Source organism: Thermosipho sp. 1244 (assembly GCF_018588215.1).
Taxonomy (GTDB): Bacteria; Thermotogota; Thermotogae; order Thermotogales; family Fervidobacteriaceae; genus Thermosipho; species Thermosipho affectus.
The window spans coordinates 57,672-115,342 of sequence record NZ_LNGA01000030.1 but is presented as its reverse complement, the minus strand read 5'-3'; the positions used below and the strand labels follow the sequence as shown (position 1 = coordinate 115,342).

Annotated in this window: 56 protein-coding genes, 1 tRNA gene, 1 pseudogene and 1 CRISPR repeat array (2 of these 59 cut by a window edge); of the genes and pseudogenes, 42 read left to right on the top strand and 16 right to left on the bottom strand. The window is 30.1% G+C overall.

Going from position 1 to position 57,671, the window contains the following annotated elements; all coding sequences use genetic code 11:
* From AS157_RS07460 to disA, 4 genes are all read left to right on the top strand, one after another.
* On the top strand, nucleotides 1-498 hold the final stretch of the coding sequence (locus AS157_RS07460; protein ID WP_077288628.1) for an acyl-CoA mutase large subunit family protein. 1,182 nt of this gene lie to the left of the window's left edge; only the last 498 of its 1,680 coding nucleotides appear in the window; the start codon falls outside the window, past its left edge; it ends in the stop codon at nucleotides 496-498.
* Between the two features lie 16 nt (nucleotides 499-514).
* The gene (gene pdxS, locus AS157_RS07455) at nucleotides 515-1,393 is read left to right on the top strand and encodes a pyridoxal 5'-phosphate synthase lyase subunit PdxS (RefSeq protein ID WP_077287046.1); all 879 of its coding nucleotides are present in this window, start codon (nucleotides 515-517) and stop codon (nucleotides 1,391-1,393) included.
* A 1-nt stretch (nucleotide 1,394) separates the two neighbouring features.
* On the top strand, nucleotides 1,395-1,958 hold the full coding sequence (gene pdxT / locus AS157_RS07450) for a pyridoxal 5'-phosphate synthase glutaminase subunit PdxT (protein ID WP_077288627.1): 564 nt from the start codon (nucleotides 1,395-1,397) through the stop codon (nucleotides 1,956-1,958).
* Between the two features lie 74 nt (nucleotides 1,959-2,032).
* Entirely contained in the window at nucleotides 2,033-3,103 is a 1,071-nt protein-coding gene (gene disA, locus AS157_RS07445) for a DNA integrity scanning diadenylate cyclase DisA (RefSeq protein WP_077288626.1), read from the top strand.
* A gap of 121 nt (nucleotides 3,104-3,224) precedes the next feature.
* Here the strand turns inward: disA and mfd are convergent, their stop codons facing one another.
* The 4 genes from mfd to AS157_RS07425 all read right to left on the bottom strand — a co-directional run bounded on the left by mfd (nucleotide 3,225) and on the right by AS157_RS07425 (nucleotide 7,760).
* A complete protein-coding gene (gene mfd, locus AS157_RS07440) occupies nucleotides 3,225-5,924 on the bottom strand; it encodes a transcription-repair coupling factor (RefSeq protein WP_077288625.1) in 2,700 nt (899 codons plus the stop codon).
* A complete protein-coding gene (locus tag AS157_RS07435) occupies nucleotides 5,884-7,191 on the bottom strand; it encodes a nucleotidyltransferase (RefSeq protein ID WP_214495028.1) in 1,308 nt (435 codons plus the stop codon). The genes mfd and AS157_RS07435 overlap by 41 nt, the downstream gene beginning before the upstream one ends.
* On the bottom strand, nucleotides 7,188-7,634 hold the full coding sequence (locus tag AS157_RS07430) for a hypothetical protein (RefSeq protein ID WP_231450249.1): 447 nt from the start codon (nucleotides 7,632-7,634) through the stop codon (nucleotides 7,188-7,190). Before AS157_RS07430 ends, AS157_RS07435 begins: the two co-directional genes overlap by 4 nt.
* Before the next feature lie 51 nt (nucleotides 7,635-7,685).
* Nucleotides 7,686-7,760 (bottom strand) — tRNA-Val (locus tag AS157_RS07425).
* 89 nt (nucleotides 7,761-7,849) lie between these two features.
* Here AS157_RS07425 and AS157_RS07420 point away from each other — a divergent pair.
* From AS157_RS07420 to AS157_RS07400, 5 genes are all read left to right on the top strand, one after another.
* Entirely contained in the window at nucleotides 7,850-8,878 is a 1,029-nt protein-coding gene (locus AS157_RS07420) for a hypothetical protein (RefSeq protein ID WP_077288623.1), read from the top strand.
* 102 nt (nucleotides 8,879-8,980) lie between these two features.
* Nucleotides 8,981-10,825, top strand: a complete 1,845-nt coding sequence (locus AS157_RS07415) for an ABC transporter substrate-binding protein (RefSeq protein ID WP_077288622.1) — start codon at nucleotides 8,981-8,983, stop codon at nucleotides 10,823-10,825.
* Nucleotides 10,826-10,903: 78 nt separating this feature from the next.
* Complete coding sequence (locus AS157_RS07410; protein WP_077288621.1) at nucleotides 10,904-12,502, top strand: Rqc2 family fibronectin-binding protein; 1,599 nt, start codon at nucleotides 10,904-10,906, stop codon at nucleotides 12,500-12,502.
* Between the two features lies 1 nt (nucleotide 12,503).
* Nucleotides 12,504-14,483 (top strand): excinuclease ABC subunit UvrB, encoded by a 1,980-nt coding sequence (uvrB, locus tag AS157_RS07405; RefSeq protein WP_077288620.1) that lies wholly within the window; start codon nucleotides 12,504-12,506, stop codon nucleotides 14,481-14,483.
* A 27-nt stretch (nucleotides 14,484-14,510) separates the two neighbouring features.
* Nucleotides 14,511-15,317, top strand: a complete 807-nt coding sequence (locus AS157_RS07400) for a GGDEF domain-containing protein (protein WP_077288619.1) — start codon at nucleotides 14,511-14,513, stop codon at nucleotides 15,315-15,317.
* 8 nt (nucleotides 15,318-15,325) lie between these two features.
* Here AS157_RS07400 and coaE read toward each other — a convergent pair whose 3' ends face one another.
* Genes coaE through AS157_RS07360 form a run of 8 tightly spaced genes read right to left on the bottom strand, consistent with a single transcriptional unit; the run spans nucleotide 15,326 to nucleotide 22,868 of the window.
* Nucleotides 15,326-15,865: a dephospho-CoA kinase gene (gene coaE, locus AS157_RS07395; RefSeq protein WP_077288618.1), complete on the bottom strand. Its 540-nt coding sequence runs from the start codon at nucleotides 15,863-15,865 to the stop codon at nucleotides 15,326-15,328.
* On the bottom strand, nucleotides 15,862-16,074 hold the full coding sequence (locus tag AS157_RS07390; protein WP_077197747.1) for a hypothetical protein: 213 nt from the start codon (nucleotides 16,072-16,074) through the stop codon (nucleotides 15,862-15,864). The genes coaE and AS157_RS07390 overlap by 4 nt, the downstream gene beginning before the upstream one ends.
* Nucleotides 16,074-17,423, bottom strand: coding sequence for a glucose-6-phosphate isomerase (locus tag AS157_RS07385; protein ID WP_077288617.1), 1,350 nt, complete (start codon nucleotides 17,421-17,423; stop codon nucleotides 16,074-16,076). Before AS157_RS07385 ends, AS157_RS07390 begins: the two co-directional genes overlap by 1 nt.
* A gap of 13 nt (nucleotides 17,424-17,436) precedes the next feature.
* On the bottom strand, nucleotides 17,437-17,949 hold the full coding sequence (locus AS157_RS07380) for an adenine phosphoribosyltransferase (protein WP_077288616.1): 513 nt from the start codon (nucleotides 17,947-17,949) through the stop codon (nucleotides 17,437-17,439).
* A 19-nt stretch (nucleotides 17,950-17,968) separates the two neighbouring features.
* Nucleotides 17,969-19,573: a phosphodiester glycosidase family protein gene (locus tag AS157_RS07375; protein ID WP_077288615.1), complete on the bottom strand. Its 1,605-nt coding sequence runs from the start codon at nucleotides 19,571-19,573 to the stop codon at nucleotides 17,969-17,971.
* Nucleotides 19,574-19,582: 9 nt separating this feature from the next.
* Nucleotides 19,583-20,887 (bottom strand): thymidine phosphorylase, encoded by a 1,305-nt coding sequence (locus AS157_RS07370; protein ID WP_077288614.1) that lies wholly within the window; start codon nucleotides 20,885-20,887, stop codon nucleotides 19,583-19,585.
* Nucleotides 20,874-22,145 carry a sensor histidine kinase gene (locus AS157_RS07365; protein ID WP_077288613.1) on the bottom strand — a complete coding sequence of 424 codons (1,272 nt, stop codon included), beginning with the start codon at nucleotides 22,143-22,145 and terminating at the stop codon, nucleotides 20,874-20,876. The genes AS157_RS07370 and AS157_RS07365 overlap by 14 nt, the downstream gene beginning before the upstream one ends.
* 3 nt (nucleotides 22,146-22,148) lie before the next feature.
* Complete coding sequence (locus AS157_RS07360) at nucleotides 22,149-22,868, bottom strand: winged helix-turn-helix domain-containing protein (protein ID WP_075665175.1); 720 nt, start codon at nucleotides 22,866-22,868, stop codon at nucleotides 22,149-22,151.
* A 150-nt stretch (nucleotides 22,869-23,018) separates the two neighbouring features.
* Here AS157_RS07360 and AS157_RS07355 point away from each other — a divergent pair, with 150 nt between their 5' ends.
* The 4 genes from AS157_RS07355 to AS157_RS07340 are packed head-to-tail and all read left to right on the top strand — an operon-like array spanning nucleotide 23,019 to nucleotide 27,660.
* Nucleotides 23,019-25,157, top strand: coding sequence for a sodium-translocating pyrophosphatase (locus AS157_RS07355; RefSeq protein WP_197023134.1), 2,139 nt, complete (start codon nucleotides 23,019-23,021; stop codon nucleotides 25,155-25,157).
* A gap of 12 nt (nucleotides 25,158-25,169) precedes the next feature.
* Entirely contained in the window at nucleotides 25,170-25,907 is a 738-nt protein-coding gene (locus AS157_RS07350; protein ID WP_077288612.1) for an energy-coupling factor transporter transmembrane component T family protein, read from the top strand.
* Nucleotides 25,908-25,965: 58 nt separating this feature from the next.
* Nucleotides 25,966-26,700: a 3-oxoacyl-[acyl-carrier-protein] reductase gene (fabG, locus tag AS157_RS07345; protein ID WP_077287000.1), complete on the top strand. Its 735-nt coding sequence runs from the start codon at nucleotides 25,966-25,968 to the stop codon at nucleotides 26,698-26,700.
* A 39-nt stretch (nucleotides 26,701-26,739) separates the two neighbouring features.
* Complete coding sequence (locus AS157_RS07340; protein WP_075665172.1) at nucleotides 26,740-27,660, top strand: 1-phosphofructokinase family hexose kinase; 921 nt, start codon at nucleotides 26,740-26,742, stop codon at nucleotides 27,658-27,660.
* Here AS157_RS07340 and AS157_RS07335 read toward each other — a convergent pair.
* Together AS157_RS07335 and AS157_RS07330 are read right to left on the bottom strand one after the other, a co-directional pair.
* Nucleotides 27,631-28,638, bottom strand: coding sequence for an NAD-dependent epimerase/dehydratase family protein (locus AS157_RS07335; RefSeq protein ID WP_077288611.1), 1,008 nt, complete (start codon nucleotides 28,636-28,638; stop codon nucleotides 27,631-27,633). The two genes, AS157_RS07340 and AS157_RS07335, sit on opposite strands and share 30 nt — an antisense overlap.
* A 149-nt stretch (nucleotides 28,639-28,787) precedes the next feature.
* A complete protein-coding gene (locus AS157_RS07330) occupies nucleotides 28,788-29,210 on the bottom strand; it encodes a MarR family winged helix-turn-helix transcriptional regulator (protein ID WP_077286996.1) in 423 nt (140 codons plus the stop codon).
* A 51-nt stretch (nucleotides 29,211-29,261) separates the two neighbouring features.
* On the opposite strand from AS157_RS07330, the gene AS157_RS07325 reads away from it, so the two are divergent.
* The 8 genes from AS157_RS07325 (at nucleotide 29,262) to AS157_RS07290 (ending at nucleotide 35,357) form a co-directional block, all read left to right on the top strand.
* Entirely contained in the window at nucleotides 29,262-29,780 is a 519-nt protein-coding gene (locus AS157_RS07325; RefSeq protein WP_077288610.1) for a GNAT family N-acetyltransferase, read from the top strand.
* An 87-nt stretch (nucleotides 29,781-29,867) separates the two neighbouring features.
* The gene (locus AS157_RS07320; RefSeq protein ID WP_077288609.1) at nucleotides 29,868-30,689 is read left to right on the top strand and encodes a phosphate ABC transporter substrate-binding protein PstS family protein; all 822 of its coding nucleotides are present in this window, start codon (nucleotides 29,868-29,870) and stop codon (nucleotides 30,687-30,689) included.
* A gap of 10 nt (nucleotides 30,690-30,699) precedes the next feature.
* Nucleotides 30,700-31,557, top strand: coding sequence for a PstC family ABC transporter permease (locus AS157_RS07315; RefSeq protein ID WP_077288608.1), 858 nt, complete (start codon nucleotides 30,700-30,702; stop codon nucleotides 31,555-31,557).
* A complete protein-coding gene (gene pstA, locus AS157_RS07310) occupies nucleotides 31,550-32,362 on the top strand; it encodes a phosphate ABC transporter permease PstA (RefSeq protein ID WP_077288607.1) in 813 nt (270 codons plus the stop codon). The genes AS157_RS07315 and pstA overlap by 8 nt, the downstream gene beginning before the upstream one ends.
* Complete coding sequence (gene pstB, locus AS157_RS07305; RefSeq protein ID WP_077288606.1) at nucleotides 32,359-33,105, top strand: phosphate ABC transporter ATP-binding protein PstB; 747 nt, start codon at nucleotides 32,359-32,361, stop codon at nucleotides 33,103-33,105. The genes pstA and pstB overlap by 4 nt, the downstream gene beginning before the upstream one ends.
* A gap of 11 nt (nucleotides 33,106-33,116) precedes the next feature.
* Nucleotides 33,117-33,761, top strand: coding sequence for a phosphate signaling complex protein PhoU (gene phoU, locus AS157_RS07300; protein ID WP_075665164.1), 645 nt, complete (start codon nucleotides 33,117-33,119; stop codon nucleotides 33,759-33,761).
* Nucleotides 33,758-34,432 (top strand): response regulator transcription factor, encoded by a 675-nt coding sequence (locus tag AS157_RS07295; protein ID WP_075665163.1) that lies wholly within the window; start codon nucleotides 33,758-33,760, stop codon nucleotides 34,430-34,432. The genes phoU and AS157_RS07295 overlap by 4 nt, the downstream gene beginning before the upstream one ends.
* Nucleotides 34,419-35,357, top strand: a complete 939-nt coding sequence (locus AS157_RS07290) for a sensor histidine kinase (protein ID WP_077286985.1) — start codon at nucleotides 34,419-34,421, stop codon at nucleotides 35,355-35,357. The genes AS157_RS07295 and AS157_RS07290 overlap by 14 nt, the downstream gene beginning before the upstream one ends.
* On the opposite strand, the gene AS157_RS07285 is transcribed toward AS157_RS07290, so the two are convergent.
* Nucleotides 35,338-36,453 (bottom strand): ROK family transcriptional regulator, encoded by a 1,116-nt coding sequence (locus AS157_RS07285; RefSeq protein ID WP_077288605.1) that lies wholly within the window; start codon nucleotides 36,451-36,453, stop codon nucleotides 35,338-35,340. The genes AS157_RS07290 and AS157_RS07285 overlap by 20 nt on opposite strands.
* A complete protein-coding gene (locus tag AS157_RS07280; RefSeq protein ID WP_077288604.1) occupies nucleotides 36,453-37,664 on the bottom strand; it encodes a glycosyltransferase in 1,212 nt (403 codons plus the stop codon). The genes AS157_RS07285 and AS157_RS07280 overlap by 1 nt, the downstream gene beginning before the upstream one ends.
* 332 nt (nucleotides 37,665-37,996) lie before the next feature.
* On the opposite strand from AS157_RS07280, the gene AS157_RS07275 reads away from it, so the two are divergent.
* The 21 genes and pseudogenes from AS157_RS07275 to cas6 form a co-directional block, all read left to right on the top strand.
* A complete protein-coding gene (locus AS157_RS07275) occupies nucleotides 37,997-39,235 on the top strand; it encodes an ABC transporter substrate-binding protein (RefSeq protein WP_077288603.1) in 1,239 nt (412 codons plus the stop codon).
* A gap of 51 nt (nucleotides 39,236-39,286) precedes the next feature.
* A complete protein-coding gene (locus AS157_RS07270; RefSeq protein WP_077288602.1) occupies nucleotides 39,287-40,168 on the top strand; it encodes a carbohydrate ABC transporter permease in 882 nt (293 codons plus the stop codon).
* 12 nt (nucleotides 40,169-40,180) lie between these two features.
* A complete protein-coding gene (locus AS157_RS07265) occupies nucleotides 40,181-41,020 on the top strand; it encodes a carbohydrate ABC transporter permease (protein ID WP_077288601.1) in 840 nt (279 codons plus the stop codon).
* Nucleotides 41,021-41,025: 5 nt separating this feature from the next.
* Complete coding sequence (locus AS157_RS07260) at nucleotides 41,026-42,408, top strand: amidase family protein (protein WP_077288600.1); 1,383 nt, start codon at nucleotides 41,026-41,028, stop codon at nucleotides 42,406-42,408.
* A gap of 47 nt (nucleotides 42,409-42,455) precedes the next feature.
* A complete protein-coding gene (locus AS157_RS07255; RefSeq protein ID WP_077288599.1) occupies nucleotides 42,456-43,244 on the top strand; it encodes an MBL fold metallo-hydrolase in 789 nt (262 codons plus the stop codon).
* A 445-nt stretch (nucleotides 43,245-43,689) separates the two neighbouring features.
* Nucleotides 43,690-43,842 (top strand): annotated as a pseudogene (locus tag AS157_RS07250) (transposase); the annotation flags it as partial.
* Nucleotides 43,843-44,454: 612 nt separating this feature from the next.
* Nucleotides 44,455-45,021: direct repeats of the CRISPR family, unit length 30 nt; unit sequence GTTTAGAACATACCTATGAGGAATGGAAAC.
* Between the two features lie 96 nt (nucleotides 45,022-45,117).
* Nucleotides 45,118-45,381: a CRISPR-associated endonuclease Cas2 gene (cas2, locus tag AS157_RS07245; protein ID WP_075665155.1), complete on the top strand. Its 264-nt coding sequence runs from the start codon at nucleotides 45,118-45,120 to the stop codon at nucleotides 45,379-45,381.
* 10 nt (nucleotides 45,382-45,391) lie between these two features.
* Nucleotides 45,392-46,378: a type I-B CRISPR-associated endonuclease Cas1b gene (gene cas1b / locus AS157_RS07240; protein WP_077288597.1), complete on the top strand. Its 987-nt coding sequence runs from the start codon at nucleotides 45,392-45,394 to the stop codon at nucleotides 46,376-46,378.
* Nucleotides 46,332-46,652 carry a CRISPR-associated endonuclease Cas2 gene (cas2, locus tag AS157_RS07235; protein WP_352039439.1) on the top strand — a complete coding sequence of 107 codons (321 nt, stop codon included), beginning with the start codon at nucleotides 46,332-46,334 and terminating at the stop codon, nucleotides 46,650-46,652. Before cas1b ends, cas2 (AS157_RS07235) begins: the two co-directional genes overlap by 47 nt.
* 40 nt (nucleotides 46,653-46,692) lie before the next feature.
* Entirely contained in the window at nucleotides 46,693-47,103 is a 411-nt protein-coding gene (locus tag AS157_RS07230; RefSeq protein ID WP_077288595.1) for a hypothetical protein, read from the top strand.
* 7 nt (nucleotides 47,104-47,110) lie between these two features.
* On the top strand, nucleotides 47,111-47,767 hold the full coding sequence (locus AS157_RS07225) for a sigma-70 RNA polymerase sigma factor region 4 domain-containing protein (RefSeq protein WP_077288594.1): 657 nt from the start codon (nucleotides 47,111-47,113) through the stop codon (nucleotides 47,765-47,767).
* 24 nt (nucleotides 47,768-47,791) lie between these two features.
* On the top strand, nucleotides 47,792-48,544 hold the full coding sequence (locus AS157_RS07220; protein ID WP_077288593.1) for a hypothetical protein: 753 nt from the start codon (nucleotides 47,792-47,794) through the stop codon (nucleotides 48,542-48,544).
* Nucleotides 48,545-48,546: 2 nt separating this feature from the next.
* Entirely contained in the window at nucleotides 48,547-49,989 is a 1,443-nt protein-coding gene (locus tag AS157_RS07215; protein WP_077288592.1) for an SAVED domain-containing protein, read from the top strand.
* Nucleotides 49,986-51,347 (top strand): CRISPR-associated CARF protein Csx1, encoded by a 1,362-nt coding sequence (gene csx1, locus AS157_RS07210; RefSeq protein WP_077288591.1) that lies wholly within the window; start codon nucleotides 49,986-49,988, stop codon nucleotides 51,345-51,347. The genes AS157_RS07215 and csx1 overlap by 4 nt, the downstream gene beginning before the upstream one ends.
* A gap of 18 nt (nucleotides 51,348-51,365) precedes the next feature.
* Nucleotides 51,366-53,630: a type III-A CRISPR-associated protein Cas10/Csm1 gene (gene cas10 / locus AS157_RS07205; RefSeq protein WP_077288590.1), complete on the top strand. Its 2,265-nt coding sequence runs from the start codon at nucleotides 51,366-51,368 to the stop codon at nucleotides 53,628-53,630.
* Nucleotide 53,631: 1 nt separating this feature from the next.
* On the top strand, nucleotides 53,632-54,045 hold the full coding sequence (csm2, locus tag AS157_RS07200; RefSeq protein WP_077288589.1) for a type III-A CRISPR-associated protein Csm2: 414 nt from the start codon (nucleotides 53,632-53,634) through the stop codon (nucleotides 54,043-54,045).
* A gap of 18 nt (nucleotides 54,046-54,063) precedes the next feature.
* Complete coding sequence (gene csm3, locus AS157_RS07195) at nucleotides 54,064-54,855, top strand: type III-A CRISPR-associated RAMP protein Csm3 (protein ID WP_077288588.1); 792 nt, start codon at nucleotides 54,064-54,066, stop codon at nucleotides 54,853-54,855.
* Nucleotides 54,856-54,871: 16 nt separating this feature from the next.
* Entirely contained in the window at nucleotides 54,872-55,810 is a 939-nt protein-coding gene (gene csm4, locus AS157_RS07190) for a type III-A CRISPR-associated RAMP protein Csm4 (RefSeq protein ID WP_077288587.1), read from the top strand.
* A 1-nt stretch (nucleotide 55,811) separates the two neighbouring features.
* Entirely contained in the window at nucleotides 55,812-56,900 is a 1,089-nt protein-coding gene (gene csm5 / locus AS157_RS07185) for a type III-A CRISPR-associated RAMP protein Csm5 (RefSeq protein ID WP_077288586.1), read from the top strand.
* Complete coding sequence (locus AS157_RS07180) at nucleotides 56,870-57,481, top strand: hypothetical protein (RefSeq protein WP_077288585.1); 612 nt, start codon at nucleotides 56,870-56,872, stop codon at nucleotides 57,479-57,481. The genes csm5 and AS157_RS07180 overlap by 31 nt, the downstream gene beginning before the upstream one ends.
* Nucleotides 57,459-57,671, top strand: the 5' portion of a protein-coding gene (cas6, locus tag AS157_RS07175; RefSeq protein WP_077288584.1) for a CRISPR-associated endoribonuclease Cas6. 522 nt of this gene lie beyond the right edge of the window; only the first 213 of its 735 coding nucleotides appear in the window; it begins with the start codon at nucleotides 57,459-57,461; its stop codon lies off the right edge, out of view. The genes AS157_RS07180 and cas6 overlap by 23 nt, the downstream gene beginning before the upstream one ends.

The following is a 57,671-nucleotide window of genomic DNA, read 5'->3' as shown; positions in this document are numbered from 1 at the left end:
GGTGTTGCAGATACCATAGATCCACTTGGTGGTTCTTATGTTATTGAATCCTTAACGAACAAAATAGAAGAAGAAGCAATGAAGTATATTGAAAAGATAGATGCAATGGGTGGAATGGTTAAGGCTATTGAAACGGGTTATGTGCAAAAAGAGATACATGAAAGTGCGTACAAAATGCAGCTTTCTATAGAGAATGAAGAAGAAATAATAGTTGGAGTAAATAAATTCCAAATAGAAGAAGATTTATCACAAAAAGAGGTATTGAAGGTAAAACCAGAACTTGAGGAAAAGCAAAAAGCAAAGTTGAAGAAGTTGAAAGAAAAGAGAGATAACGAAAAAGTAAAAAAAGTACTTTTGAATGTAAAAAAAGCGGCATCTTCTGATGAAAATTTGATGCCCTATATTATTGAAGCAGTGAAATCTTATGCAACTGTGGGAGAAATTAGTAATGCATTAAGAGAAGTGTTTGGGGAATATACGGAGACAATAATAATATGATTTGGAGGTGTTTAAAATGAATGAAAAGGGGACATGGATGGTCAAAGAAGGATTTGCCGAGATGTTTAAAGGTGGAGTAATCATGGATGTTACAACTGCAGAACAAGCAAAAATTGCAGAAGAAGCTGGTGCAGTGGCAGTAATGGCTTTGGAGAGAGTACCTGCTGATATAAGAAAAGCAGGTGGAGTTGCAAGGATGGCAAGTATTTCTAAAATTAAAGAAATTATGGACGCAGTTTCAATTCCAGTCATGGCTAAAGTAAGAATTGGACATATTGCAGAAGCAAGAATTTTAGAGACTTTGGGAGTTGATTTTATAGATGAATCAGAAGTGCTTACACCAGCTGATGATAAATATCATATAAATAAATGGGATTTTAATGTGCCATTTGTTTGTGGAGCGAGAAACTTAGGAGAAGCTTTGAGAAGAATTTCGGAAGGTGCTGCAATGATTAGAACGAAAGGAGAAGCAGGTACGGGAAATGTTGTTGAAGCCGTAAAGCACATGAGAACAGTTATGGATGAGATTAGAATGGTTAAAAACATGCCAGACGAAGAACTTGTAACTTTTGCAAAAAATATAGGTGCACCAGTTAATTTGGTAGCAAAGATAAAAGAACTTGGAAGGCTGCCCGTTGTTAATTTTGCAGCTGGTGGAGTTGCCACTCCTGCAGACGCAGCTTTGATGATGATGTTGGGAGCTGATGGGGTATTTGTTGGAAGTGGTATATTTAAATCTAAAGATCCAGCTAAAATGGCAAAGGCAATAGTTATGGCTGTAACGTATTGGAATGATCCAGAAATGTTGTTGAAAATTTCAGAAGATATAGGTCAACCAATGGAGGGAATTGAAATAGAGGAGCTTGATGTGAGACTCCAAGAGAGGGGATGGTAATTTGAAAATAGGAGTTTCTGGAATACAGGGAGATTTTAGAGAACACAAACAAATGCTTGAAAGACTTGGTGTGGAGGTTTTGATAGTCAGAAAACCCGAAGATTTAGATGAAGTTGATGGATTGGTTATACCAGGTGGGGAATCTACTACAATGATAAAAATAATGAGAATGGTAAATTTATATGAAAAATTAAGAGAAAGAATTTCAAATGGTTTTCCAGTTTTTGGTACGTGTGCAGGTATGATATTACTTTCGAAAGAAGTGGTAAATTTCAAACAGGATTCCCTAAAAGTCATAGATATAAAAGTTGAGAGAAATGCATATGGAAGACAGGTTGACAGTTTTGAAACGGAAATTGAAATAAAAGGATTTAAAAGGCCATATAAGGCGGTGTTTATAAGAGCTCCAAAGGTTGTGGATTATGGAAACAATGTGGAAGTTTTATCAACTTATGAAAATTCGCCAATTTTGTTAAGACAAAAGAATGTTCTTGTGGCATCTTTTCATCCTGAATTGACAGATGATACTAGAGTACACGAATATTTCTTGAATATGGTAAAATAAAAGTGCTTGGTTTTACCAAGCACGTTTTTTTATGTTATAATCTTTTTGTGTAAAAAAATACAAGGTGGGGTTTTATGTCTATTCCGCAAGAATTGGTTTCAAAAATAAAATTGCTAGCACCAGGTACAAAACTCAGAAAGGCATTAGATGATATAGTTTTGGCAAATTTTGGTGCTTTAATTGTTTTTATTCCCGAGGAAAAATTTAAAGAAAATGAGGAAATTTTTCAAGCAGGATTTAAGCTTGATATACCTTTTATGCCAGAAAAACTGTATGAACTTGCGAAGATGGATGGTGCAATTTTGGTAGATGATAATGTAACAAAAATACTTGCTGCAAATGTACATCTTGTGCCAGATGCAAGTATACTAACTAGTGAAACGGGTACACGGCATAGAACTGCAGAGAGAGTGGCAAAGCAGATAGGAGAATTGGTGATTGCTGTATCAAAAAGGAGGAACATTATTAGTTTGTATTACAAAAATTACAGGTATATAATTAACGATATTAACTTTTTAATTACGAGAGTTAATCAAGCGTTAAATACACTGGAAAAATACAGACAAAATTTTGATAAAATGATCTTGAATTTGGATATTCTTGAAATTGAAAACAGGGTCAATTTAATTGATGTGGTTGAAATTATAAACAAGGGCATTGAAATTTTAAAAATTAGAGAGGAAATAGATCCTTATGTAATAGAACTCGGAGTTGAGGGAAGGTTAGCATCAATGCAACTGGAAGAAATAATGGTCGATATCGAAGATATAATCAAAAACCTTATATTGGATTATTACAAAGAAGATATAGAAGATGAAGATGTAGTAGAACAAATAATAAGTACTTTGAAAAATTATAAAGAAAGAAGGCCAATATCTACGTCAAGATTGCTAGGATATGATGACGTTGCAAATATAAATCAATTAAGTGATTATCATGTACAATCAAGGGGATATAGGTTGTTGAGAAATGTGGCAAAGATCCCAATGAATATAACGCATAATGTGGTCAAGGCATTTGGAAATGTCTTTTCCTTGAGTAACGCTGATTTTTCAGCATTAAAAGAGGTTGAAGGTATAGGAGAAAAGCGTGCTACGGCAATAATAGATAGTATAAATTCTATGAGAAATAAAATTTCTAAGTGATCTTTTTTGAAAAATTTCCCATTTTTTTATTTAGCTTGAGGATTTTTTCAAAATAGAGAAAAGCTATAATGTAGAGTATCCAATCAAAAAATTTTTGGTATTTTTTAGGAAAAGCTCTCCTTTATTTCTGCAAAAATTTTAGAAATGTTTCTTCATCTGAGTATATTATATATGATTTTTCTCTTTCGTTATATATATGAGGAAGGTCAATTTTTAAATTGCCGTTTGTGTATGCAATTATTGCTTCATCTTTAAAGATAATTTTTGAAATACCCTTTTTTGAAGCTAAAATTCTTATTTTGGCATATTTTAGAAGATTTAAAACACTTTGAGGAGGTGTTCCAAATCTATCTTTAAATTCATCGAATATTTCATTTATTTCATTTTCATTAGAAAAAGAAGAAATTCTTCTATAGAGTCTGAGCCTTTCAACGGGATCATTTACATAATTATCTGGAATAACAATTGAACCTTTCATTCCTAACAATTCTGTTGTTACTTTTGATTGTATTTTTCCTTCCATATTTGATAATACTTCATCTAGTATTTCAAAATAATAATTTAAGCCTATTTCGTTTATAAAGCCGTGTTGTTCAAGTCCCAAAATATTTCCAATTCCCCTTATTTCCATATCTTTTAAAGCTATTTGAAAACCACTTCCCGGTCCCATAATTTCTTTAATTGCCTTAAGCCTTTCTGTTGCAACCTTATTTATTTTTTCTGGATAAAAAAAGTATGCAAATGCCCTTTTTTTTGATCTTCCCACTCTGCCTCTTAGTTGATAAAGTTGTGAAAGGCCGTATCTGTGAGCATCATCAACTATTAATGTATTTGCATTTGGTATATCAACTCCATTTTCAATAATAGATGTTGAAACAAGTACATCTAATTTCCCATTGTAAAATTCCTTTATAACTTTTTCCATTTTTCTTTTTGGAAGTTGGCCATGGGCTATGTCTATTTTTACTTCTGGAACTATCTTTTTAAGATTATTTGCTACTTCTTCAATGGAGTTTACTCTGTTGTGTACGTATATTACTTGACCTCCTCTGTTTATTTCTCTTAAGATAGCATGTCTAGTAATTTTTTCATCAAATTTACTTACAAAAACTTGTATATTTTTTCTTCCAATAGGTGGAGTTTTTAAAATGGACATGTCTTTAAGACCACTTAATGCCATATGTAGAGTACGCGGAATTGGTGTAGCACTCATTGAAAGGATATTCAAATTTATTCTTACTTTTTTAAATGCCTCTTTTTGATGGACACCAAATTTTTGTTCTTCATCTATTATTAAAAGTCCCAAATCGGAGAATTTTATCGAGGAAATGATTCCATGTGTTCCTATTACAATGTCTGTGATCCCTTTTTTTATATTTTCTTTAACTTTTTCCTTTTGTTTTTGGGTAAGAGAGCTGTCGAATAGTTCTACCTTTATTCCAAATTTTTCAAACCTTTTTTTAAATGTTTCAAAGTGTTGTCTTGCAAGTACAGTCGTTGGAACTAAAACTGCTACTTGTTTTCCAGAAACAACAGTTTTAAAAGCAGCGCGCATGGCAACTTCTGTTTTTCCATAACCGGCGTCTCCAGCAATAAGTCTATCCATGTTTTTATCTAACATTAAGTCGTTATTTACTTCTTCTATAGCCTTTAATTGATCTTCTGTTTCAATGTGTGGAAAAGTTTTTGCAAACTCTTTTTCAAGTTCAGGATCTCCTGGTAGTGATAACCCTTTTGTTTTTTTTCGTAGGGCATTTAATCTCAAGAGTTCTTTTACTGTATTTTGAATTTCTTTTCTAACTTTTTTAACCTTTTTTTGCCAGTTATTTTTTTTCAAACTATCTAATTGTATGGTATCTTTTGCTCCAATATATTTTTGGATTAAATCTAATCTATCAGTTGGTACAAATAGTTTTGAATCTTTAAATTGAAGTATTAAAAATTCCCTTTCAAGACCTTTTTGTAATATTTTTGTAATACCTTCAAATCTTGCTATACCGTATTCTTTATGTACGACTAGTTCTCCTATTTCAAACTCTTCTTCGTTTATAACTGGTATGGAATTAATTTCTTTTTCAATTTTCACAGGTTTTAATTCTATGTCGCTTTCTTTCGATAGAGTTATAATTTTTGTGTAATCTATTCCCGAAAATTTTATATACTTTTTTCTTAAGTCTTGATTTATTATAAGTTCTCTTATTTCCCTTTCTTTTTTTACGTATTCTTCAATGCATCTTTTTTTATTCACTATTTTAAATTCTATATCATAGTCTATAAATGTACCGTTGTATTTTTCGCCTAAGATAGTTTCATGTGTTACTTTTCCAATATACTCTTTGGCCGGTAGGATAAGAGCATGTTTGATATTTTTAATACTTTTTTGGGTTGCAATATCAAATATTCTTATTTCTTCTATTGTATTTTCAAATAATTCAATACGAGTTGGAATGTTACTGGGACCAAAAAAATCTATTATATCTCCTCTTATTGAAAATTGTCCTCCTTCTGTTACGTTGTATGTTCTTTCATATCCTAAATTTGAAAATAACATCTCAGGTGAATTGAGTCTATCACCTAGTTTTAATTTAAAAATATATTTTTTGAAAACATTAGGCGGCATGACGTATCTTGTTAAGGAATAAAGTGTGGAAACGGCTTTTAATTTTCCTTCAAGTGCAAGATAAAGCGCGTATATTCTTTTGGAGCGTACATACCAAGAATTTTCTATTTCTTCAAATGGGAAGATATCATAAGATGGAATGTGAAAATACCCGTTTATATTACATTCTTTTTCTGTCGGAACGATAATTATTTCGTTCATTTTTTCCCTCAATTATTATTGGTTTTCTAAAATCAACTCCGTATTTTCTTTGAGTTTTTTTAGGATAAAACATTGTGTATATATTTGATGCCAAGATATCTTTTTTAAATTGCCAATTAAATAAACATTTGTTGATTTCGAATTTTTCACTAGATAGTACCTTTTTTAAAATTTTGTCTTTTAATGAAGGATTTGAAATTATTGGAATTTTTGAGACATTTTTGATTTTGGAGAGTAATTTTTGTCCTTTTCTTGTGAAGCCTAGAATTCTGGCGTACTGCACACCTAACTTATTTGAAAAATCAATGTATTCTTTTTCAAAATTGAATATTGCGTGAAATATTGCCCTTCTAATTCTTGAATAAGTAAATCTTTTTGTTTTTACATTATCGAGAAATTCAGAAAGTGTTGTAGAATTTTTAATTGCATTAATGAATCGTTGATCTAATCCTTCATTAAAACTGTATGTTTTTTTTAGGTCTTCTCTTCTTTTTAATCTTAAAAATGTCAGTATGAATTGTTCCATGTCTTCTAAAAACACAGGACCTTTTCCTTTTAAGAAGGTATGTTTTAAAATCTCATATGAAGAATCCGGTACAAATTCTTTAAACTCCTTATCCATCTTTATTGCATTTCTAATAGCAGTTGCAGATGAATATTTATTTGTTAGGTTTAATTCATTATATCTTGCACCAATTCTTTTGATTACGTTGTATTTTATGTTACTATTTAGTTTTAGTATAGATTTTACATATTCAATTCCCAGTATATCATTTGAATTTTCTATTTTTTTGATAAAATTTACATCTTTTTTTAGGAATTCTTTTAAAGCAAATTTTCTGGCATTTGGAAATGATATGCCTTTTTTAAGTTCTTTTTTTAGTATTTTATCAAATTCTGTAGAATTAATTGAAAGTACTTTTGCAACTTCTGTGATAAATTGTTTATCAGCGCTTTCGCTTCCAAAGACAATATCGGTAACGATTTTTAATTTATCAAGAAGACTGATAGCGCCATATGCAAAACCTCCGGCATCCTGTAGTGCATAAACAACAGGTAGTTCAAAAACTACATCAATACCATTTTTAAGTGCAATTTCTGCACGGGAAAATTTGTCAATTATTGCAGGCTCACCACGTTGACAAAAATTACCGCTTATAACGGCAATGGTGAAATCTGGTTTTACTATTTCTTTTGCTTTGTTTAAGTGATACAAATGACCATTATGAAATGGATTGTATTCAACAATAAGACCTAAAACTTTCATTTTTTACCTCTTTTTATATTATAACCAACCGTGGATGTTATTACTAAAACGCAAAGATTTACTATAAAAAGAAGCATGTCAATATACATTGCTTCAATTTTATTTCCTTCTGTTCCAAAAAATTCAATTCCAATCCATGTTGGCCCTAGCGATGCAAGTTTATAGAGTTGAAATATAAAAGAGGTAACACTTAGAACAATAGATACAAAAATCCATATATTGGCATATTCCCAATTATCTTTTGAAATAGAATAAAATCCTAGGAAAATACCGGTTATTGTAAAAGATACCGAAATTATTAATAGTGCAGATGATATATTCATGTCAATTGCAAAAATATTTTCTATTATTGGAGAAAAAAGGAAGAGTGAAATGTATAAAGAAAATAATATAAATCCAAATGTTGCTAATATAGTTCCAAAAATATACATTATATATTTCAAGATTTCACCCCTAATTTATTTTATCACAAAAAGGGGCCAGAAGGCCCCTTTTGGTGGGTGCGGCAGGGATTGAACCTGCGGCCTCTTCCGTGTGAAGGAAGCGCTCTCCCACTGAGCTACGCACCCATGCATTGAAATGATACCATAAATCTCTTTTTTTATCAAGAACTTTTTTGTATAATATGTTTGTATAATGTGGAAATGGGAGGAGTTTTGTGAGAAAATTTTTAAATTTTTCTTTGATATTTGTAAGTGTAGTTATTGTTTTTTTTATAGTTTCGCCTTATTTATTTAAATATATGCCATATTCACAGAAAACCTTACAAAAAGATGTTGATTATTTAATAAGTCAGCTGAAGATACACTATGTGGAAGATTTTCAAAGTGACTATATAAAAATTTACAAACGCATGAATCGTTATGAATTTTATGTTTTTCTTTTAAAACGTTTTTCAAGTCTTCCAGGTGTATATTTTTTCTTGCCTATTTCCGCGAAAACAACAAATGTCTTGCCTTTTGAATTAAGATACGTAAATGGTAAGTATATTATAATAAATAGTCAATGTGAATTGAAAAATGATGTTGAATTGTTAGCGGTTGATGGTGTAAAGATAAAAGAATACTTTTCAAGGTTTGGAAATGGAGAAAAGCAATTTTTTGCGAGATACATTTTCCCGTATTTGGGGGATATACTTAGGAAAAAGAGGTTGAAGATTGATATACCAGGAGAAAATTTAGATATTAGTGTTATCGAACTAGAAAAATTTATCCCATTACCTGCAATTAAAGTAGTTTATGGTGAAGATATTGCGGAAATTTTTATATATTCATTTGATTTTTCAAAAGGTAATTTTTATAAATACATAGCTGATTTGGAACATATTGCAGCTAGTTCCGTCAAGAAGGTAATTTTTGATTTAAATTATGCATATGAAATAACAAATGATTTAAGCGGACTTTACACTATTTCTTCTTTTATTTTTGAAGATGAAATCTTTTTGTTTGATATTGCAATTTTCAAATATGGAAATAAAAGATATGAGTATAAGAATTTTGGTAAAATAACACCAAATGAGGTTAACTTTAAAGATAAGCAAGTGTATTTTTTGGGAAGTGTTTCTGATCCAATTGGAAAAGTATTAGTTGATAGGACAGTTTTATATGCAAATTTTAAGATTGTTGAGTTACCATGGACAAAGATAAAAGTGTTTATTCCAACGGCAAAATATATGAAAGTTAAATAAAAGAAATATTTTTTTCATAAGTGTAAAAGAGTTGATTTTTTTGTAATTTTTGTGGTATAATAATTACGAGCACTATTATACTCTAGAAGAGGGGGGATTTTTGTGAAAAAGATTTTGGTATTTTTGATGGTAGTTTTAGCTGTTGCATTGTTTGCAGCTGATCCAAATGTTTTGGTGGATGCAACTATTGGTGAACCAGATACCCTTGATCCACATTTGGCATATGATACTGCAAGCGGTGAGGTTCTTTACCAAGTATACGAAAACCTTATCCAATACGATGGCTCAAGTTTGAACAAATTCTTACCAAGACTTTCAACTGAAGTTCCTACAGTTGAAAACGGACTTATTAAAGATGGCGGAAAAACATATATTTTCCCAATTAGAAAAGGTGTCAAATTTCACAATGGAAATGATTTAACACCAGAAGATGTAGAATACAGTTTTGAAAGAGGATTACTTTACAATCCTGCTGGCGGGCCAGTTTGGATGCTTTGGTATTCAATTTTCGGTGTTTGGAGTGTTGAGGATCTAGTAAAGGAAGTTTCTGGTAAAGATTATGATGAGTTATTCGATGAAAATGGAAACCCACTTCCAGAAGCTGAGGAAGTATTCAAGAAAGTATACGATGAAGTAGATAAAGCAATTGAAGTTGAAGGGGATAATGTTGTATTCCATCTTAAAAGACCATATGGTCCATTTTTGAACGTAATTGCACAATCTGCACACTGGGGAGCAATTCTTGATAAAGAATGGTGTATTGAACAAGGACTTTGGGATGGACAACCAACTACATGGTGGAAATGGCACAATCAAAGAAAAGAAGATTCACCACTTTATCAAACAGCAATGGGAACTGGTCCATACAAGTTTGTTGAATGGGATAGAGCACAACAAAAAGTTATATTAGAAGCAAATGAAAATTATTGGAGAGAACCTGCAAAGATTAAGAAAGTTATAATTTGGGGTATTGATGAATACTCAACGAGAAAGGCAATGCTTGAAAAAGGTGACGCAGATATTGCATATATCCCAATACAATACCTTGATCAAGTTAGAGGTAATCCAGATATTGAAATTATCGAAGGGCTTCCAACACTTTCAATTACTGCATTGGGATTCAATTGGACAATTAGGGAAGATAGTAAGTACATTGGTAGTGGAAAACTTGATGGAAATGGTATACCAGTTGATTTCTTTAACGATGTACATGCAAGAAAAGCAATTGCCCATGTTATAAATTACGATGCATTGATCAACGAAGTATTGAAAGGCTTTGCAAAGAGAGTTCCAACTGCATTACCAGAGGGATTACTTGGATTTGATCCATCACTTCCACTTTACGATTTCAACTTGTTTAAAGCAAGACAAGAATTAATGAAAGCATGGAATGGTGAAGCTTGGAAGAAAGGATTTAAGTTCTCTGTTGCATATAACCTTGGTAACGAAGCAAGACAAAGAACGGCAGAGATGGTTAAGATGTATCTTGAAATGTTGAATCCAAAGATTAAAATAGACGTTGTTGGATTGCAATGGCCAACATTCTTAGATGCAACAAAACGTGGTGAGCTCCCAATATTCATTCTTGGATGGCTTGCAGACTTCCCTGACCCAGATAACTTTATCTTTACATATTACGATTCTAAAGGTGATTATGGACCAAGACAAGGTAAAAAGTTCCGCGAATTTGTAAGTACTCCTCATCCAGAACTTGGAGGAAAAAGCTTGGATGAATTGATTGAGCAAGCAGCTGCAGAAACAGATGCAACAAAGAGAGCAGAACTGTATGCAAAAGTACAAAAGTTTGTAATAGATTACGCAATCAGTGTACCACTTTATCAACCTGTTGGAGTAAGGGTACACAGAAAATGGCTTAAAGGTTGGTATCCAAACGCAATGAGACCAGGTGATGACTACTATTCATACTGGTTCGAAGGAAAAAAATAATTATTGGATATAATTAAGCTTGCGGCCCTTTGGGCCGCTTTTTTTATGATATACTTATTTTGTGAGAGGAGGTAGAAAATGCCATATGATGGTTTTGTAATGAAGAGATTTGTAGATTATGCAAGAGAAAAATTGTTAAATGCGCATATAAGGAATTTTTACTACAAAAATAATGTTGTGTATATTAATTTCCAACGCTTTGATTTAAAAGTATCATTAAATCCAAATTTTTCGTATATTACGTTTGAAAAAAGAAATCTTCCGCAAGATCCAAAAAGACACTATTTTGTAGAATATTTAAGAAGTAGATTAAGAGGAGGAATTGTTTTTGATGTTATTGATTTTCAATTTGAAAGGACACTCAAATTGGTTGTATTTAAAACTGATGAAGTAGGTGAAAAGCACGTATATGAGTTGTATATTGATATTATGGGGAAACATTCGAATATAATTTTGGTTGAAAATGGGTTGATTTTAGATGCGTATAAAAGAATAAAGAATAGATATAGAACTATCTATCCTGGTGAGAAATTTATTGTTTATAAGTCCGAAAAGATAACACCATATGAAGTAAAAGATGAAAGTGATGTAGGAATGCTGTATAAAAGAGTGCAGGGTTTTTCAAAAATAACGGTAAGAGAATTAATGTTTAGGATGCAGAACACGAGCTTTAATGAAGCACTGAAAAGTATTTTAAATGATTTTGAGAAAGGATGTTTATTTTTATACTATGAAAATAACATGCCTGTTGAGATTTCCGCGTTTCCTTTACATCATTTACAAATTAGTGGAAAAAGGCATTGTGATAAAATAGAAGACGCTATTAATGTGTTTTTCGAATTTAAGGAACAAAAGAGTGTTTTGTTTCAAATGAAAAAAAATCTTGAAAATGTAATTGTGAAAAGAATTATTAAAATTGAAAATGCACTTGAAAAGATAAACAAAGAATTGGAAAAGGCAAAAAATTACGATGATTATAGAAAGTATGGAGAGCTTTTAAAGGCCTACTATTATGAAGTCCCAAAAGGTGTTGATAGAGTTGAATTAGTAGATTGGGAAACACAAGAAACTGTTTCGGTTGAACTGGATAAGAATAAAAATGCCATTGAAAATGCAAATTTTTATTTTAAAAAGTATAACAAATTAAAAGTAAAAGTGAAAGGTTTAATGAGGAGAAAACAATATTTAGAAAAGGAATTAGACTATCTTTATCAGCTATGGTATACATTAGATGAGGTAAATGAATTTAACGAACTTGAAGATATAAGAAATGAGATGGAAAATGTGGGGCTTGTAAGATCAAAGAAGAGAAAGAAGATGTGTAAAGAATCTGAGCCTATAAAAGTTGAGTATGATGGGTATGTAATATACATTGGAAAAAACAACAAGCAAAATGATATGTTAGTGAGAGATTCAAATGATGAAGACATTTGGTTCCATGCTAGTGGGATGCCAGGTGCACATGTAATAATAAAGTATGCGGGAAAGGAAATAAATCAAGATGTTATAGAATATGCAGCAAGTTTAGCCGCAGGTTATAGCAAAGGAAAAAATTCTGGGAAAGTGCCTGTGGATTATACCAAGGCAAAGAATGTTAGAAAAACAAAGGGGTTAAAACCTGGACTTGTTTTATATAGTAATTACAAAACACTATTTGTGGAACCTAGGAGGTTATAAGGTGTTTAGGGTAATTTCTGAATTTGTTCCTTCTGGGGATCAGCCTAAAGCTATAGAAAAATTAGTTAATGGATTAAAAAGTGGATACAAAGTTCAGACATTGTTGGGGGTAACAGGTAGTGGTAAAACATTTACAATGGCAAAGGTTATTGAAGGTATTCAAAAACCTACTTTAATTATTTCACCAAATAAAACTTTGGCCGCGCAGTTGTATTCTGAATTTAAGGGTTTTTTTCCAGAAAATAAGGTGGAATTTTTTGTAAGCTATTACGATTATTATCAACCAGAAGCTTATATTCCAACAAAAGATTTGTATATTGAAAAAAATGCGGATATTAATGAGATTATTTCCCGTATGAGAATGAGTGCTATAAAGTCTATACTCACAAGAAGAGATGTCATTGTAGTAGCAAGTGTGTCTGCTATATACAATTGTGGTGATCCAAGAGATTTTAGTGCATTAAATTTTAAGGTAGAAATAGGTCAAAATATTAAATTGGGAAAGTTTTTGACGCATCTTGCAAAGATTGGATACGAAAGGAAAGATGACATAGAATCAAAAGGTGCTTTTAGACTAAAAGGGGATACTATAGAAATATTTCCAAGTTATCAAGATGAGGGTATAAAAATAGAATTATTTGGAGATGAAGTGGATGGAATTTTTACTTTTGATCCATTGAATAGAACTATTATTGAAAAACTTGATAGGGTAATAATATATCCTACAAAGGAATTTATAACAACAGAAGAAAAAATTTTGAATGCCGTTAATACTATTAAAGAAGAACTAGAACAACAAGTAAAATATTTTATGAAAAATGGAAAAATACTTGAGGCGGAAAGATTAAAACAGCGTACTATGAATGATATAGAATTGCTTACAACTTTGGGGTATTGTAATGGTATTGAAAATTATTCAAGACACTTTGATGGTAGAAAACCTGGCGAACCTCCGTACAGTCTTTTGGATTACTTTGGTAGTGACTATTTGATTTTTATAGATGAATCACATATAACAATTCCGCAGTTAAGGGCTATGTACAGAGGAGATTACTCTAGAAAGAAAAATTTGGTAGAATATGGTTTTAGATTACCCTGTGCATTTGATAATAGACCTTTAAAATTTGATGAATTTTGGGAAAAGATTGATCAAATAATCTTTGTTTCTGCAACACCAGGTGATTTTGAGATTAGAAATTCAAATCAAGTGGTTGAACAGATTATACGACCTACAGGTTTGGTAGATCCAGAGGTTGAGGTTAGACCAACGCAAAATCAAGTGGACGATCTAATTGGAGAAATTTTAAAGATAAGGGAGAAAAATGAACGAGCGCTTGTAACGGTTTTGACAAAGAAAACTGCAGAAAAATTATCAGAATATTTGATAGAATATGGAATAAAAGCTTTGTATTTGCACTCAGAATTAGATACTATTGAAAGAGTAGAAGTTTTGAAAAAACTTAGACGTGGTGATATAGAAGTAGTTGTAGGTGTAAATTTATTAAGAGAAGGTCTGGATTTACCAGAAGTTTCACTGGTTGCAATTCTTGATTCTGATACAGAAGGTTTCTTAAGAAGTGAAACTACTCTTATTCAAATAATAGGACGTGTTGCAAGAAACCAAAATGGTAAAGTGATAATGTATGCAGATAGAGTTACTTCTGCAATGAGGAAAGCAATTGAAGAAACAAATAGAAGAAGAAAAATACAATTGGAATATAATAAAAAGTATAATATAAGGCCACAAAGTATTGTAAAACCACTGAATGAAGAGATATTTAAACAATTTATGGATGAAGAAGACAATAAAAAAGAATTGGATGTGTTTATGCTAAAAGAAACATTGTCATTGGAGGAATACATGGCAATATTAGAAGAGGAAATGTACAAAGCTGCATCTGAATTAAGATATGAAGATGCAGCACGTATTAGAGATGAACTATTTAAGGTGAGGGAAAAGTTAAAGAATTTAAAGAACTAGTCGATAAACCAAACGAGGTGATAGCACATGAAAAAGATAGGGGATATTATATTAAAAGCAAACGAGGAATTAAAAGAGAAAGCATTATTTCCACTTTTTTCTATTTTTGTTGTAGATATTGTTGGAACAATTGAGAAAATTAAATTTTTAGAAAAGCTTAGCAAGAGTATATTTAATATATTGCATTCTATTTTAGGTGTTGAAATTTTTGAGAATGGGAAAAGTGCTTATAAATTTGGAAAAGTTGAGGGAAATTCTAGTGAATATATATTTGATAATTTAAAGATAGTAGTTTACTACAATACTATTAGTCAGTTTGAAGAAAATTTATTGAAGTACATTTTAGCTATAGCTGAAATCCATTATGGAAATGTAAAAAAATTCGAGTTGATGAAAGAGAATGCTTTTTATGACGAACTTACAGGTGCTTTGAGCAGAAAGGCAGGTATGGAATTACTGTTTAAAAAATATCACGAGTTAAAAAGAGAAAATAAAATAGGAACAATAGTTTTTGTAGATTTAGATGGATTAAAGAAAATAAACGATACTTATGGACATCTTGAGGGGGATAAAGTTTTAAGGGAGTTTGTTTCAACAGTTAAGAAGTTTATTAGAAAAGGAGATTTTATAGTTAGATGGGGTGGAGATGAATTTGTCATCTTTTTGAATGGAGAATATGGAGAAAAGGTTGTGAAAAGGATTGAAAAAAATACCAAAACAAAATTCTCATGGGGATCTGTAAATATACCGGGGAGTTTTGATGATGTAATTGGGGCAATAAATAAATCTGATAAAGAAATGTATAGACAAAAAATAATAAAGAAGCTAAACTAAAACACTCCCTAACAAGGGAGTGTTTTAGTTAAAATTGCAAATATTTTCTTTAAATTTTCGTTTAATAGTTCTAAAGAGTAATCATTTCTGATTATAATTCCTTCATCTAAGATGTCACTTTGATTTTCTAAAATTTTATCCACCATACTTTTATTAAGCCCTCTGTTTGCCAATCGTTTATGAATAACATCTTTTGAACAAGTTACCGTTATTGTAAGATCACATGTGATTTTCAACCTTCTTTTTATTGCTGCTTCTATTACGTATAAACCGTTATTTTGAGTTAAATTTTCCAATTTTTTTAGCATTTGTGGATGCAGAAGTTGTTCTAATTTTTTTAACATATCTTTTTGTGTAAATACAATTTTGGATATTTCTTTTCTATTGTCTGTTCCAAAAAGCGCCTTTATTTCTTTGGACTTTGAGTAAAATACTTCTTTTCCTATTTCATCCATATTTATGTATTTAAAACCTTTTTCTTTGAAAAAATTTGAAACAGTTGATTTCCCTGTACCTATCTTTCCAGTAACGCAGATGGTGTATTTCAATACACTTTCACTCCTAATTTTTCAGAAAATTTTTCAAGCTCTTCTGTGGTTAAGATCCTAAGACTTTTTTCAACTTCATATTTTTTGGGAAATTGCTTTAATTTTTCCGCTATATTTGTCTCATCGTTTATAATTAAAGTTATGTATTCTTCTGATTCATAAATTTCAACGGGATTAAATTCTTTTATTAGTATTTTAATAATTTTCATTACAACTCTATCCTTTCACTGCTTGGATTTATTTTGTATTCTTCAAAACCTGGCCTTCCCATTAATGCGTATGTTATTTTCTTACCTAGTTCTACTCCAGGTTGATCGTATGGATTAACGTTAAAAAGACTTCCGGCAATTACTGTAGCAAGTTCGTACGTCATGAAAAATTCACCAACATGTAATTCATCGATTTGTGGGAATGTTATCTTTAAAGATGGTTTGCCATGTTCAAGTATTGCATTTTCAGTTCCAAGAAGTTCATTATTCAAAAGAGTTGATAATTTGCTTCCTTGTAAATAAGAGAGGGCTTCTTCATCATGAACATGCGGAATTTTAATATCTCTTTTGAACTTTTCAACTTTTAAAAACGTAATTATTTTATCATCCGGTCCTTCATTGTATAGTTGCACTTGAGAGTGTTGATCAACGGCTCCAAGGGCTTTAACAGGTGTTTGACCAATTTTTACTTTGTTTCCATCTTTATCAAATTTTTTTCCCAAACTTTCTGCCCAAAGTTGCCTATACCAATCTGCCAAATAATATAATTTGTTGGAATAAGCCATCATAACTGAAATATTTCTACCTTTGTTGTAGTATAAATAGTGTGTAAGTGCTATTAAAGCTGCCGGGTTTTCAAATAGTGGATTTAATAGTTTTTTATAAGCGTTTCTAGCTCCATCATACAATGCTTCAATGTCTATGCCTGCGGCATATGCGGATAACAATCCTACAGGTGTAAGAACACTAAACCTTCCCCCAACGTTTTGAGGAATCTCCAAAGTCCTTATACTTTCTTTGTTTGCGATACTTCTTAATACTCCTTTTTCTGGATCTGTGGTAAATATTAAATGTTTTTTTGGATCTAATCCATACGTTTCAATAATACCACGTGCTATAAGATAATTTGACATTGCTTCTGCTGTGCTACCAGATTTTGATATTACATTAAATAATGTTTTGTTTACATCAATTGTGTCAAGTATTGAAGCAACGTAATCTGGATCTACATTATCTATCACAAAAATTTTCAATTTTCCTTTTCTTTCTTCTTTTGACAGAAAATTCCAATTAAATGGCTTTAATGTGTTTTGTAAGGCAATGTTACCAAGAGCTGAACCACCAATTCCTAAAACAACTAAATTATCAAATTCAAAGATAAAATCTTTTAAATCTAAGACTGAATCAATCCATTTTCTAGAAAATACAATTTCAGCAAATCCAGGTTTATTTTTATCAATTTCATTAGCGATTTTATTGATTTTTTCTTCGTAATTTTTAACATCTTCAATTGTTATGTTGTCAAAAACTTTTTCACTAAATAGATTAGTGAAATCAAACTTTAGCATGAAAATTCCCCCTTTAGTAGACAATAAGAGATATAATTTTATCGTCACTTAGGATTTTTCTTGGATTTAAATAACTGAGTTCTATCAAAAATGACATAGCTACTACTTCTCCACCGGATTTTTCGACTAATTTTTTTAAGGAAAGTGCAGTACCTCCAGTTGCAAGCACATCATCAAAGATTATTACTTTCTGTCCTTTTGAAATGGCATCAATGTGCATTTGAAGTTCTGCTTCTCCGTATTCAAGTGAATATTTTTCAGAAATTACTTTATATGGTAATTTCCCAGGTTTTCTTACGGGAACTAATCCTTTGTTTAATTTGTATGAAAGTGCTCCGCCGAAAATAAATCCCCTTGCTTCAGGTGCAACAATAATATCAAAGTCGATATCTTTTAATTTTTCCGAAAGACTATCAATAGAAAACTTGAATGCTTCAGCATCTTTTAAAAGTGGCGTAATATCCCTAAATATAATTCCCTTTTCTGGAAAGTCTGGAATGTCTCTTATAAATTTTTTAAGTTCCAATGTAGGCACCTCCGTTTTTTTATTTTACTCCTAAACCTACTGGTATACCTCTTTGTATTTGGCCATCTTGGTTAACCACTTCATCTTGAATAACCATAGCACTTGATCCTCCACCATCTAACATCATTGCAAAAAAGTATCCTTTTGATATAAGAAAATCTGCAGCAATATCGTAATCCATTCCGCCGTTGTTATTATATCCTTCTATTACTATAAAATCAACTTTCCCCTCTTTTGTTAGAGCAATAATAGTTCTAGTTGTTTTTGAAGTGGCTATTCCATTACCATATCTTAACTTTTCCTCTGCACTGTCTATTAGTTTTTTACCGTTTTCGACCAATAAAGGTCCGGCACCAATTGCATGTTTTATAGGAAATGGAAAATCCGAGTTTAGTATTAAATCTACTTTTGTTCCATTTTTTACATCTTTTAAATATTTTTTATATTTTTTGTCAATTGATAAAACCATGGCACCATCTGGGACCTTATCTATATACCCAATTGCTTTTATTTTGTTGTTTTCAATGATGAAGTATAATTTTTGTTCATCCTTTGGTATCTTTAAGGCAAATTCATCTGTGTATAGCAATACCTCACCTTTTGCCAGTGTGTTTACACCTTTAACTAAAAAGAGCAGATCACCAATGTAAATGTTAATTTCAAGATTTATTCTTTTTATGAAAGCCTCGTTGTTGTATGTCAGTATAAATGATGGTCTTAACCCGTATTTATCTGATAATATTTTTCCGTCTTTTATTACAAGATCAATAGGTAAATTATTTGATGGATCAAAATAATTTGCATTTATTCCAGCAATGCAGCCGTTATTTTTTAATATTTGTCTTAAATCTTCTCTTGTACCAATTCCATTAAGTGGAAATACCGGTATTATTTCAACTTTTTTTGGATCAATTTTTAAATAATTGATTAGATATTTTACTTTGTTAAATGTTTCTACTTTTCGTTCCCAAACAAGTCCATCTTTTATAATCCTTTTTTCTTCTTCTGTAAAGTTTAGGGCAATTTTTACTATATTTTTTTGATATGAAGTAATAGGAACGGGCTTTAATTTGTTGTTTAATATAAAAAGCAAAAATTTGTTTTGGGATTTTTGTAAATTAACATTTCCTATTACTATTGGATCCCCATGTACAGGTTCAACAGTGATGATTAAATCTCTATTTTCCACTTCTAATTTTAAGAATTCTTTTGTTATTTCTGAAGAAAAATACAAAGATAAATTGTTATTTTCAAAATTTATACTTTTTAGTTCAGGGAGAGTATCGTACAATATCTTTTGACCATTTAATGAGTATTCATTAAGTTTAAAATAGTCTTTTATAAAGTCTATATTAACGTATAGTTGACTATCGTTAATTTGATATACGTTTTTAAAAATCTTGTCAAAATTTAACGTAAAATCACCATTTTTACCTATGATAAGATCATTATTAAAAACCATAAATATCTTATCGTTTTTTACAAAACGAAAACCTAGTTGTTTTAATACTTCTTCATTAATCCACACAGATTGCGAATAAAAAGCGTGTTTTTTATAGATTATAGTATGTGCACTTAAAACAAGGGCAATGATTAGAATAAATGCTACAAATATCTTTTTCAAAAATTCACCTCACTTTACAATGTCCAAAATAATATCGAGTTTTTGGACATCGCTGTCACCTATTGTATACGCATCGTTAAGAAGATTAAGGGCACTTTCCACATCACTGTTTTCACTTATGTAAAGTTTTACTATTGTTTCACCTTTTGAGACCTTATCCCCGATTTTTTTGAAAAATTCTAGACCAACTGAATGATCAATTTTGTCTTCTTTTTTAACTCTTCCTGCGCCTAAATAATTACAAGCAACTCCTACTTTTTCCGTATTTATTTTTGATATATATCCGTCTTTGTTTGCCTTAAATTCTACAAAATTGTTGGAAATAGGTAATATATCTTTCGGTTTTTGTACTACATCTGGATTGCCACCTTGTGCGATTATAAATTCTTTAAACTTATTTAAAGCGTCTCCGTTATTTAGCGAATCATACGCAAGTTTATAACATTTTTCATAAGAGTCTTTTCCAGCCAGATAACACATCCATGCGGATAAAGTAAGGCACAATTCAACGAATTTTTTATCTCCATTTCCTTTTAGTGTCTCAATTGCTTCAAGTACTTCCAAAGAATTTCCAGCAAAGAAACCAAGAGGTTCATCCATATTAGTCAAAACGGCAACGGCTTCTTTGTTGTGACTTTTTGCAATACCTACCATGGCATTGGCAAGTTCTCTTGCAGAATCAATGTCTTTCATAAATGCACCTGAACCTACCTTTACATCTAATACAAATGCATCAGCTCCACCAGCAAGTTTTTTACTCATAATACTTGAAGCAATTAAAGAAACTTCGTCTACTGTTGCCGTTGCATCACGTAAAGCGTATATCTTTTTATCTGCAGGTGCAAGATTTGCAGTTTGTCCTACAACGGCTATTTTGTATTTGTTTACATTTTCAAAAAACTCATCTAGCGTTAATGAAGTTTTAAATCCAGGTATTGATTCTAATTTGTCAATGGTACCTCCAGTATGGCCTAAAGCTCTACCTGACATTTTAGCGACTGGAACACCAAGTGATGCGACTATTGGGGCAACAACTAATGTTGTTTTATCACCTACACCACCTGTCGAATGTTTGTCTACTTTTTTCCCTTCTATTTTTGATAAATTTAACATATCACCAGATTTTGCCATTATTTCCGTCAAAATAGCCCTTTCTTCGTTGTTTAAGTGTTTGAAAAATATTGCCATCAAAAATGCGGACATCTGATAATCTGGTATATCTTTATTTACATATCCCATTACCATGTATTCTATTTCTTCCTTATTAAGAGTTTCTCCGTTTCTTTTTTTTAGAATAATATCATACGGTCTCATCTATATTACCTCCCGTTGGTAAAGTAACTATGAATTTTGTTCCTACTCCTTCTTTACTTGAAAACTCAATTACACCATTGTGCTTTTCTACAATTGTTTTTACAATTGATAATCCAAGACCTGTCCCACCCATTTTTCTGCTCCTGGCTTTATCCACTCTGTAGAATCTTTCAAACAGCTTCTTTTGTGCCTTTTCAGGAATACCGACGCCAGTATCCTTTACAATTAGTTTTACACTGTCATTTTCTTTGTATGCTTCAACAGTTACTTTTTTCTCTCCTTTTTCTTTTAGTGAAGTATATTTTACCGCATTATCAACTAGGTTTAGTACCATTTGAGTTAATCTATCTTTATCACCTATAAGTTCGATATTGTCTGGATAGACAAACTCGACTTCAACTTTGTAATCTTTTGCCAATGGTTCTATTATATTTCTTACATGTTCAAGAATCTCGGTAAAGTTGATTTTTTCAAATACAAATTGAGTATTTCCAGATTCTAGTTTTTCAAGATCAAGTAAATCGTTGATTAATCTGGTCATTCTTGCGGCTTCAGATTCAATTATCGTTAAAAATCTTTTTATTAATTCCTTATCTTCAAGGGAATCATCAAGAAGTGCTTCTGCATATCCGTGAATTGAAGTAAGCGGTGTTCGAAGTTCATGAGAAACATTAGAAATAAATTCTTTTCTTACATTTTCCAAAACTCTTTCTTGTGTTACATCATGGAGTATTATAATATACCTTTCATTATCTTGCTCCAGCGTAACAGGTACTATTTTTAATTCGTAATATCTTTTTTCACCATTGACAAAGAGGTTTATTTCGCCGGATTTCAGATCTTTTTTGCTTTGAACTTCTTCGAACATCTGATTTACGTAGTAATCTTCAAAGACTTCGTATAGTTTTCTTCCTTCAACTCCAGGTCTTGTAATATTTCGAGCTTCAATATTGGCGAATGTAATAGTTCCATCTTTTTTCGCTATTATTATAGGATCGACTATATTATTTAAAATAGTCAAGTGGTTTTTTAGTGATAATTCCAATTCGTATATTTTTTCTTCTAAAGCCGTTATTTTCTTTCTGATTTTTTCTGAAATATAAAGAGGAGGAGAATCCCTACCCTCCTCTATCAATTTTTCTATTTTTTTCATTGAAACTTGTAATATATCGTATTCTTTTTTAATTTCCTTTAATTTGTGTATTACAACAAAGAGAGACATTAATAGTACAAATATAGTAATTACCAAATAGAGCATTGATTATTCTTCCTTTCCAGGGTCTCTAAACTTATAACCTTTCCCTCTAACTGTTACTATATATTTAGGATTTGAAGGATCTTCTTCTATTTTTGTTCTAAGTCTTCTGATGTGAACGTCAACAGTTCTTGTGTCACCAAAATAATCGTATCCCCAAAGTTTGTCTAAAAGCACGTTTCTGGAAAATACCTTCCCTTCATTTTCAGCTAGAAATCTTAAAAGATCAAATTCCAATGGGGTTAAATTAACTTTTTTACCCTTTATTTTTACCTCATACTTATCTACATCAATTTCCAAATCTTTTGCAACTATCTTTTTTGGTTTTTCTTCTTTTACTTGAGTGGAAAGCTGCATTCTTCTAAATACAGCTTTGATTCTTGCAAGGAGTTCTCTAATACTAAATGGTTTTGTTATGTAATCATCTGCACCTAATTCTAAACCTAAAACTTTATCAAATTCCTCACCTTTAGCGCTTAAAAAGATTACAGGTGTAAATTTATGTTTCTCTTGACTTCTAATATTTCTTACAAATTCAAAGCCATCCATTCCAGGTAACATTATATCAACGAGAAACATATCCACATCTTTATCTTTAATCTCTTCAAGAGCTTTCTCAGCGTCTTCGACGGGTATAACATCATATCCTTCTTTTTCGAGCGTGAAACTAATTAATTCAAGAATTTCCGGTTGATCATCAATAACCATAACTTTCCTTTTTCCCATAGAAGGAACCTCCTCTCAAATTCAAATGTTAACTGATATCTTCTTGAAACATTATATCATATTTTTTAACAAATTGGAAATACTTGTACATAATTTTGGAACAAAACCTTGTTATAATTAAGTTAAGATTTGGTAAAAGGAGGGATGTTGATGGTTTATTTATTGATACCTATATTGGGGATAGGGCTTGCGTTATTAAATTTTTATTTTGTCACAAAAAAATCCGAGGGAAACGACAAAATGAAGGAGATTTCTCTTGCAATTAGAGAAGGTGCAGATGCGTTTATTTCACATGAATATGCAGTTGTTTTTAAAATATCTATACCCATTGCTATAATTCTTGGTTTTATAACTGCATGGTATGTGTCAGTTTCCTTCTTAATTGGTGCGTTGATGAGTTCACTTGCAGGATTTATAGGAATGAAAATTGCAACTAGGGCAAATGTAAGAGTTTCAAATATTGCACGTGAAACACGTGATTTAAACAAAACATTAAAACTTGCTTTCCAGGGTGGATCTGTTATGGGGTTGTCTGTTGCCTCTTTTGCACTACTGGGGCTTGGTATAGTTTTTTGGATTTTTTCTTATCAACTTGATAAAGAAAATTTAGTAATTATAAAGAATTATTTAGGAATTAATTTTATACCATTTGCGATGACTGTCTCTGGATATTCTTTAGGGTGCTCCATAATTGCCATGTTTGATAGAGTGGGAGGAGGAGTTTATACAAAGGCTGCAGATATGGCAGCAGATTTAGTGGGAAAAACGGAGTTAAAATTACCGGAGGATGATCCAAGAAATCCCGCAACAATTGCGGATAACGTAGGGGATAATGTAGGAGATGTTGCAGGACTTGGTGCAGACTTGCTTGAAAGTTATGTGGGTTCAATACTATCTGCTATAGTTTTAGCATCTTATATTTTTACACTATCTGGTAATTTATACTATGAAACGGTAAAGAAATTAATTTATTACCCGTTTTTGTATACTACTGTGGGGTTGATCGGGAGTATTTTTGGAATTTATTTTGTAATATTAAAGAAAGGATCTGGAAATCCACATAGAGATTTAAACAGTTCTTTGTTTTTATCTGCAATTTTAAGCTTGTTTGGAAATTTTCTTTTGACTAATTATTACTTGTCAGATGTAAAAAATTTGGAAACTTTTGGGTTTAGATTTGGAAAGTTTTCACCATATTTTTCTTCAGTTTTAGGGGTCTTTGTAGGAATTATTATTGGGTTATTGGCGGAATATTACACTTCAGATGACTTTAGGCCTACAAGGGAGTTGAGTTATAAATCAAAGCAGGGATCTGCAATTGTAATATCTGGTGGTTTGGCACTTGGTATGAAAAGTGTATTTTTACCCTCAATATTTTTATTTATAGCGATTTTACTTGCAAATTATTTTTCAGGGTTATACGGTGTTGCAATGGCATCTATAGGTATGCTTTCCTTTGTTGCAACATCGGTTTCCGTTGATTCGTATGGTCCTATTGCGGATAACGCGGGTGGAATAAGTGAAATGGCAAAGTTAGAGGAAGATGTTAGGAAGATTACGGATAAATTAGATATGGTTGGTAATACCACTGCCGCAATTGGTAAAGGATTTGCAATAGGTTCTGCTGCATTGGCTGCTTTGTCACTTTTTGCTTCGTATGTTTTTTCCCAAACATCTCCAGGTACGTTTTTTAATAACGTTTTTGATCTTTTGAATTTAAATATCATAAATGCCAAAACACTTTCAGGGGCTATTTTAGGAGCATCTTTACCGTTTATGTTTAGTGGGATTTTGATAGAGTCTGTTGTAAAAAGTTCAGGATTAATGGTAGATGAAATTAGACGTCAGGTTAAAGAAAAGCCAGGTATTTTGACAGGTGCTGAAAAACCTGATTATCAAACATGCGTTAAGATAAGTGCAGCAGGTGCAATTAAACAAATGAGTAAACCTATATTTATTGCAGTTCTTACGCCTATAATTTCTGGATTTTTACTTGGAACAGAGTTTGTCGGTGGTGTATTGGTTGGAACAACGTTAAGTGGTATAATGTTAGCGTTATTTAGTGCAAATTCCGGTGGTGCGTGGGATAATGCAAAGAAACATTTAGAACAGGGGAAAATTAAAGGGCTTGAGAAAGGCTCAACAGAACACGATGCACTTGTGATAGGAGATACAGTTGGTGACCCATTAAAAGATACTGTTGGACCTAGTTTGGATATTTTGATAAAAATAATGGCTGTTATTTCATTAATTTTGGCTCCTTTATTTTTGGAATTTCACATTTTTTAATGGAGGAGTAATATGAAATTTGCTTTTGGAAGATATGTACCAGGAATTTCCATAATACATGCGTTAGATCCAAGAACAAAAATTATTTCTTCTTTTGTTTTAGTGTCAGCTGTTTTATTTGTACAAAATTTAACAGGGTATTTGATATTCTTTTTTGTGTTTTTGCTTATATCATTTTTGTCAAATATTAGATTTACTTTGTATTTGAGATCTGTGAAAAACATGTGGTTTTTAATATTATTTGCTTCAGTAGTGCAGTATTTTGTCAGTGGACTTGAAATGTCCATTTTTATAGCACTTAGACTTGCATTTGTGGTACTTTTTGCATCTTTTTTAACTTTTACTACTTCACCATTGTTGATTTCAAGAGGGTTATCTGATCTTTTAAAATTTTTTGGTGTAAAAAAAAGATACAGAGACGATTTTGGAATGATTATGACCATTTCTTTTAGATTTATTCCTATTTTGTTTGATGAGGTTGATAGAATAATTAAAGCGCAAATTGCAAGAGGGGCAAAATTTGACCAAAAGGGACTAAAGTATAAACTTCAAGCGATAATTGTGATAATTGTTCCACTCCTTGTTTCGTCGCTAAGAAAAGCAGAGGAAATTTCAATTGCGCTGCAAGCAAGAAAATATGGTTTATTTGAAAGAAAAAGCTATTATAAATTATGTTGGAGTATTCGGGATACTTTATTTTTAATTTTTTCAATTTCTATTTTAATTTTTATTCTTGTATTTAAGTTATAGAGATTGTATAATTAAAATGTTAAACTGTTAAACAAGACTAACTTAAGGGGGTTAGAATATGAAATTAGAAGGAAAAGTTTGTATAATTACAGGTGCAGGTAGTGGAATAGGGAAGGTTGCAGCCTTGTTATTTGCAAAAGAAGGGGCAAAAGTGATAGCTTGTGATGTAGTTGAGGAAAATTTAAAAAAATTAAAGGAGGAAAATGAAAGTATTGATACTTATAAATTAGATGTTTGTGATAGGAGTGCAATTAAGAAAATGGTGGACGAAATAGTCGAAAAATACGGTAAAATAGATGTTTTAGTAAATAATGCTGGAATTACAAGAGACGCTTTATTGTTAAAGATGAAAGAAGAAGATTGGGATAAAGTAATAGATGTCAATTTAAAGGGTGTTTTTAACATGACACAGGCTGTTGCACCAATAATGTTAAAAAATGGAAAAGGAAGTATCATAAATACCTCATCAGTTGTGGGGGTATATGGAAATATAGGCCAAACAAATTATGCCGCAACAAAATCAGGTATAATTGGTATGACAAAGACATGGGCAAAAGAACTTGCAAGAAAAGGTGCACAAATTAGGGTAAATGCAGTAGCTCCCGGGTTTATTAAAACGCCAATGACGGAAAAAGTTCCTGAGAAAATAATACAAGCTTTAAATGAAAAAATACCTTTAAAAAGAATGGGAGAAGCAGAAGAAGTTGCAAAGGTTTATCTATTTTTAGCATCTGATGATTCCTCATACATTACAGGTCAAGTAATAGGAGTGGATGGTGGATTAGTAATTTAAGGCCAGATTTAATCTGGCCTTTTTGAAAGGGGTGAAATTTTGATTTTTACGCTTACGATGAATCCTTGTTTGGATAGGTATTTATACGTTGATAAATTAGTTTTAGATGATACAATTCGCGTAAAAAATGTTGTTGACTATCCAGCGGGAAAGGGTATAGATGTTTCAAGAGTAATTAAAGAACTTGGTGGAGTATCTGTTGCTATTTCATTACTTGGTGGTGAAACTGGGCGAAGAATTGAGGAAATGCTTGATAAAGAAGGTGTTATTTATAGTACTATAAGGGTAGAAGTTGAAACAAGGACTAATATAATAATGGAGACAAAAGAAGGACAGTATAGATTTAGTATGCCAGGTGAAAAGATTTCGAAAAAGAAACTACAAGTGATTCTTGAAGTTTTAAATGCAATTGTTAGAGAAGGTGATGTAATCATAATTTCAGGAAGCCTTCCAAAAGGAGTTTCACCAGATTTTTACACTGGAATAATATTTGCGTTAAAGCAATGGGGAGTATATGTATATTTTGATGCGGATGGTGAGAAGCTTAAGGCGGGACTTCTTGGAAATCCAGATGTTATAAAACCAAATGAACATGAATTTCAAAGACTTGTCGGAAAAAAATTAAAGAGCTTGGAAGATTTTAAAGTAGAAGGTAAGAAGATTTTGAAAAGGTTTAATTTAAAGGAAATTCTTTTAACCTTAGGTGGTAAGGGTGCTATGTTAGTTTCAGAAGATGAATGTTATTATGCAAAGCCTTTGGATGTAGAAGTGAAAAGTGCTGTGGGAGCAGGAGATTCCTTTTTGGCAGCTTATGTGTTAAAAAGAGAACTAGGAAGAAAGGAAGCTTTTAGATGGGCAAATGCCGCTGGAACTGCAGCTGTTATGACGCCTGGCACAGAATTATGTAAAAAAGAAGATGTAATTGATTTGTTAAACATGGTGGAAATAAGTGAAATTTAAAGAATTTCTTAGATAATTTTTAAACCATTCAAGTGTATCAAAGAGTGTCTCTTCAATTGGGCGAGGAGTGTAATTAATCTCTTTTTTCGCTTTTTTGTGTGAAAATTTGTAATTTCTAGTAAGTGTGTGGATTGAGTAAGGTGTAAAAAGAGGTTTTGTATTTGTAAAAAAACCATATATTGCGGCAAGCCATGATATAAAATAGGCAAAGCGTGAGTTAATTGTTTTTGGGGATTTTTTTTCTCCTGTAATTTTGTTTAATAACTTTACAATCCTTTTTATTGAAATAGTCTTGTTTCCTAAAATATAAAATTCCGATTTTTTTCCATAGGTTATTAATTTTATAATTCCATTTGCAACATCCCTTACATCGACAAAGTCAAAGCTGCCATTTATTATGTATTTTAATTTTCCCTGTAAATAGTGTATAAAGAATTTTCCCATTTCAGATGGTTTAAAATCATATGGTCCAATAATACCTGTTGGGCATATTGTTATGATATCAAGGCCGGATTTTGCTGCATTTAAGACTTCGAGTGCAGCAAAAGCTTTTGATTTTCCATAAATTCCAACGGTTTTTTTGGGATTTATTTCTATACTTTCATCAATTGTTGTACCTTTTTTAGGTTCTATAAATGCGTGTACTGAACTAACGTAAATTATTTTTTTGTTAAGCCTTTTTCCAATATTTAATATGTTTTTTGTACCATTTATATTAACAGAAAAGACTTGTCTTTTTTCCCATGGAAGGATTGAAATAATTGCAGCAAGATGTATTATTATATCGGCATCCTCTGCTATGTTTTTTACCAAATTATAATCTCTAACATCACCTTTTATAATTTTCACATCTAAATCCATTAAACTTTCGCATTTATCACTTGGGTGAACAAGAGTTACAACTTTTTCACCATTACATATTAATTTCCTTATTAAGACATTCCCCAAATGTCCAGAACCACCTGTTATAAATATCATTTTTTCACCTTCTTAAATAGTTTAGATTTTAAATCATTTATATTATAAACTATTTATAAAATAAAACAAAATTATTGGCTAAGTTATTAAAGCCGATTATGAACAGTTATTTAAAAAATTTTTTGTTTTTGGTGTAAAATTAAGAAGAGTTATTTTTTGGAGATATTTCTAAGAAGTAGTTCAAATCCTTTATTTATAATTTCTAGTTCTTTATCTGGGATCTTTGAAATAGTAAAATCTATTATTTTGTAAAAATCCTTTGAAAAACTTTCAAAGAGCTTTTTACCATTATTGGTGGGGGAAATAAGTATGAGCCTTCTATCTTCACTTGAACGGTTTCGTTTAACCAATTTTTTATTTTCCAATTTGTCAATAAGTACGGTAATAGCACTTTTGGAAAGTCCCATTTTTTCAGAGCAATATTTCATAGATACAGGTGAGTTAAAATTGACGAATAAGAATAAGTAGAATTCATTTGTTGTCATCTTCGAAAAAGTGCTATTTTGTTGAAAAAACTGTGTAAAGTTGACTACTAAATTAAAAATTGATTCGAATATTTTTTTCTTATCCATTATTTTCCCCCTAATTATATTATAACATTTTGTAAGAAAGGAGGAATATTTGTGTTAGATGGTAAAAAGGTTAGATTAAGGGAATACAGAAGGGAGGATTTAGAAAAAGCAAGAAAGATGGTGAACAATGTTTTAAAATACACAATACCCGGTATTCCATATCCTCTGAGGGTAGAAGATGAAATAAAATGGTATGAGGGTTTTAATGCTTTTTCTGATAACTATTCTTTTGCAATTGAGTTAAAAGAAAGCAATGAGTATATAGGAGGATGTGGTGTTAATAAGGTAGATTGGAAGAATTCGGTGTGTGAACTTGGTATTTTTCTTGGAATGTCTTACTGGAATAAAGGATATGGAACAGAAGCAATGGAACTTTTAGTAGATTTTGTGTTTAAAGAAATGAATATTAATAAGATAAAGTTACATGTCTATTCTTTTAATCAAAGGGCTATAAGGAGTTATGAAAAACTTGGTTTTAAAAAAGAGGGAGTTTTAAGGGAAGAGTTATTTAGGGATGGAAAATATTGGGATGTAATTGTAATGGGACTTTTAAGAAGAGAATGGGAGTAATCTTAACATTTCTTAATATAATTTAAAATATTTTAAATAAATTTTTGAGAGAATCCTCCTGGAGACTAAAAACAGGAGGTGTTTTTTATGAGAAAGTTTCTTGTGTTAATTCTTTTTGTATTTACTGTGTTTTTATTTTCGGAAACTCTAGTGATAAAGGGTTCAAATACCATATTTCCTATCGCACAGCTTTGGATTGAGAAATTAAAAACGATTTATCCTGATCTTGAAATAACATTAGAAGGAGCAGGTTCATCTACGGGAATAGCAGCTTTATTTAACAAAACTGCGGATATAGCGAATGCAAGTAGATGGTTAAAGGAAAGTGAAATTGCAAAGATGCACAAAGAAGGAAGATATTTTATACCTATTGTTATAGGATATGATGGTATTGCCATAATTGTAAATAAAAATCTGAACTTAGAAAAAATATCGTTAAATACTTTAAAGAAGATATATACTGGAAAAATTAGATATTGGAATCAGGTTGATCCAAATTTACCTAAAAAACAAATACAGATATATTCAAGAAACACAGCATCTGGAACTTTTGAAACATTTGAAAAAATTGTTTTAAACAAAGAAAAGATGGCACCGTGGGTACGTATGGTTGAAAGTACAAGATTTGAATTGGAAACAGTTGAAAAGAATCCATATGCAATAGCATACGTTGGCATTGGATATGTTACAGATGATGTGAGAGTGTTAAAGGTTGAAGATATTTTACCAACAAAAGAAAATATTTTAAATGGAGTTTATCCAATCTCAAGAGCACTTTATATGTTTTTGGATGCAACAAATGGATATCCAGATTCAGGAGCTATAAAAAAGTACATTACGTTTGGATTATCTAAAGAGGGGCAAGAATTAGTTGAAAAAGCTGGATATGTAGCAGCATACGGATTTTAGGAGGAATTATATGAGAAATATAAAATATTATTTTCAGTTGACTTTAATATTTACATTCGCGCTGTTTTCCATTGCAGCGCTCATCTTTTTGATATTTTTCATAGTAAAGGAATCCTTGCCCGCAATTGTACATTTAAAAATAAAACCTTTTATAAGTTTGTATTGGTATCCTACTTACGATCCACCAGAGTTTGGAATGCTTGCACTTATAGTGGATACATTGCTTGTTACTGTACTTTCTTCTGTGATTACCATTCCACTTGGTTATTTTATTTCCTTTTATTTGCATACATATGCAAGTGATAGAGAAAAACATATAATAAAATACATTATTTCAGTTTTATCTGGTGTTCCATCAGTAATTATTGGTGCAGCAATTTTAATATTTGTTTCTCCTATTTTACTTAATTTTGATATTTGGTCAACAGAAAATCTTTTCCTTGCTGTATTAGGGTTATCTTTCCTTTCGTTGCCTTATTCAGTATCATTAATGACGGATTCGTTAGAAGATGTACCTAGAGAGCTAGAAGAAAGTTCGCTGGCACTTGGTGCAAGTAAATTTATTACAACACTAAAAATAACAACAAAGGCTTCTATAAATGGAATACTTAATGCTGCGGTATTAACTATAAATAGGGTTATTGGTGAGACAATGGTTGTATTACTAGTTGGTGGTGGCGCGGCAATAATTCCCACTTCAATTTTTGATCCAATAAAACCTCTTACTGCGGCAATTGCAAGTGAAATTGGAGAAGCAGGTGTAAATAGTATGCATTATCATGCTTTGTTCCTTGCTGGTTTAATACTCTTATGTATATCTTTAATACTTACTTATTATGCAAAGAAAAGGGGTAGAATAGATGGATAGGTTTATGAATTATTTTTTAAAGGTATTAACTTATTTTGTGGTTTTTTTGATATTATCACTTATTATGTCTGTAATATTCGATGGTATAAGGTATTTTTCTTTGGATTTTTTTACTGAATATCCATCAGATGGAATGAAAAAAGGAGGGATTTTTCCGGCGATCTTGGGAAGTTTTTATATAGTGACTGTGAGTGCAGCCTTTTCAATACCACTTGGGATTTTTACAGGCGTTTTTTTAGAAGAATATAAAAATAGTATTTTATCTAGGATAGTTGATTGGGCTGTAACTTCTTTGAGTGGGCTTCCTTCAATTGTATTTGGACTTTTTGGATATGCTATGTTTTCCATTGCGTTGGGATTTGGAACAAGTGTTCTTTCTGCTTCACTTACGCTCTCTTTAATGACGTTGCCTGTTATTTCTTCTTCGGTTAAGGAGGCTTTATCGAGTTTACCAAATGAGTTGAAAGAATCAGCTTATGCGTTAGGTGCAAAGCAAAATGAGGTGATTTTTAAAGTTTTAATTCCTGCGGCAAGAACACGGATAGTTACTGCTTCTTTGATAGGTTTTGGTAGAACTTTAGGGGAAACCGCTCCAATCTTAATTACTGGTGCTGTCTTTTACGCAACTTCATTACCCAAAAACATCTTCTCTCCAGTTATGACTTTGCCCACACATATTTACTATCTTATAGCTGCATATGGGAAGAGTTCAATTTGGATGGCTAGCGCAAGTGCGGCATTACTCCTGATTTTTGTTTTAATTTTATATTTTTTAGCTTTTAAAATTGGAGGTATCAAGAGATGATTGAAATAAAGGATTTTAGTGCATACTATGGCGATAAAAAGGTGGTAAAAGATGTAAGTTTTAATGTGGCAAAAAATAAAATTACCGCTATTATTGGGCCATCTGGTTGTGGTAAGTCAACACTTTTGAGGAGTATCAATAGAATAAATGACACGATTCCTGGATTTAGAGTTGAAGGTCAAATATTATTTGAGGGAAAAGATGTCTATAGAGAAATAGACGATATTACTATTTTGAGAAAGAAAATTGGAATGGTATTTCAAAAACCCGTACCTTTTCCTATGAGTATATATGATAACATTGCATTTGGATTGAAAATACATGGTATAAAAGGAAAGAATAAATTGGACGAAATAGTAGAGAAGTCTCTAAAGCAAGCAGCTCTATGGGATGAGGTAAAACATGAGTTAAAAAAAAGTGCAAATGCTCTATCGGGAGGTCAACAACAAAGACTTTGTATTGCAAGAACTCTAGCTATCGAACCAGAGGTATTGCTTTTAGATGAGCCAACTTCTGCTTTGGATCCAATTGCTACTCAAAAGATAGAATCTCTATTGGAAAAATTATCTGAAAGTTATACAATAGTAATAGTAACTCACAACCTTGCACAGGCAATAAGGATATCAGATTATATTGCTTTTATGTACCAGGGAGAATTAGTGGAGTTTTCAGATACTTCTTCTATGGTGAAAAAGCCAAAATCGAAATTAACAGAAGCGTATTTGAATGGAAAAATAGGTTAAGGAGTGATAAGATGGAGACATTACATTTTGAAAGAGAATATGCACTTTTGAAAGCAGATATTTCAAAGATGTTGTCTTTTGTTTCAAAATCATTTGAAAGTTCAATCGATTCGTTAGAGTTTTTAGACGTAAATCTTGCAAATAAAGTTATAGAAGATGATGATGCAATAGATCTTTTAAATAGGGAAATTGAAGAGAAGATTTATGAGATTATAGCAAGATATAATCCCAAAGCAAAAGATTTAAGATATGTGATTACGATGATAAAATTTTCGAATAATTTGGAAAGAATTGCCGATTTGTCCTGTAATATAGCTGAGAAGGTTTTGGATGTTACAAAAAAAGGAATAAAATACAGGATAATTAAAGAGATAAAGGAAATGTTTGGCGTTGCATTGAAAATGCTTCACGATACATTTTTGGCGTTTTCAACAAAAGATGTAAAACTTTTAAAGAAGATATGGGAACGCGATAAAGAATTAGATAGAATAGAGATTGAAATAAGGGAAAAATCGAAATTGGAAGAGAAAGATATAATGATTACTAACATACTAATTGCAAGAGATCTTGAAAGGATTGGAGATCATTTAAATAATTTGTGTGAGGAAATTGTTTACATTGAAACAGGTAAAGAATTAAAGGAGTTAGATATATGAAAAAAATATTAATAGTTGAGGATGATCCTTTGATAAGAGATGTATTAAAGAAATATATTGTATTAGAAGGATTTGAAATTGATGAAGTTGAAAGTGTTTTTGATTTGAGAAAAAAATTGGAGGAAGGAAAATACGATTTAATACTGTTAGATATAATGTTGCCGGATGGATTATCTACAGATGAACTACCTGAAATTAAGGTAGAGTATCCCGAAGTTGGAATTATTATAATTTCTGCAAAGGATAGTGATAGTGATAAAATATTTGGATTGGAAATAGGAGCTGATGATTATATTACAAAACCTTTTAATCCAAGAGAGGTAGTGGCGCGAATAAAGGCTTATTTTAGAAGGGTTTCCGGGAAGAAAGAAGTACTGCGCTTTGGTAATTTGGAAATATACTGTGATGATTATGTGGTATTAAAAGAAGGTCAAGAAGTGGATTTGACGGCTAAGGAGTTTGAGATTTTATGTCTACTTGCAAAAAATCAAAATGTTGTTTTTTCGAGAAATAGAATATTAGATTTAGTGTGGAAGGATGAGTTCATTTCCGATAGAGTGGTGGATGTACATATAAGTAATATAAGAAACAAATTGGGGAAGGAATGGATAATTACTGTTAGAGGAGCAGGTTATAAATTTAATGCGAGGGGATATAATGGAAGACTTTAGTTTTTTTGAAAATTTCGATGATGCGATAATAAAACTCGATTTTTTGAAAATTTTAAATTCTAACGAAGTTGCGAAATCTCTTGGTTTTTTTGAAGGAAATGACATACTGTCGGTTTTTACTTTTGAGAAAGTTGATGTAGTGGTGGAGAAAATAATCAAAAAAGAAAATTTTATGATAGAAGATAAGTTTTATTTCTTTTATCTTTCAGATGAAAGATATGTTCGACTAAAGTATTTTAACGGTTTTATTTATATTAAAGATTTAACAGATGAAATGAGAATTAATGAGGCAAAAGTAAATTTTACGACATCTGTTTCACATGAACTTTTTACACCACTTTCTGTTATAAAGGGGAATTTGTATCTATTAAGGGATACTTTTGGAGATATAGAACCTTTGGAACAAATGGAACATGCTATAAAACGCATGGAAAGGATAATTAAGCAGTTAAAAATTATCGCAATGTTGGAACTTGGTATGTATACTCCACAGAAAAATGTAGTTGATGTGGAAAAAATCTTAAAAGAAATTTTAGAGGAATTTTCTGAAAGGATTAATAAAAAAAGATTGTCTTTTGAAATATCAGTATTTCAAAAGGAATTTTTTAATGATGGTTTTATGTTATACACAATTTTAAAAAATATTATTTCTAATTCTATAAAGTACTCTTATGAAGATTCCAAAATTTATATTACCGTTGAAAAAGATAAAATACGTGTTAAAGATCGTGGAATTGGAATAAAAAAAGAAGAAGTTGAAAAAGTTACAGAAAGATTTTATAGAAGCAAAGATGCTATTAAAATGGCATATGGTTCTGGATTAGGATTATCAATTGTAAAGCATATTTGTAAGATTTTAAATTGTGAGCTTAAGATAAACTCCGATTATTTAATAGGTACGGAAGTTATAATTTGCTTTGAATAATGTAATATTGCAATGCGGTTATTGCTGCACCAAGTTCTATGTTACTTTCAATTCCTCTATATACAATTGGTATGGGTTCTTTACTAACAGATAGAACTTTTTTTTGTAGAACTTGCGAAAACCAAGGGGTAACTCCCTCACCTGTCAAAATTATTTTTTTGGGTGATAAGAGTTTAAACGTGTTGATAATAGACACGGTTAGATGTTTAAATACATCTTCATAAATTATTTCAGCTTTCTTTTTGAAATTTTTATATAATTTTCTTATTTCTTTCAAATCTATTTCGTATTGTTCCTCATTTTCTATAAATTCTGTAATTTTTAAGTCTCTAAATTTATATTTTTTTAGTATAGCGTATTCTGATGCAAGAGTTTCAAGACAACCTGTTGAACCACAATAACATTTTTCATTGCCACCTGCGTAAAAGTGTCCCAGTTCTATTATTTTTTTATAGTTTTTATTGAAATAGTCTAATGATTCTAGGTAGCAAGCACCAATACCTGTTCCATAGTTTAAAACAAGTATTTTTTCTCCAGCGTGATTTACAAATTCTTCCGTTGCTATTGCTTCAACATCATTTAAAATTGTAAATGAGATATTACCAAAATGCTTTTTAATGATATCTTTTGGTGAGTAGTCTTTAAGTTTTAATATATAGGAATTAACTTTTTTATCAATTACATTACCAGAAAATGCTATGCCAATAGATTTTATTTTGTCTTTTAGACTTAGCTTTGAGAGTACGGAATCTAGTAGCTTGGAAATGTTTTCATTTCCCATATATTCTTTTGTGATCTTCAATGCATTTTTTTCTAAGATTTCAAATTTTGAGTTAAATATTGTGGCATTTATGTAATCTCTTCCCACTTTTATTCCAACTGAATACCAATAATTTGGATTTAAAAGTACATATTGGGTTGGTCTTCCAAGACCAATACTTTTTCTATTGGAAATTAGAATGTAGTCTTTTATTTTTTTTAATGTATATGAAAGGGTGGAAGATGTAATGTTTAATACGTTTTCAAGTTCTTTTCTACTTGTTTCTTTTTTAATAAGTAATTCTAAAAGTATTTTTTTTGTTGTAGTAAGTTCCATTAAACCACCTCTTTTATGATTTGCAAATATCTTTTTAAATGTGAAGTTGTTAAGAATTTTTCCTTTACACTCTTTATGGCATTTTTTCCCAGTTCATCTTTTAAACTTTTGTCTGAAATTATTTTATACAATGCGTTTGAAAGTTCATTAACTTCTGTGTTTAAATACCCATTGTATCCATCAATTACTTGTAATTTTATACCACCAACAGGTCTTGCAACTATAGGATTTCCTTTCCATAACATTTCTGCAATTACAAGACCAAATCCTTCTTTAGTTGCTGTGTGGAGTCCTGCAGTAGAAATGGTTTGAAATGCATTAACTTCTAAATGTCCTACACCTTTTAAATCAGTTAAAAAGTGTATATCAGGATCTGTTCCTGCATATCTTAAAATATCTTCAAATAAAATCCAACCTTCTGGGTCATCTTTTGCCATTGCAGAAACTATTAAAAGTTGAATGTCAGATTTTTCTTTTAAAATTCTATAAACATCAATAGCACTTTTTAAATCTTTCCAGGGATCAAATCTTGCTACAACGGTAATTATCGGTCTTTCAAGATCTATGTTGTACCTTTTTGCTATTTTTTGTATTTGGTCTTTCGAGAGCTTTTTGTTTTTATCACTTAGTGGATCTATGCTTGGCGGAAATTCTATGGCAATTTGTTCAAAAGGCTTTTGTATGTATTCTTCAAGATGAAATAATGCCTTTGAATATTTATCATATGCCATGGGTATTATTTTATTCCATATCTTTTTATTTGGCGTAGAAGTGTCTATATGACATCTCCATATGTATTTACCCTCTTTAAATATTGGAATTAAGTAAGGTTGTGGATCATGTATAATTATAACATCTGCATCTAAATCTAAATTCTTTGCATTTTCTTTATTTATTTTAACATAAAGATCAAGTTCTTCATCAATTAAATCAACTTTGGCACCTTGAAATGCATTGTGTAGTTTCTTTGTCACATTGAAAAACTCCATAGGTGCTTCAAGTATTTCCCATTGGGTATTTATACCTAAGTCGTTCATTAAGGGAATTAAGGTGTATAAAAGCTCAGCAACTCCACCACCGTATGATGTTGCATTTACGTGTACTATTTTTAGATCTTTTAAGTCCTTTGCCATTTCAAATAACTCTTCTACATCTTCTTTGGCAATTTTTAAGTAATCTTTTATACTTTTTTGAGGAAGTTGTACCTTCATATATAAACACCTCCAAGTTTTTTTGATTATCGAAATAATTCTAACACATTAATTGTATTTGAAAAATAGAGCAAATTTAAGCAATTTGAAGTAATATATAATTTAAAATATGTATTTAAGGATAATTTAGAATAATATATTATTTTTCTATTAATTTCTAAGTGTAAATCTTTTTATTTGAAACATTTCCAATATTAAATATTTTGAGTTATACGGTATTATAAGAATATATTTTTGATTATTGATAAAATTCTGAATCTTATATAATTTAGATTTTTCCATGGTATTATGTTACTATTACTTTGAACATCAAAAAAAGGAGGTGTTTTAATATGAAAAAACTGTTTGTTTTGAGTATGTTGGTATTTGTGTTTGCTTTTTCATTTGCTATTACTACCATAACAATGACATCGGGTGGGGTTGGAAAAGAACTTGAGGTACTTTATGCTCAGTTAAAAGAATTTATGAAGCAAAATCCAGATATCGTTGTAACTGTAATTCCAATGCCTGATTCGTCAACAGAAAGGCATGATTTATACGTTACATATTTGGCTGCAGGAGAAAGTGATCCAGATGTTTTGATGCTAGATGTTATTTGGCCACCAGAATTTGCTCCATTTTTAGAAGATTTAACAGCTGATTATGATTATTTCGAATTGAACAAGTTTTTACCTGGAACTGTAAAGTCTGTTACTGTAATGGGAAGAATTGTTGCAGTGCCTTGGTTTACAGATGCGGGTCTTTTGTACTACAGAAAGGATTTGCTTGAGAAGTATGGTTACAAAAAACCACCTGAAACATGGGACGAACTTGTAGAAATGGCTAAAAAGATCTCAAAAGCAGAGGGAATTGAAGGCTTTGTTTGGCAAGGAGCAAGGTATGAAGGACTTGTTTGTGATTTTATGGAGTACTTGTGGTCCTTTGGTACAGACGTACTTGATGAAAATGGTAATATTATTGTAAACAATCCAAAAGCTATTGAAGCATTACAATTTATGGTAGATCTAATTTATAAAGATGGAATTTCACCTGAAGGTGTGACTACGTATATGGAGGAAGATGCACGAAGGATATTCCAGAGTGGTAATGCAGTCTTTATGAGAAATTGGCCGTATGCATGGTCACTTGCAAATTCAGATGATTCTCCAATTAAGGGAAAAGTTGGTATTGCTCCATTGCCAAAAGGTCCTGGTGGAAAGCATGCTGCAACTTTAGGTGGTTGGAATTTGGGAATAAATGCAAATTCTTCTCCAAAAGAAAAAGAAGCTGCTAAGAAATTAATAAAGTTTTTAACAAGTTCAAAGGAACAGTTGTATAAGGCGGTAAATGCAGGACAAAATCCAACAAGGATGGAAGTATATGATGTGCCAGAATTAAAAAAGGCAAATCCATTTATGGTCGAATTGTTTGATGTATTTATTAACGCTTTGCCAAGACCAAGGGCGGTAAATTACGCTGAAATTTCAGATTCAATACAAAGGCATGTACATGCTGCTTTAACAAGGCAGGTAACTCCAGAACAAGCTATAAAGGATCTTGAAAAAGAATTAAAAATGCTTCTTAATAAATAAAAAAATCTGGGGGGGAATCCCCCCCTGATTTTAATGTGAGGTGGTAGAGGAATGAATAAAAAAGAACCAGTTGTGGCCTTTTGGATGATCTTTCCTGCCATTTTTGTGATCTCAGTTATTGCGTTTTTCCCGTTGTTCAAGACATTTTACGATAGTTTTTTTGACTTTGGATTGAATCCTATGTTTAAAAGAGAGTTTGTTGGTTTTGGAAATTATATTAAACTATTTAATGATAGTAGATTTTGGGCGGCATTTAAAACAACAATAATTTTTACAGTTGTTTCTGTGTTGCTTGAAACTGTTTTGGGACTTTTGATTGCTTTAGTGGTGCATCAAAATTTTAAATTTAGAGGATTAGTAAGAGCTGCTATGTTAATTCCATGGGCGATTCCCACAGCAATTTCTTCTCAAATGTGGAGATGGATGTTTAACGATCAATTTGGTATTATTTCTAAGTTGTATGAGGCTCTAGGAATAATAAAACCTGGGACTCCAATTTTGGGAAGACCGGGACTTGCTTTATGGGCAATTATACAAGTGGATGTATGGAAGACTACACCGTTTATGGCACTACTTATTTTAGCAGGGTTACAGTTAATTCCAGAACAATTATACGAAGCTGCTAAAATTGATGGGGCTAACATGGTACAGAGATTTTTTAAAATTACCCTACCTCAAATTATGCAAACTATTGGGATTGCTTTAATATTCAGAACTTTAGATGCATTGAGAGTTTTTGATGTTGTATATGTTATGACGCGTGGGAGTGTAGGTACCGAAACATTATCTGTGTATAATAGGTCTCTTTTGATGGACAGGGCTTTTACAGGAAGATGGTTTGGATACGGTTCTAGTCTTTCTGTGGTCATTTTTTTGTTGATTTCCATTTTTGCGATAATTTATATTAAATCGTTAAAATTGCAGATTGACTAAGGAGTGAGAATCGTGAAATATAAAAGAGTGATTTATAAATTTTTCTTGTACTTAGCAGTTATTTTGATTTTTATATGGTGTGTTTTTCCGTTTTATTGGGCTATTGTGTCATCTTTAAAACCGGACAAGGATTTATTCGAATTAAATCCTTCACTTTTCCCAAGGCAAATTACATTTGAAAATTATATAAAAGTCTTTTCTGAAAGGCCTTTTCATATAAATATTTGGAATAGTATTGTTGTTTCAGGAATTACTACGTTGTTTTCACTGGCAATTGGTTCACTTGCTGCATACGCAATTGCAAGACTTAAATTTAAGGGAAAAATAGTTGTTATGTCTTTAATTTTGGCAGTTAGTATGTTTCCACAGGTATCTATTTTGGGATCTTTGTTTGTGATTTTAAGAAAGTTTAAGTTAATAAATACGTATGCGGGACTTATTTTTCCATACGTTTCTATGACACTTCCGTTGACTACTTGGATTTTACAGAATTTTTTTAGAGAACTTCCTAAAGAAGTTGAGGAATCAGCTGCCATTGACGGTTGTTCAAGATTTAGAACTTTATGGTCTATTGTTTTACCTATGTCTGCTCCAGGGCTTGTGGCTACCGGACTTTTAACTTTTATATCAGCTTGGAATGAATTTTTATATGCACTTACATTTATGCAAAGGCCCAGTAAATATACGGTTCCAGTGGCAATTGCATTGTTTAAAGGTGCTTCACAGTATGAAATACCGTGGGGACAGATTATGGCAGCTGCTGTAATTGTTACTACCCCATTGGTAGCACTTGTGTTGATTTTTCAAAAGAAGATTATTGCAGGTCTTTCTGCTGGATCTGTTAAGGGGTGATTTTTTTGAGAAATTTAACTATTAAGAGATTTAATAAACTATACGATGAAGGTAAAATAACTTCTGAAAAATTGGTGGAATTTTATTTGGAACGTATTTCAAGTATTTCTTTAAATGCTGTTTTGGAAATTAATCCAGATGCCTTATTTATCGCAAGAGCAATGGATGAGGAAAGAAAAAATAACAAAAAACGGAGTAACTTGCATGGGGTTCCAGTAATAATCAAGGGAAATATTGATACAAAAGACAAAATGCAAACAACAGGAGGTGCAAAGGCACTTTTAGGAAATTATGCGAATAATGATGCGTTTTTAGTAAAAAAATTAAGGGAATCTGGAGCGGTTATAATTGGTAAGGCAAATTTAACTGAATTTGCAAATTTTGTGTCATATGAGATGCCTAATGGATATAGTAGGTTGGGTGGTCAGACAAAAAATCCATATGGAAATTTTGATGTTGGTGGATCAAGTTCAGGATCTGCAGTGGCTGTTGCAGCTGATTTTGCGCTTGTTTCAATTGGTACTGAAACATCAGGCTCAATACTTTCACCTTCAAGTAGCAATTCCTGTGTTGGATTAAAACCAACCGTTGGTACAGTGAGTAGAAATGGTATTATTCCCATATCATATACGCAGGATACGGCTGGACCTATAACTAGAACAGTTGAAGATGCATTTGAGGTATTTAGGATTATATATGGTTTTGATTTAAATGATCCTGCAACTTATATAGTAAAAAATAAAAAAGTTCCAGAAAAGATAAAAGAAATATCTGATTATTCTGGAATGGTTTTTGGATATAGCAAACAATTTTTTAATTGGTTGACACATGAACAGATTTTGTTATTTAAAGATAGTTTGAAGAAGGTTGAAAAATTAAATGGAAAAGTAGTTGAAATAAAGTTTGAAAATCTTGATAAGATAAATAATATAAATGTTTTATTTTATGAATTTAAGCATGGAATAAATAATTATTTGAAGGATAAAGATTTGCAAGTTAAAACGTTAACAGATGTAATTAATTTCAATTTTGAAAATAAAGATGCAATTCCATATGGACAAAGTATTTTATTAAGATCAGATACAACAGATATTAATGAAAGAAAATATATAGAGTCATTATTAAATGATAGAAAGTATGCAAAAGGGGGAATAGATTGGTTATTTGAAAAATATAACTTAACAGCACTTTTATTTCCCGCAAATTATGGTGCTCACATAACTGCAAAAGCAAAATATCCTTCAATAACTGTACCTGCTGGGTATACCGATACAGGACCTTTTGGATTAACTTTTTCTGCAAGAGAATTTGAAGAGGAAAAATTATTTTCTTTAGCATACTTATTTGAAAAGAATTTTCCAATAAGAAAAATACCACTTGAAAAATAAGTTATTCTTAATTGAGAGCAAATCTCTATTTAATCGGTGGTGAGGATGTGAAGATTTGGATTTTGATGAATGATAAATCCAAAAGTGGGTTCTATTTTGAACATGGTTTTAGTGCATTGGTTGAGTTCAAAGGAAAAAAGATCCTTTTTGATACAGGGCAAAGCGATCTTTTTCTAAAAAATGTAGAAAAATTAGGTTTGAATCTTTTGGATTTAGATACAGTTGTTATAAGTCACGGACATTATGATCATGGAAATGGATTGGAATTCTTATTAAAAAAAGTTGGACCTAAAAAAATTTATGTTGGAGATGGATTTTTTAACCTTAGGTATAGTGGAGAAAAGTATGCTGGTATTAAACATAATAGAATTTTCTACGAGAAAATTGGCGGAAATTTTGAGATTGTGCAAAATGATTTGGAAATATTTAAAGGTGTTAAGATTATTACAGCAGCACCTTTGAAAACTTCCGAATATTCAGAGAAAAAATTTAAAATTGGTTCTAAAAAAGAACGAGATTTATTTAATGATGAATTGTACCTTTTTATTGAATCATCAAATGGTGCTGTTATACTTACAGGTTGTTCTCACAGGGGAATAATAAATATAATTTTGCATTTATCAGAAAAAAGTAGAATTAAGGCAGTTATCGGAGGATTTCATCTTTTAAATAAGACAAATGAGGAACTTTTACAAATTTCAAAGATGTTGAGTACTTTTCAAATTGATGCGCTTTATCCTTGTCATTGTACGGGAGATGTTGCAATTGACATTTTTAAAAAGAACCTAAAAACAAAAGTTTATGAATGTCTTGCAGGGAGTGTATTTGAGTTTTAGTTATGGAATTTTGTATGAGAATATTCTTTTATTATGGATATAAGCCGAATTATAAATTTAAAGTGATAATTCATATAATTAAAAAAGAAAAATGAAGAAGCTATTCAAATTTTAGTTCAAAAATTTATACTATAGTACAACATGCCAGTATGGCGTTATTTCTTATCTTCTTGATCCTACTTTGTTTTATTCCATAAATTGTACATTCCTAAATTGTTTTAATTTTTCTCTAAAGGCTATGTATTCTAAAATAGATAAAAACTTGTTACAAAGGAGGAGTACATAGCATGAAAATCGAAAATATTATACCACAATTTCTTATAGAAAATGAAGAGAAAATGAGAAATTTTTTCACCTGATTTTATAATATAATAATGGAATATGGATAACAAAAGAGCATATCGAAAATGTCTATATGAAAAGGAATCTTGGAAAATTAGGGAAGTTGGAGAAAGTAAACAAAAAACTGAAAAGGAAAGCTAAAGTAGTAGGAGCTTTTCCAAATGAAAGATCACTTTTAAAATTAAAAGTAGCAATTTTACATGCCATTAACGAAGAATATTTATTTGGAAAAATATACTTGTCTATGGATTATTAATCTGTTTTAGAATACAGGAGTTTTTTACAGAATTTTCTTGACAGAACCGTTTATTATTTCTTCCATTCAGTTAAGTTGATAAGATGAAAGTTTCCTTGTTTTCAAGATTTTTTGTCTTTTAACAATAATGTTTTTCATTATTTTTAATAATATTAAGTTTAATTTTCTATAGTTAATCATGTGTTTTATTTATGTGAAGAATATATAGTTAAATTATTATAATATCATAATTATGTTATTTTATATCAAATAGTGTATTTTCTTTTATTAAATAGAAAATATCATTCATTATGAATAAAACATAAAATTACGTAATATAAAATAAAATAATATTTAATATAATTTGTGAATTATAAACAAATTAAAATAAATTAACTAATAGGTTTTCCGTTTACATAAATTCATACAAAATACCTTGTTTAATAAAATATCGATTGTAACTAATTGTAACGTTTGGGTTAAGGTGAAAAATATAAGGAATATTCGATGACCTTTTCCGTTAACAAAAAAAGCTTGTATATGGCTTAAAATAACGTGTTTACTTTCGAGTAACTTCCAGTTAATCAAAACGAAAATAATGTGGTTTATAATAATTTATGAGGTTCTTAATTGGTTTAGAACATACCTATGAGGAATGGAAACTATTACGTTTTCGTAGCCGTAACTTCTGTAAACTGGTTTAGAACATACCTATGAGGAATGGAAACAAATTGCGATATCAGCTCTTGTATCTGCGTTTTTGGTTTAGAACATACCTATGAGGAATGGAAACATGTTCTTAGGGAACAAGGAATTGAGGTGGTAACAGTTTAGAACATACCTATGAGGAATGGAAACTTGCCTTCGTTTTTTACAACTTTTAATTTTAACATATTAACGTTTAGAACATACCTATGAGGAATGGAAACTCAACTATTGTTTCGTTTACAAATATTGGCAGATATGTTAGTTTAGAACATACCTATGAGGAATGGAAACTTCTTATCCCTCCTTTCTTTTTTTGTTCACATCTTGTTTAGAACATACCTATGAGGAATGGAAACTTGCTAAACCAACGTTGTTGTCTTTGTTTAATGTTGGTTTAGAACATACCTATGAGGAATGGAAACCGGAGGATTCTTGTTGCTCTTGGGTAGGAGTTAAATTCGAGTTTAGAACATACCTATGAGGAATGGGATATAAAATTTTTATTTGAAAAATTTTTTTATTTTGTCAGATTTTTTTGTTTTAGATCGTAATTATAAATGAAAGAAGAATTAATTTGGAGGGAATTTTATGTATGTTATTATGATTTACGATGTTAATAGAAAAAGGGTTTCAAAAGTTTTAAGAATTGCTAGAAAATATTTACGTTGGGTACAAAGATCTGTTTTTGAGGGTAGAATAACAGAGAAAGATTTTAATGAATTGAGAATGGAAATACAGAACATAATTGTTGAAAATGAGGATAGTATATATTGGTATATTTTAAAAAAAGAATTTGTTCCTTATAGGCACTATATTGGTGAACCCAAATCAACAATTTCCAGTATTATATAGGGGGGAATTTATGGAAACATTATATATTTTTACCGATGGTGAAATCAGAAAAAAAAATAATGCAATGTATTTGGTTCCAAAGTCTAAAGAAAAAAAGCCAATGATTGTTCCATTAAAAAATGTTAGTTCTATTATGATTTTTTCAGAAGTGAGTATAAATAAAAAATTTTTAGAAATGCTATATAAAGAAGAAATACCACTGCATTTTTTTGGTTATTATGGTAATTATCTGGGAACTTTTTATCCAAGGGAAAAGAATAAAACGGGGAAAACATTGCTTTTACAATTTGAACATTATAACGATATGGAAAAACGTATATTAATTGCAAAAGAAATATTAAAAGCTGCTGTTCATAATATGTTGAAAGTTTTAAGAGGTTTTAAGGAACTGGTATATGATGAAATACTGTATATTGAAAAGATTAAATCAACGCTTGATAAACAAAGAAATATACCAGCTTTAATGGCTATTGAGGGAAATATAAGAAAAAAGTATTACAAAGCTTTTGGAAAAATAGTTGGTAAGAAAGATTTTCGTTTTGAGGAAAGAAAAAGAAAACCTCCAAAGGACGAAATAAATGCGTTAATAAGTTATGGAAATACAATTTTGTACAATATAGTGTTATCTGAGATTTATAAGACTTCTTTGGAACCTCAGATAAGTTTTCTTCATGAACCTAAAAACAAGAAATTTTCTTTACAACTTGATATTTCTGAAATTTTTAAACCTATTATAGTTGATAAGGTAATTTTATACCTGGTAAACAATAAAATTGTCCAGAAATCTGATTTTGAGCCAACAAATGGTGGAATTTATTTGTCAAAAGAAGGAAAAAAGAAATTTGTTTTAGAACTTGAAAAAAGATTAGAAAAAACAGTAGAAATATATCCAAATCAAAAAGTTTCTTTTAAAACTGTTATATTACATGAATGTTATAAACTTATAAGACATCTCAAGGGGGAAGAAAATTATCGAGGTTTTAGGGATAGGGGGTGATTTTATTAGATACATTCTTCTTACATACGATGTTAATGAAAAGAGGGTAAGTAGAGTACATAAAATTGTAAAAGAATATCTTGTATGGCAACAAAATTCAACATTTGAAGGAAAAATAACACAATCAAATTTGAAACAGTTAGTAGGAAGGCTAAAGAGAATAATTGATGAAAGGAAGGATAGTGTTGTAATATATTACTTTAATTCAAGTGCTGTTTTTAATAAAGAAGTTGATGGAAAAGTAAAATGGATTGTTTTAAATAATCTTTTGTAATTTTTATTGAATATGTTATAATCTTTACGGTGATGTAAAATTGAAAAAATTGATTGATGAAATATTTAAAACTGAAAATGAATTTAAAAGATACTTTAAATCTGTAATAGGTATAATGACAGGGTTGAGGGAATTTTCGAAAATAGTAAAAACACAATCACTTTGGAGATCAAAAGAGAGGCCTAGAACTACTAGGCCTGTTTTTGTTGAATATTTAGAAAATAATACGTGTAGGCTTTTATTTTTATCAACAAAAAATTATTCCAAACTAAAGATAGATATAAGAAGGGAGTGTTCTGTTTCGAAAGAATGTAATTTAAATAAAATGTCTTATGCTTTTAAAAAGAAAGGTAAGTTTATTTTTGATGGTATCCCGAAAGATATAGTAGATAAACATTTAAAAAAATGTGGAATATGTAAGAAAAGTCTAGATGACTTTTTAAAGGGGTGAAGAAAAATTGAAAAAAGATTTGTTTAGGAAAGAGTTGTTGGATTATATTGTAAATAATAAAGTTAGTGAAAAATTTCTAAATTCTGTAAAAGGAATTGTAATAAGTATTATTTCAAAAAACAAAACATATCAAACTGGGATTAAGGCATGTTACGGAAGTATTGAAGATGCAATAAATGATATATTAAACGATATTTTGATAAAAATAAAGAATAAAGCACATATATTTAAAAATTTATCAGATAATCATGGCGCGTATTTATATACCATGATAAAAAATCATATTGTGGATGTTTTGAGGAATTATAGATTTAATATTTCTTTAGACAATGAAAGTGATGATTTTGAAAATAGAATTGAATATTTTTTGCATTCAGATGATTTAAATGATAGCTTTGAATCTGTGATTGTATCACAGTATTTTTTTAAAGAGCTAAAAAAAATAAATGATAAGTATTTGTGTTTTTATTTGTACAAAGTCTTATATTCTGAAGAAATATGTTTTTCTGAAAAAACAAAAGATGCAAAATATAAGATTAATCAGAGAACAAAAGAAAAATTAAAGGAACTTGTTCAAGAGAATGGTGTTACTGAAAAAGAATTTTTGTTGGCTATCCGTATTTATATGTCAGAAATTTGTGAAAAGTTACGTAATAATAAATAGAGAGGAATAAAAAAGGAGGGTATTATGAATTTCTTAAAAAGTGAATTAGAACTTTATAAAGAATATAATAAAGATTTTAAAGCGGATTTTATAGAAATAAACAACGGTTCGAGATTAGTTGCAGGGGATATTTTCGTTATTTACACAACGAAATATCCAATTTATGGTGTGATAGTTAGTAAAACGGATGATTTGAACGAAGCTGTTTATTTGACAGCTGAGCCATTCCTTGCGAGTTCTACGGCTTGCAGATTGAAAGTAAATCACCTAGTGTCGGCTGTAAAGCTGACACACATTAAGTTTTATTTTGACGATGAATTTTCAGACAAGTACTGTGAATTTATAAAACACGTAGATGTAGAAGAAATTATAGAAAACTACAATATCTTGGCGTCAGAAGTATATTCTGGCCCAAGAAAAGAATTCTTTAGTTTAGAGTCAAAAAAAATTGAAAAATTATATGAACTTTTCTTTGAAAAAATAGTTTATGATGATTCAAACGAAGTATGTATAGAATTTCCAGAAGAATTAAAAAGACATGAAAAAATTTTGGCAGCTGATACAGATGGTGTAAAAGGTGAAAATTATGTGGGAATAATTAAGGAAAAATCGCTAATAATTTACTTAGATGATAGTCTTTTGGGAAAGAAAATAAATGTGTTTTATAAAGACAGAGAACTTTTTAATGGAGTTGTACATGATTACATTAAAATTACAAATATTAATGGTTTGACTAAAGAGGAAATAGAAAAAAATTTAAAAATAAGCGAGGTGTGACTTTGTATACTAATATTTTAGAACAAAATATTGAGGATTTTGTTTATCTAGTAAAAAAAGATTTGATAAGTTTAAATAAAGCCGTTGATTCATATTTAAAATGCGAAGATTTTCCACAAAAAAGTTTTGTTTTGTATGAAATAATAAAGAAGATATTAGAGAAAAAGAAGACATCGTCAATAGAATTGTTGATTAAATTATTAAATGATGATTTGACAGTTTTGAACTTGTATAGAAATGGATATAATGAGGTTAGATTCCCGATTGTAAATGACTCTGGTGATGGAAAGATAGCAAGGGCTATAGTTTTTAAAAATGAGAAAACGTATGTAAATCTAGAAGGATTTACAGATAAGATAAAAACTATTGAAAATATAGTTCAGAAAAACTTGGGAGTAATATTTGACTCCCATTTTACAGGAAATTCTTTTATGTTAGCAATAACCATGGGAGGCTTAACTAGCAAAATTCCAAAGAATGTAGTCTTTACTGGTGAAGTTGATAGTAATGGTAGTATATTGAAGAATATAAGAAATTTACATTTTAAAGAATCTGTTTGTGAAAGAGAAAATTTGAAGTTAATAAGCGCTTTAGATATTGATAATGTATTTGAATTAAAGGACTTTTTTGAAGCGAAGGAATATCATGTACCAGTGTTGTTCTTTTTCAAGAAACATGATGAAAAATTTATAAATAATTCTTATGAGAAATTGAAAGAAAAAGTAGGAGAAAAATTTCCGTTGAATTTTGTTAATATATTTGAAAAATTATACGATTTTAAGAAAGTATATGTTTCCGATGAAATAAGAAATGATGATTGGAAAAAAGTTCTAAAAGATGCAAGAAAAGTTTTAAATAGCATAATTTCAAATAACGGAATACCACATATAGCAATTCTAGGGCCTCTTGCAATGGCGATGGCTTTGGGAATAACATTGGGAACACATAATAAGTTAGTATTTTACCATCATCAAAATGGAGAATATCATAGAGTTTTAGATTTAACTGACAATGTTAGAAAAGTTAAATCAATTACTGAAGATTATAGATTTGTTAAGTATACAGTTGAAGGTGAAGGGAAAGATTGTTCATATGTCATTTATCTTGCTTCACATAATCCTATACAGGATGTTCGAAAATTTTTGTTGAATAATAATATTTCATCTAGAATAATTTTCATTGAATACAAAGATGGTAAAGGAAATATTAAACCTGGAGATTGGACTAAAATAGTTTCTGAAATTATGTCTATTACACAAAATGTAAGGTCTTGTACTGGCTGTGAAAATGTTCATTTTTTCATTAGTGCACCACTTCCGATCGCTTTTGGTTTGGGAATGGCTTATGGTGATTTTTCAAAAGGAGGTATTTATCAATTAGATAAAGAAACAGGAAGTTATATTAAAGCATTTGAAATTGAAAATATAAGGAGGGATTGGATTTGAAAATTCTTTTGATGCCACTTGGCAATATTAGAACATATAAAAATAGCGTTGTTTATAGATTAGAACAATCAAATAATTATGATTTTTTACCAAATTTGTTAATCAATGAGTTTAATATTGACAAGGTTATGATTTTCGTTTTAGATACTTTGTATCCTAATTTGACTGATGAACAACCGAAAAGTTACAATGAGATGGAGAATTTTTTAATTAAGAAATATTCAGAGTATTTTAGTAGTCACAGTGAGTTTGAAAATTTTGAAGTTAAAGTTGTTCCAGGTGTAGGCACTTTTAGAAATAGAAAAGATATAGAATACAGATTTAAAGGTACAATTACCGATCTTTACTATTTAAATTTATATTATTTTTATAATCTTTTCAAAGATTTAGATATAGATGATGATTTGGAAGTGTATTTAGATATTACTTTTGGAATTAATTACCATACTAATATGCTTTATAGTTCATTGATTGATTTGCTGCAGTTGATTTCATTTATTAAACCTATAAAATTTGTTGTTACAAATTCAGAATCACCTTTTAGTAGAGAAGAAAAAAATTTATTATTTGTTCATAAAATTGAAGAAAGAAGAATAATTCCATTTTTGAATATAAGAGATTTTCAAAGAGAAAAAATTTTTGGGTTTTCAAATTTTGTTGATAACCAAGAAAAAAGAATAATCGGAAAGAACAAGTTAAATGATTTTTACAGAGAATTAAAAAAGAGTGAAGTTATAAATAATTCTAGAATATTTTTAAAGTCGATTTATTATGGATTCCCATTGGTATTTTCTTTAATGCTTAAAAAGGTAGATTTTGATGAAATTATTTTAAAAGGAATTGAAATATATAAAGATGTTTTGGATATCGAAAATGGCGTTGATAAAAAAATAGTAAAAAGAAAACTCGCAATTACTCCTTCATTTAAAGGAATTATTTTTTCGTCCATTTTTAGTAAATTATTTGTCAAATTATTTGATGAATATGATGAAAAAATACATTTAAAGGATGAGTATCCAATTGACTATTTAGAAAGTATTTCAAATTTTGTATGGAAGATAAATGAGGAAGGTAATTACATAAATGTTTTTTCTGCACTTTCTATAAAAAAGGAGTTAAGCGATATAAAAAATTATGCTAAAGGGTTGCCAGAAGGTGAGATTATTTATACTAAGAGCAAAGATAGTGAGAATAAACAAAGTAAACAAATTTATTCTAAAATTTATTCCAGCGAAAAAAGAAACTTTTTGGCACATGCAGGACTTTCAAATAGAACTTTTAAAATCAAAAAGACAAAAAGTGATATTTTGATAATACCTCAAATGGAAAATATTCTTGGAAATTTCAAAGATATTTAGAATTCAAGGGGTGGAATTATGGGATTTACCGTTGAAAAAGTATTTTTGGCTAGTATTTTTCACGATATTGGGAAATTTTATCAAAGAGCAGAAATTAATTCTTTAAAGAAGATAATAACAGAAACTTATAGATATTCTATTGAAAGTTCAAAAAGTTATAGCCCAAGACACCAGGAATGGGGTGCGTATTTTTATAAAAACTCAGGTTTACCTTATAAAGATGAGATTGAAGGTGTAATTTTAAATCACCATAGCCCCATAAATTTATTATCAGAGTTAGTTCAATTGGCTGATCATGTTTCGGCAAACGAAAGAGAAGACTATAATCCATCTGAAAACAAACGAGTAAAAAATATGGTTTCAACTCTTTCTTTGGTTTCTTTAAAATATAACAAAAAAAATAAAAAATATAAAAAAGTGTCCAGACTATCAGAATTCAAGGAGTTAATTGATAGAGAAGAGGAGAATATAAAACTTTCATACAAAAATTTATGGAATGAGTTTGAAGAACAAGTAAAAAACATTGTCAGAGAACACCAAGATGCAGAAAAATTAGATATTACTGATCCATTCTTTGAGAAAATATATTATCTATTGAAAGAATACACTTCTAATGTGCCATCTGCATTTTTTTATTCTGAACCTGAAATTTCCCTGTTTTCTCATTTAAGTACCACTGCAGCAATTGCTATATCTATTTTCAAACAATATGAAGATGGTTTTAAAAGTGGAGATATAAACTTGTTCAAAGATGTTAAAAGTGACAAAAAGATAATAGGTATAGTAAAAGGTGATGTTTCTGGGATACAGAATTTTATATATAATGTCTCACAGGAACATGCTGTAAAAAAGCTTAGAGGTCGTTCTTTTTATGTTTCATATCTTTTGGAAATCATTGCAAGGTATATAATTCACTCTGAAAAATTGTCAATTAGTAATGTAATATACAATGGTGGTGGACACTTTTATATTCTTGGACCTGCAAATCTAATTGATAGACTTTCATATTATCAGGAAAAAATCGAAGAGAATTTGTTTAAAGCACACGGTATAGAACTAACTGTAAATTTATCGGGTGAAAAAATATCACTTAATGAGCTTAGTGGTGAATTATTCAAAAACATTTCCGAGAAAGTTGAAGATAAAAAGTTTAGAAAATTTGAAAGTATTTTAACAAAAAACTATGAAGAAGTATTTAATCTGAAGGATATTTCACAGAATTTGTGTCCTTATTGTCACAGAGAATTAATAGGTGAAAAATGTGAGTTTTGTGAGTCTTTTGCAGAATTAGGGGATTTTCTCACAAAGAAAAATTCTTTCAAAATTTTAAAAACAAATAAAAAGGTAGAAAAGATAAATAGTTATAATGATATTTTTAATTTGTTTGGATACGAAATAAAGTTTGGAGATAATTTAAAAGATTCTTATTTGACGGTAAAAGATAAAAAAATAGATTTTGGAAGATATATATATTTTATAAAATCTGCTAATTATGTCCCAAAAAAAGATGATGGAAGTATAGCCGATTTGGAGACTATAGCTAATAATTCAAATGGTATAAAGAAATGGGGTGTGTTAAGGGGAGATGTGGATAATTTGGGAAAAGTTTTTGGTAAGGGGTTGGGTGATAAACCACCAATATCAAAAAAAGCTACACTTTCACAAGAAATTGAAATATTTTTTGGGAAATTTTTAGAAGATATTGTTAGGGGAAGATTTCCAAATTCTAGTGTTATATATTCCGGTGGAGATGATTTCTTTATTTTGGGACCTTGGAGCGATTTGCCAAAGCTAGCGTGGGAGATACAAAAAAGTCTAAAAAGTTTTAGTGGAGGAAATAAAGATATAACAGTTTCAATGGCGATGGAATTTGCTCCCGCAAAAAAATATCCCGTTTACAGGGTGGCATTAAATGCTGGAAATAACTTGGACATTGCAAAAGATTACAAAAGAAATGGCTATGAAAAAAATGCATTTTTTAATTTCAATAAGGTAGTTGGTTGGGAAGAGTTTGAAGAGTATAACCTAATAAAGGAAAAGTTAGAAAGCTTTATTAACAAAAATATTACTAGAAAAGTTTTATATGTTCTAAGACATTTTACAGGTGAAAATAGAAAAATATGGAGGTTGTTTTATTATTTTTCAAGACTTGCTGATAGAAACAAAGAAATAGGAAGAGAAATACTTGAATTTTTAGATTTAATACTTAGAAATGATAACAGATTGTATAAACATATTGATTCAATTACTTATTGGGTAGAATACGAAACTAGGGAGGGATAATATGGAAAATAAAGTGTTGATATCAAAAGAATTATCTGAAAAAATGCTTAATCCTAGAAAAGATCCAGATGGAAAGTTGCTATTTGAATACGCTAAAAAATTGGCTGAAGAAGTTAAAAGTATTAATCCAAATCAGATTAGAAAATACTTTAGTGAAGTAAAAAAGATTTCCATGGATGAAAGTAAATTTAAGTATGAGGTTAAAAGATTTTTAGCTGTTTTTTTGTACAATATAAAGAAGTTACCAAATTATAAGAATATTATTAATCAAGCGGAAAATTTTGCAAATTCAATGAAAAATATGGTTTTGACTTTGGATGAAGGGGATATAGACTACTTGAAAAGATTTAAAGATTTTTGGGAAGCATTAGTGGCATATCATAAATATCTAGAAACTACAAATAAAAGAAGATAATTTTTAAGGAGGGAGAATATGGAAAGAATAAATTTTAAAGGAAAATTTATTGTAAGAGCTGAATTAGTTTTGCTTACTGGACTACATATTGGGGGGCAAGACAATACAATGGAAATTGGAGGTATTGATAATCCAGTTATAAAAGATGAACGTGGTATACCGTATATTCCTGGAACAAGTCTTAAAGGAAAACTTAGAACACTTATGGAATACTATCATGAAAAAATTGATGAAAATCAACTGGTTTGGGCAAAAAAAGGTGAAATTAAAATTCATATGTGCGATGATAAAGATTGCCCTGTGTGTAATTTGTTTGGAAGAAATCATGGGAAACACACCTTTGTAAATAGAGAAAATAAGATATTTGAGAATTTAATGCCTACAAGGTTAATAGTTAGAGATTCCAAATTAATACAAGAGAGTATTACAGAGGAAATGAGAAATAATCTAGATACTAGTTATACAGAAGTAAAACACGAAAATACAATTGATAGAATAACTTCTTCTGCTAATCCAAGACAAAATGAAAGGGTACCTGCTGGAGCAAGGTTTAAAGTTGAATTTGTCATTAATGTGTACAACGATGAAAAAGTAAGATACCTAAAAGAGTTAATAACTGCTATGAAATTGCTTGAAGATGATTATTTGGGAGGTTCTGGTTCAAGGGGATATGGAAAAGTGAAATTTGAAAATATTTCTATTATGTTTAGAGATAAAGGATTTTACTTGGGAATTTCAGATGAAAAAAAATTAAAAAAGTTGAATGACATTACTGAAAAGATAGATTGGGAAAGTATGAAAATAGAATGAAATGGGGTTTGATAAGATGAAAAAATATAGAATAAAATTAAAGTTAAAAACCCCTCTACATGTTGGTGAAAAAGATAATATTTATAATGTGGTTTCCAAGTTTGTGCGTTCTGATACAATATTCTCTGGCTTGGTGAATGCGTATAATATTTTATTTGGTGGTGAAAAAACTGAAAAATTTCTCAATGTAATTATTGAAAATCCAGATATATTTAGAATTTCGTCTTCATTTTTCTATTATAAAGATATATACTTTTATCCTAAACCCTTTGGGTATAACTTTGGTTTGGATAAGTTTTATCCAGATGATATGAAAAAATTAAAGAAATTAGAGTTTGTTTCAGAAGAATTTTTGAAAGGAAATGTTGAAAATCCGGTTATATCTGGCAAATTTGCAACAAATGGAAAAAATGTAGAAGAGTTTGTACATGTTAGAGATGTTCCAAGAATAATCAATGATAGAATTACAAATGAGACAAGTATCTTTTATATGTCATATGTTACTTTTGACAATGATAGTGGTTTGTGGTTCTTTTTGGATATTGATGAAAGTTTGGAAAATGAAGTTTTTGCTTCTTTAAAGTTATTAGGAGATGAAGGAATTGGTGGAGAAAGGACATATGGATATGGAGCATTTGAGTTTGATGTGGAAGAAGTAGATTTAAAAAGTGAAGGTAAAATGTTTTTGTTACTGTCTTCCTATTATCCAAAGGATCAATCAGAAGTAAAGAAAGTTATTTATTACAAAATTTATGAAAAAACTGGTTATGTTTTTTCGCTATATGATAATACCAAAAGACAACCGATAGTTAGGTTATTTACCGAAGGTAGTGTATTTTCAGATAAAGTTGTAGGAGAAATACTAGATATTACACCTAAAGGTTTTAAGTATCATAGAGTTTATAAGTATGCGCGAGCCTATTTAATTCCAATTGAAAAGGAGGCTCTTAAATAATATGGTGTTTAATTATAAAATGGAGATTTTAACTCCAACAGTTATACTTTCTGGGGATAAAATAAAAAGTTTTGAAATAATAAAGGATGGTAATAAAGCATTTATTATTGATTTTGATAGGTTAATAAGGAATGAAGAAAATTTTATGAATTTTGTAATAAATTATCCAGAAATATTGGGTAATAGGAATAATTTTCTAAATACGTTAAAAAGATTAAATATAGATTATAAGAATTATATTAAAAATGAAATTAAAGGTTATATAAAAGGAAATACAGAGGTAAATGAATTTGTAAAAACTGCTGGAAGGCCCTATATCCCTGGATCTTCCTTAAAAGGTGCAATTAGAACTTTTTTGATTAAAGGGACTCAAGTTCGAAGGGAGTATGAGAAGAAATTTCAATATTTATTAGAATTTAAAAAAGATAATAAGAAAGATATTAAGAAACTTGTAAAAAATATTGATTTAAAAGTTTTCGGAAAAGCTGTTATGTCACCTTTTAAACTTTTAAAGGTTTCTGATTCTAATTATTTAGAGTACAATGATTTAAAAATAACAAATATTCAAGTTTATCATTTGTTAAAGAATAAGGCTGTATTAGATCTTTATGCTGAGTATTTGGATAGTGGAAAAGTATTAAATGGAACAATTAAAATTGATGATTTTGAAAAGTATGAAAATATGGATTTTATTTTAAGGCATTATTACAAAGATCCACGTTTAATTTTCAATGATTTTGTGAAAAACATAAATTTGGGTGTAAAAAGGTATATTGAAAAAGAAAAAGAAATAGTAACTGAACAAGGTATTGAAGATTTAAAAAGATTCTACAATATGTTGGAAGATAAGTTAAATAATTTGAATGAAAATCAGTTTTTGTTACAACTAGGTTTTTCAACAGGATTTTATTCAAAAACAATTTTTGTAAAGCGTTTGGAAGTAAAACAAGTAAGATTTTTAAAAAGTATTTTAGGTAAAAGGGCAAAAAATTATAAACCAGAGTTTTTCCCATTGACAAGAAGAGTGGTAAAAAAAGATGGGGTGATGCAGCCATTAGGATGGATTATGATGACTTTAACGAAAAAATAGGAGTGAAATTGATTTTCGAGTTTAAACTTGATTTTCCATTGTATTTGGGAAAAGGTAATTTTGAGAATCTCAAAAATGAATTAACCAGCGTAGGGTTTTCCGATTTTAGTTTTTCGGGTTTTTTATCGGATAAAGTTTTTAAATCTGAAAATGGCTTTTATATAAAATCAAGAGCGTTTTTTATAATTAAGACATTTTTTAACAAAAGGATAGCGGATATTTTAAATAATAAAATATACGGGTTAAAACCACATAAAATTTACATAAATAGATTAAATTTTAATAGAGAATTTTATGTATTGAACAGCAATTTAGATTTAGTAGAAGATTATAGTGATTTTATAAGAGAAAAGTTGATTGAAAAATATAGAGAGTTGTATGGTAAAAATCCTGATGATAATTCTTTGGTTGTAATAATTAAGAATGGAAAAAATTATAAAAAAACTTTGTTCTTTGGTTCAAAAGAATTAATTAATTTGGCAAATGTATTAGGACTTTATGGTACAGGGGGATATAGGGGATTTTTGGTTGAAGATAAAAAATTTGGAGTGATAAATAATGAGATTAAAAGTGAGCTTTGAATTTGAAAAGTTAGTTCTTCCAATAGATTATAACCATATTTTACAATCTACTATTTTGAATTTAATTTCCAATGATGATTTTAAGAGTTTTATTCATGATCAAGGATATATTTATGAAAAGAGAAAATTCAAACTTTATACTTTTTCAAGGATATATGGAAAGTTTAATGTCGACAAAGAAAAGGGAAAG

Coding starts and splice junctions, on each gene's coding strand:
- pdxS (WP_077287046.1), top strand. CDS start 515: ATGAATGAAAAGGGGACATGGATGGTCAAAGAAGGATTTGCCGAGATG.
- disA (WP_077288626.1), top strand. CDS start 2,033: ATGTCTATTCCGCAAGAATTGGTTTCAAAAATAAAATTGCTAGCACCA.
- mfd (WP_077288625.1), bottom strand. CDS start 5,924: ATGAACGAAATAATTATCGTTCCGACAGAAAAAGAATGTAATATAAAC.
- AS157_RS07435 (WP_214495028.1), bottom strand. CDS start 7,191: ATGAAAGTTTTAGGTCTTATTGTTGAATACAATCCATTTCATAATGGT.
- AS157_RS07410 (WP_077288621.1), top strand. CDS start 10,904: ATGCCATATGATGGTTTTGTAATGAAGAGATTTGTAGATTATGCAAGA.
- AS157_RS07400 (WP_077288619.1), top strand. CDS start 14,511: ATGAAAAAGATAGGGGATATTATATTAAAAGCAAACGAGGAATTAAAA.
- AS157_RS07390 (WP_077197747.1), bottom strand. CDS start 16,074: ATGAAAATTATTAAAATACTAATAAAAGAATTTAATCCCGTTGAAATT.
- AS157_RS07385 (WP_077288617.1), bottom strand. CDS start 17,423: ATGCTAAAGTTTGATTTCACTAATCTATTTAGTGAAAAAGTTTTTGAC.
- AS157_RS07370 (WP_077288614.1), bottom strand. CDS start 20,887: ATGAGACCGTATGATATTATTCTAAAAAAAAGAAACGGAGAAACTCTT.
- AS157_RS07365 (WP_077288613.1), bottom strand. CDS start 22,145: ATGCTCTATTTGGTAATTACTATATTTGTACTATTAATGTCTCTCTTT.
- AS157_RS07360 (WP_075665175.1), bottom strand. CDS start 22,868: ATGGGAAAAAGGAAAGTTATGGTTATTGATGATCAACCGGAAATTCTT.
- AS157_RS07355 (WP_197023134.1), top strand. CDS start 23,019: ATGGTTTATTTATTGATACCTATATTGGGGATAGGGCTTGCGTTATTA.
- AS157_RS07350 (WP_077288612.1), top strand. CDS start 25,170: ATGAAATTTGCTTTTGGAAGATATGTACCAGGAATTTCCATAATACAT.
- fabG (WP_077287000.1), top strand. CDS start 25,966: ATGAAATTAGAAGGAAAAGTTTGTATAATTACAGGTGCAGGTAGTGGA.
- AS157_RS07335 (WP_077288611.1), bottom strand. CDS start 28,638: ATGATATTTATAACAGGTGGTTCTGGACATTTGGGGAATGTCTTAATA.
- AS157_RS07330 (WP_077286996.1), bottom strand. CDS start 29,210: ATGGATAAGAAAAAAATATTCGAATCAATTTTTAATTTAGTAGTCAAC.
- AS157_RS07320 (WP_077288609.1), top strand. CDS start 29,868: ATGAGAAAGTTTCTTGTGTTAATTCTTTTTGTATTTACTGTGTTTTTA.
- AS157_RS07315 (WP_077288608.1), top strand. CDS start 30,700: ATGAGAAATATAAAATATTATTTTCAGTTGACTTTAATATTTACATTC.
- pstA (WP_077288607.1), top strand. CDS start 31,550: ATGGATAGGTTTATGAATTATTTTTTAAAGGTATTAACTTATTTTGTG.
- pstB (WP_077288606.1), top strand. CDS start 32,359: ATGATTGAAATAAAGGATTTTAGTGCATACTATGGCGATAAAAAGGTG.
- phoU (WP_075665164.1), top strand. CDS start 33,117: ATGGAGACATTACATTTTGAAAGAGAATATGCACTTTTGAAAGCAGAT.
- AS157_RS07295 (WP_075665163.1), top strand. CDS start 33,758: ATGAAAAAAATATTAATAGTTGAGGATGATCCTTTGATAAGAGATGTA.
- AS157_RS07290 (WP_077286985.1), top strand. CDS start 34,419: ATGGAAGACTTTAGTTTTTTTGAAAATTTCGATGATGCGATAATAAAA.
- AS157_RS07285 (WP_077288605.1), bottom strand. CDS start 36,453: ATGGAACTTACTACAACAAAAAAAATACTTTTAGAATTACTTATTAAA.
- AS157_RS07280 (WP_077288604.1), bottom strand. CDS start 37,664: ATGAAGGTACAACTTCCTCAAAAAAGTATAAAAGATTACTTAAAAATT.
- AS157_RS07275 (WP_077288603.1), top strand. CDS start 37,997: ATGAAAAAACTGTTTGTTTTGAGTATGTTGGTATTTGTGTTTGCTTTT.
- AS157_RS07270 (WP_077288602.1), top strand. CDS start 39,287: ATGAATAAAAAAGAACCAGTTGTGGCCTTTTGGATGATCTTTCCTGCC.
- cas2 (WP_075665155.1), top strand. CDS start 45,118: ATGTATGTTATTATGATTTACGATGTTAATAGAAAAAGGGTTTCAAAA.
- cas1b (WP_077288597.1), top strand. CDS start 45,392: ATGGAAACATTATATATTTTTACCGATGGTGAAATCAGAAAAAAAAAT.
- AS157_RS07220 (WP_077288593.1), top strand. CDS start 47,792: ATGAATTTCTTAAAAAGTGAATTAGAACTTTATAAAGAATATAATAAA.
- cas10 (WP_077288590.1), top strand. CDS start 51,366: ATGGGATTTACCGTTGAAAAAGTATTTTTGGCTAGTATTTTTCACGAT.
- csm2 (WP_077288589.1), top strand. CDS start 53,632: ATGGAAAATAAAGTGTTGATATCAAAAGAATTATCTGAAAAAATGCTT.
- csm3 (WP_077288588.1), top strand. CDS start 54,064: ATGGAAAGAATAAATTTTAAAGGAAAATTTATTGTAAGAGCTGAATTA.
- csm4 (WP_077288587.1), top strand. CDS start 54,872: ATGAAAAAATATAGAATAAAATTAAAGTTAAAAACCCCTCTACATGTT.
- csm5 (WP_077288586.1), top strand. CDS start 55,812: ATGGTGTTTAATTATAAAATGGAGATTTTAACTCCAACAGTTATACTT.
- AS157_RS07180 (WP_077288585.1), top strand. CDS start 56,870: ATGGATTATGATGACTTTAACGAAAAAATAGGAGTGAAATTGATTTTC.